Genomic DNA, 57,671 nt, shown 5'->3' on the forward strand with positions numbered 1-57,671 from the left:
GCCCGCTCCCACATTTTTTACCGCGTTCTATTCAGCGATAAATCAGCCAGCCAGGCCGACGAACATATCCTGCACGTCGTCATGGTTGTCCAGGCCTTCCAGGAAGGCTTCGACTTCGGCCATTTGCTCATCGGTCAAACCACTCACCGGGTTCTTCGAGATGTAGCCCAGCTTGGCCGACAACACCGTGAAACCCTGCTCTGGCAGGGCCTTCTGCACGGCATCCAGGTCGGTGGTTTCGGTGATGAACAGGGTGGTGCCCTCTTCTTCGCCGTCTTCAAAGTCCTGGGCGCCGGCTTCGATAGCCGCCATTTCCGGATCAGCGTCCGGCGTGTCCGGCGACGCTTCGATCAGGCCGACGTGGTTGAAGTCCCAGGCCACAGAGCCCGAAGCACCCAACTGACCTTTGCGGAACGCCACGCGGATTTCCGCCACGGTGCGGTTGATGTTATCGGTCACGCACTCGACGATCAGCGGCACCTGGTGCGGGGCGAACCCTTCGTAGGTCACGCGGTGGTACTGCACGGTTTCACCCAGCAGGCCGGCGCCTTTCTTGATCGCACGCTCCAGGGTTTCCTTGGGCATCGAAGCCTTTTTGGCTTGCTCAACCACCAGACGCAGGTGGGCGTTGGTCGCGGTGTCGGCTCCGTTGCGGGCGGCGATGGTGATTTCCTTCACCAGCTTGCCGAAGATCTTGCCCTTGGCATTGGATGCCGCTTCTTTATGTTTGACTTTCCACTGTGCGCCCATGACTCACTCTCTTCTGTCCATCGCGCCGAGACGTCTACTGGCCGGCGCTTTGGGGGCAGAGTTTATAGGGCAAAAAAAATTCGTTCCAGCAAAAAACCGTCAACACGCCAACTCGAAAAACGCCTGGATCAGGCGCAGTGAGCGGCGTCGCTGCATGCAACCGAGCATGTGCCGGTTGACCAGCCCGTCGCCCTGCAAGGGAATGGCATGCACGCGCGGATCGCGGCTGACCTCCATTGACGACACCACCCCCACGCCCAGTTCAGCGGCGACGGCTTCGGTCACCGCCTCACGGCTGTCCAGTTCGAGCAAGACTTTGGGCTGCACAGCGGCGCTGGCGCACGCGCTGTCGAAGGTGCGCCGGGTAATCGAGCCGGGCTCGCGAAGCACCATGATCACTTCATGCAATTGCTCAAGGCGAATGCCCGCCGGGTCGGCCAGCCACGGATGCCCTGCCGGCACCAAGGCGCAGATGCGCGATTCGTTCAGGGCTTGCAGGTGCAGGCCATTGCGCGGTTCCACCTCGGTGAGCACCGCCACATCCGCATGCTCGGACAACAGCGCCGCCAGGGTTTCCTGAGCATTGCCCAAGCGCAGGTTGACGGTAATGCCCGGGTAGCGCGCACGTAACCTGGCGATCATCGGCATCACCAGATGCGGGCCGTCGGCCGCCACCTCCAGGCGCCCGGTGAGCAACTGACGGTTGGCTTCCAGCAGGGTCTGGGCCTCGTCCACCAGGCCGAAGATCGCGCGGGTGATCGCCGCCAGGCGCGTGCCCTCCTCGGTCAACTCCACCCGCCGCGCCGTGCGCCGTAACAACGGGATCTGATAGTGCTCCTCCAGAGCCTTGATGTGCCCGGTCACCGCCGGCTGGCTGATGAACAGCCGCGCCGCCGCCCGGGTGAAACTGCCCTCGCGGGCTACGGCATCGAATGCACGCAGTTGGAACAAGTTCATAGCTATCGGCCTCACTGATAGCTCGCATAACAACAAACAATTTGATTGATAACAAGCCAAACTGCAATTTAGGCGCCGTAGATTCAACCCCCCGAGACTTGCGAGGACTTGAGATGACCACCGCCGCGCCCATTCTGCTCACACCCGGCCCCCTGACCACGTCCGTGCGTACGCGTCAGGCCATGCTGGTGGATTGGGGTTCATGGGACCAGCGATTCAACCAACTCACCGCCAGCGTCTGCGAGCAGTTGCTGGCGATTCTCAACGCTGCCGACAGCCACCACTGCGTGCCCCTGCAAGGCAGCGGCACCTTTGCCGTCGAAGCCGCCATCGGCACTCTGGTGCCGCGCAATGGCAAGGTGCTGGTGTTGATCAACGGCGCCTACGGCAAGCGCCTGGCGAAGATCTGCGAAGTGCTCGGCCGCGATTTCAGCACCTTTGAAACCGCCGAGGATGAACCGACCACTGCGGCCGATGTGGACCGTCTGCTGCTCGCCGACCCGGCCATTACCCACGTGGCGCTGATCCACTGCGAGACCAGCACCGGCATTCTCAACCCGCTGCCGCAGATCGCCGAGGTGGTGAAAAGCCACGGCAAGCGCTTGATCATCGACGCCATGAGTTCCTTCGGTGCGTTGCCAATTGACGCTCGCGAAGTGCCGTTCGACGCGCTGATCGCCGCCTCGGGCAAATGCCTGGAAGGCGTGCCGGGCATGGGCTTTGTGTTTGCCAACAAACAGTCGCTGGCCGCCGCCCAAGGCAACTGCCACTCCCTGGCGATGGACCTGTTCGACCAGCACCGCTACATGGCCAAGACCGGGCAATGGCGATTCACCCCGCCAACGCACGTGGTCGCCGCCCTGCACGAAGCGCTGCTGCAATACCACGAAGAGGGCGGCCTGCCTGCGCGTCACCAACGCTACGCACGCAACTGTCAGGCGCTGCTGGACGGCATGGCCGAACTGGGGCTGCGCAGCTTCCTGCCGGCAGCGATCCAGGCGCCGATCATCGTCACCTTTCATGCGCCAAAGGACCCGCGTTACCAGTTCAAGGACTTCTACGAGCGGGTCAAGGCCAAGGGTTTCATCCTTTACCCCGGCAAATTGACTCAAGTGGAAACCTTCCGCGTGGGCTGCATCGGCCACGTCGACGCGGCCGGCATGCGCGCAGCGGTCAAGGCGATCGCGCAGGTGCTGCAAGAAATGGAAGTGCTGGACGTCTGATTGCCCCATTACCCACAGGATTTGAACCATGAACTATCAAAACCCCAACACCCTCCAGGCCGTTATCCTCGACTGGGCCGGCACCGTGGTCGATTTCGGCTCGTTCGCCCCCACGCAAATCTTTGTCGAAGCCTTCGCCGAATTCGACGTGCAAGTCTCCATCGAAGAGGCCCGTGGCCCGATGGGCATGGGCAAGTGGGACCATATCCGCACCCTTTGCGACCAGCCGCAGGTGGCCGAGCGTTACCGCAAGGCGTTCGGCCGTACGCCGACGGATGATGACGTGACCGCCATCTACCAGCGCTTCATGCCATTGCAGATCGAGAAGATAGCCGAACACTCGGCGCTGATTCCCGGCGCCCTCGACACCATTGCCCGGCTGCGTGTGCAAGGCATCAAGATCGGTTCCTGCTCCGGCTACCCCAAGCAAGTGATGGACAAGGTCGTCGCCCTGGCCGCCACCAATGGCTACTTCGCCGATCACGTGGTCGCCACCGACGAAGTCCCCAACGGCCGCCCATGGCCGGCCCAGGCACTGGCCAACGTGATCGCGCTGGGCATCGATGATGTGGCGGCTTGCGTGAAGGTCGACGACACCGTGCCGGGCATTCTCGAAGGCCGCCGTGCGGGCATGTGGACCGTCGCTCTCACCTGCTCGGGCAATGCGCTGGGCCTGACCTACGAGCAATTTCGTAACCTGGACGCCGCCACCCTGAACAGCGAGCGCAAACGCATCGAGAAACTCTTTGAAGGCTCGCGCCCGCACTACCTGATCGACACTATCAACGACCTGCCTGCAGTGATCACCGATATCAATCAGCGCCTGGCGCGCGGTGAAATGCCGCAAAGCCACTGATTGAGGTCAAAACAACGGCATTTACGCCAGGCAAAGCGCTCAAAACCGGCATACAGTTAAAGGACTCCGTCACCAAGAACGGAGGTTTGCCCTGATGAGTGAGGAACACAGCGATGCCGTGGAAAAACTCCGATACACGCTACAGCACCATGTCGATTGCGCTGCACTGGTTGATGGTGGTGCTACTGGCGGTGGTTTACGCCTGCATAGAGTTACGCGGCCAGTTTCCCAAAGGCAGTGGCGCGCGTACGTTGATCGTCGAAATGCACTTTATGTTTGGCCTCACCGTGTTCGTGCTGGTGTGGCTGCGCCTGTTCGCGCGCAGCCTGGGCGTTGCGCCGAAAATCGTGCCGGCACCCCCGCAATGGCAAAGCCTGTTGGCCACGCTGATGCACGTTGCGCTGTATGCGTTGATGATCGGCATGCCGATCGCCGGCTGGCTGATTGTCAGTGCCGAGGGGCATTCGGTGATGTTCTATGGCATTGAGCTGCCGCCGTTGATCGCTGAAAACAAGGCTCTGGCCAAAGAGATTGAGCACTGGCATGTGCTGTTCGGCAAGGTCGGCTACTGGCTGATCGGGCTGCATGCATTGGCCGGGATCATTCACCACTACATCCTGCGCGACAACACGGCGCTGCGGATGATGCCCGGTCGAGTCAAAACCGGCGGCTAAGCCTCTACGCAAACCCACGGCGACCTTGCAGGCCGCCGGTATGCACGAAGATCAGACGAGTGCCGGGAGGAAAACGCCCGGCCTCGATCTGCTGCTTGAGCGCCAACAAGGCCTTGGCGGTGTAAAGCGGCTCCAGCGGCACACCACTGGCCTGTTCCGTGGCGTGCATGAATTCAAGCAATAACGGATCGACCTTGGCGAAACCGCCTCGGCTTGCGTCCACTAATTCATACCCTTGCTGCACGATAGCCTGCACGTTTTGAGCGACGCCGTGGTCGTCCGGCACCGCCATTGCGCCATAGACCGTGCGCGCGCCCGCCTCGGCCAACGTCAACCCGGCCAGCGTCGTACCGGTGCCCGCCGCCAACCACCACGCGTCGTAGTCGGCCCAGCCCAGGGCGTTCAATTGCGCGCGCACTTGATCGACCAATACCGCGCAGCCCAAGGCACCGGCGATTCCACCGCCGCCTTCCGGCACGGGGTAAAGTTGCGGGTATTGTGCGTGCCACGGCAACCAGAAATCCGCCGCATGCCGCACGCGATAGCCGCCGTAACCGAGCCAATGCAGCTGCATGCCGAAGGCTTTCAGGTCGAGCACAGTGGGTGTGTCTTGCGGATGGCCGCGCAACAGGCCTACGGTCGGGAAACCGAAGCGTTTGCCGGCCGCCGCCAGCGCGTGCAGGTGGTTGGAGTGCGCGCCGCCGAGGCTGATGACTCCGCGGGCTCCGGCCGACTGGGCATCGGCCAGGTGCTGGGTGAGCTTGAACCACTTGTTGCCGCTGATCAGCGGGTCGATGCGATCCAGACGCAGCACGGCCAGCTCGACGCCGTTCAGCCAATCCAGCTGCAACAGTTCAAGGGGCGCGTGGGGAAGCCAGTCGAAAGGGCCCATCGGGAGGCATCTGAATAGAAAAAGGGGCGGTAGTCTAACACCGCCCCTTTTTCCGTCTTACAGCTCGGCAGCGAGGCGCGAGCCCTGGTTGATGGCGCTCTTGGCATCCAGCTCGGCCGCCACGTCGGCGCCGCCGATCAGGTGCACGTTCTGGCCTGCGGCGACCAGGCCGTCCTGCAGCTCGCGCAGCGGGTCTTGCCCGGCGCAGATGACGATGTTGTCCACCGCCAGCAGCTGCGGCTCGCCTTCGGCGCCGATGCGGATATGCAGACCCTGGTCATCGATGCTCAGGTATTCGACGCTGTTGAGCATCTGCACCTGTTTGTTCTTCAGGCCTGTGCGGTGGATCCAGCCGGTAGTCTTGCCCAGGCCGTCGCCGACCTTGGAGGTTTTGCGTTGCAGCAGGAACACTTCACGCGCCGGTGCATGCGGCGCCGGCTTGATGCCGGCCACGCCACCACGGGCTTGCAGCTGCGTGTCGATGCCCCACTCTTTCCAGAACGCTTCGCGATCCAGGCTGGTGGACACGCCGGCGTGCACCAGAAATTCAGAGACGTCAAAGCCGATCCCGCCAGCGCCGATCACCGCCACGCGCTTGCCCACCGGCTTGCGCTCAAGAATCACGTCCAGGTAACTCAGCACCTTGGCGTTGTCGATACCCGGGATGGCCGGGGTGCGCGGCGCAATGCCGGTGGCGAGGATAATCTCGTCATACCCGCCCGCCGCCAGTTGCGCGACATCCACACGGGTGTTGAGGCACACCTCGACATGGGTGGTCTGCAATTTGCGCTTGAAGTAGCGCAGGGTTTCAAAGAACTCCTCTTTGCCCGGCACGCGCTTGGCGATATTGAACTGGCCGCCGATTTCGCTGGCGGAATCGAACAAGGTCACTTGATGGCCGCGCTCCGCCGTCACGGTAGCCGCTGCCAGGCCTGCAGGACCGGCGCCGACCACGGCGATTTTCTTGATCTGCTTGACCGGCAGGTAGTTCAGCTCGGTTTCGTAGCAGGCGCGCGGGTTGACCAGGCAGGTGGTCAGCTTGCCGCCAAAGGTATGGTCCAGGCAGGCCTGATTGCAGCCGATGCAGGTGTTGATTTCATCGGCGCGGCCGGCCGCCGCCTTGTTGACGAACTCCGGGTCGGCCAGGAATGGCCGCGCCATCGAGACCATGTCGGCATCGCCTTCGGCGAGGATCTGCTCGGCAATGTCCGGCGTATTGATGCGGTTGGTGGTGATCAGCGGAATCTGCACCGCACCGCGCAGCTTGGCGGTGACTTTGCTGAACGCGCCACGCGGCACTTTGGTGGCGATGGTCGGGATACGCGCTTCGTGCCAGCCGATACCGGTGTTGATAAGGGTCGCACCCGCCTGCTCGATGGCCTTGGCCAGCTGCACGATTTCTTCCCAGCTGCTGCCGCCTTCGACCAGGTCGAGCATCGACAGGCGGAAGATAATAATGAAGTTCGGGCCCACGGCTTCACGCACGCGGCGCACGATGTCCACCGCCAGGCGCATGCGGTTTTCGTAGCTGCCACCCCAACGGTCGGTGCGATGGTTGGTGTGGGCGGCCAGGAACTGGTTAATGAAGTAGCCTTCGGAACCCATAATTTCCACGCCGTCGTATTCGGCGACCTGGGCCAGCAGCGAGCAAGTGACGAAATCCTGGATCTGCTTTTCGATGCCTTCTTCGTCCAGTTCCCTGGGCTTGAACGGGTTGATCGGCGCCTGGATCGCGCTCGGTGCGACTTGCTTGGGGCTGTAGGCATACCGCCCGGCGTGAAGGATCTGCATGCAGATCTTGCCGCCCGCTTCGTGCACGGCCTGGGTCACGATTTTGTGCTTCTGCGCTTCCTCGTCAGTGGTCAGCTTGGCCGCACCGGCATACACGCCGCCCTCGTCGTTCGGGCCAATCCCGCCGGTGACCATCAGGCCGACACCGCCACGGGCGCGCTCGGCAAAGTAGGCGGCCATGCGCTCGAAACCACCTGGCTTTTCTTCAAGGCCTGTGTGCATCGAGCCCATCAGGGTGCGATTGCGCAAGGTGGTAAAACCCAGGTCCAACGGGGCCAGCAGGTGCGGGTAGGCAGCAGCGGTCATGGTACAGCTCCACAACGGATCATCACGGGACGTGGCAGGCTCGAATGGCCTGCCATCGGTTTATGTCCCACAGACTAAGAGGCGATGGACTGCCGCTCAATGACTGAAACTGACAAGTTATTGATCCAAATGCACAGCGCCCCTTGGCAAGCAGGTGCCTGAGCCCTACCCTAGTCGGCGAACCCTGCACACGGTCTGTTGTCTGTTGCCCCATGCGTAAACTTCTAGCGTTCACCCTCGTCATGGCCCTGGTTGCCGCCGTCGCCGCGTATCTGGTCTGGACCCAGGAGCGCCCTGTGGCGCATTACCTGTCGGACCTGCGCATTTCCCTGGCCGTCAATGAAGGCGAGCCTGCCGATCGTGGCAACTTGCTGGGCATTCAGCCGGAGTTGTTCCCCGCCGATTACCAGAGCCTGGAGCGCCTGCACCTGAAGCTCGCGGCGTACCTGCAAAAGGCCCGTGATCAGGGGCTGATCAATCAAAAGACCATCGTGGTCCTGCCCGAACATATCGGCACCTGGCTGATGCTCAGCGGCGAAAAAAACGAGTTGTACCAGGCGGTCCATTTAAAAGACGCGATGAACTGGCTGTCGGCCAGCAACCCTCTGCAGTTTGCGCGCGCATGGATCAGCGCCACCGGCGATAACCGCATGGATGACGCCTACCTGCGTATGAAAGCCTCCGCCATGGCGCGCGACTATCAAGTGTTGTTCGGCGGCCTGGCCAAAGAGTTTGGCGTCACGCTGGTGGCCGGCTCCATCACCCTGCCCAACCCGAGTGTCGAACAAGGCCAACTGCATGTCGGCCATGGTCCGCTGTACAACGCCAGCCTGGTGTTCGGTGCCGACGGTTTGCCAGTGGGCCAGCCACAGCGCCAGTTCTACCCCATCTACGATGAGCGCGGTTTTATCCAACCGGGCGATGAAAATATCGTCAACGTGGTCGACACCCCGGCCGGGCGCCTGGGCATCCTGATCGGCAGCGACAGCTGGTACCCGGACAACTACCGCAAACTCAACGAGCAAGGCGCGCAGTTGGTCGCCGTGCCGGCATTTGTGACTGGCCGCGACACATGGGATCGCCCATGGCGCGGGTTTAAAAGTGTGTCGACGCCACCCGAAATCAGCCTCAAGCCCGAGGAGCTCAGCGAAGGCGAAGCCTGGCACCGTCTGACCCTGATCAGCCAACAGCCGATCAGCCAGGCAAGCGCCGGCATGAGCGTGTTCCTGCGTGGGCAGTTCTGGGACTTGGGCACTGCCGGGCACAGCTTTCTCAGCAGCAACGGGCGAGTCAACGCCGACAGCGGCGCCCGTGGCGCACGCCTGCTGAATATCTGGTTGTAGCGCCTTGAAGCCGGTGCGCCTCGGGGATCTGTCGGTGGGCTTCGTGCACACCCTGGCGGACGCCATTCAAAGCCACGGCCTGGACCCGCAACCGCTGCTGCTGCAATACGGCCTGGACGCCGCGCGCCTCGCCGAAGCCGGTGCGCGTCTGTCGATCCCGCGTTACATGCGCCTGGGCCATGCGGCCATCCAACTGACCGGCGACCCGGGCCTGGGCTTGCGCATGGGCCAGCTCAGCCGCTTGAGTCAGGCGGGCCTGGCAGGCGTCACCGCCGCGCAAGCGCCCAACGTGCGTGAAGCCGCGCGCACATTGACCCGGTTCGAGGCGCTGTACGGCTCCAACTATCGCGGGCAGTCGAGTTTTCACGAAGATGCCGAAGGGGCGTGGCTGCGGTTCTATTCCATCAGCCCCTACAACGCCTACAACCGCTTTGTGGTGGATTCGATCATCGCCGGCTGGCTGCAGCAATTGTCCAGCCTGGCCCAACAACCGGTGCAGGCGCAGCGCATCGACATCGAATTTGAAGCGCCCCCCTATTGTGACCAGTACGCCGTGCTGGGTGACGGCCCGGTGCAATTTGGCGCCGACGCCAATCAACTGCGCCTGAGCCAGCAAACCCTGGCGATGCGCAACCCGCAGCATTGCCCGAGTACCTGGCAGCTGTTGTTGAAGTTGTGTGAAGCAGAGCTGGAGCAGTTGACGCGCACCCGCAGCCTGCGCGAGCGCATTACCCGTTTGCTGGGGCCGATGCTCAATGGCGGCCGGGAACCCGACCTGGAAGAAGTGGCGGCACGCTTGAAGCTGCCCACCTGGACCCTGCGCCGCAAACTGGCCGAAGAAGGCACACAGTTTCGCGCGATTCTCAACGACACCCGTCGCGATCTGGCCATGACCTACATTCGTGACACGGAATTGGCGTTCGGCGAAATCGCCTACTTGCTCGGTTTTGCTTCAGCCCAAGCCTTTCAACGAGCGTTCAGGCGATGGAACAACCAGACTCCAGGGGAATTTCGCCGCAGTCAGCGGCATTCCGCCTGAAGTCGGTATTACAGCTCGGTGGCGTCATCGACCGGATCCAGCGGATCCAATTCAAACGCGTGGTACTCCAGCAGTTCTTCTTGGTAATCGTCCATGATGGACTCCTTGTGGGTTTAAAGCGGCTGCCAATAAATGACCCGTACAGCCAGCCTAAAGTGCCGTGATGACGAAAAAATGTCTGCGCCATGACGTTCCTGCACATCCTGATTAAACGTAGCAGCGCTGGGTTGATTTAGCGCTCGACATTTGACATGCGATTGCAATCATTGCAAATGCAACCATATTTCCATTAGGGTACGAACCTCTGTTGCCCGGAGCTTCAACCCATGACCGCCTCTACCGCTAACGCCGCGCAGCTGTGTATTGACGCACTGAACGCCGCCGAATCATCGCGCAGTTCGCCGCTGCACACGGTGATGACCATGGCCAATACCCTGGAATTCAGCCGGCACGCCTGGGTGATTCGCGGCCAGTCACGCAGCCGGCGTGTGGGTAGCTGGCCCAGCTGGTTCGCGCGTAATACCGGCGAAAAACCACTGCTGTACCTGCACAGCGCAGCGTCGTCGGCGCAGCTGTGTGCGTTGTCGGATGAGACCGCGCAGCGCGGCATCCTGTGCAACGACATCGAGAACCAGCCTTCGCCCTGGCCCAAGGGCGCGCAACCCTCCCTGCCGCTGTGGCTGGCAAACCACCCGCGTTGCACACCGTATGATCCGGCCTCGGGTGAGGAAGCCCGCGCGATTGTGCTGGCGGGTTTACGCGCGCTGTATGTGGACGGCAAGCCGGGCTTTTATTACCTGGCGCTGCATGACCAAGAGACCGCCGTGACGTTGGATGCGCAAGACCGTGAAGATGCGCTCAAGGGCATGTACCCGATCCAACGTCGCCAAGGGGATGTGCGGTTGCTCGGTGCAGGTCGGGCGCTGGTGGAAGTCGCTCATGCTGCACGGTTGCTTGAACAGGACTGGAGCATCACGGCGCAGCTGTGGAGCTGCCCCAGCTACACGCGACTGGCCCGCGAGGCTGCGGCCGCTGCGCGCTGGAATCGGCTGCACCCCATGGCGCCCCAGCAGAGCTGTCACTTGCGTGAAAGCCTGGCCGGGGATACCACGCCGGTCATCGCCGTCACCGGTTATCCGCAGCCGATTGTCGATCAGTTGGCGCCGTATGTTGACGCGCGTTTTGTGGCCTTGGGCGCAGGCTCGGTGCAGGCCGCTGCGCCGAGTCGTTTCTGGATCGTGGTGTGTGCGTTGAGGGCGTTGGCGGATGAAGGGCGTATTGACGCACAACAGGTGGAAATAGCGATGAAACGCTATCCACTTAAATGAATGGGAAACGCGATAAAAAATGTGGGAGCGGGCAAGCCCGCTTCCACATTGGATCTGCACCGTGTCTCAGGTCTTGCGTCGGTTACGGGTTTGCACACCCGCCTCCACTGCCAACCCCGCCGTACGCTCCAGGGTGTCGGCAAACAACTGGCGCTGCTCCGGCTCGATTTGCGACAGGAACAACTCGTCAACGGTGCCTTCGTAGATCGTCCACATTTTTTTGCGCAACACCCGACCCGCGTCGGTGATCGAGGCAAACGCCGCTCGGCCGTCGCCGTCTGAACGCGAACGCACCACCAGGCCGTCCTTCTCCAGACGGTCCACCAGGCGCGTCAGGTTGTAGCGCTCGATTGCCAGCACATCGGCCAGTTCGTGCATACGGCGAGTGCCCTCGGGGCCGCTTTCCAGGCCCCACAGCGCGTCATACCAGGCGTACGGCGGCAGGCCCGCCTCAGCCAGCCGACGCTCGATTTCACGGATGACCGTCCTGTGGGCCCTGACAAAACGGAACCATACATCAGGCTCATTCGACGACATGCAACACCATCCGGGGAATTTCAAGAAGGTTGCAATAGTAGCTCATCCCGCGCTAGATTCAGGCATGTCGTTGCAATTGCAACTACATTGGCGCCACTCCCACAAGGAGTTCGCTGCTTCAAATCCGCCTACCCTGGAGCTTCACATGACCCCCAATAACGCTGTAAGGCTGGACGACGATCCACAGGAAACCCGCGAGTGGCTGGAGTCCATCGAATCGGTGCTGTCCACCGAAGGCCGCCCGCGCGCCCATTACCTGATAGATCAGTTGCTGGATTTCGACGTAGCGCGCCATGGTGACTTCTACGGGCGGGTGACCACGCCCTACGTCAACACCATTCCCGTCGACCGCCAGTTGCCCTACCCCGGCAACCTGGCCATCGAGCGTCGCACCAATGCGTTTATCCGCTGGAACGCCATGGCCATGGTGTTGCGCGCGGGCAAACATTCCGGTGTGGGTGGGCATATCGCGACTTATGCGTCAGCTGCTGTGCTGTACGACGTAGGCTTTGACCACTTCTTCCGTGGGCGTACCGACACGTTCGATGGCGATCTGGTGTACATCCAGGGCCACTCCTCTCCTGGCATCTATGGCCGCGCGTATCTGGAGGGGCGCATCAGCGAAGCGCAGTTGGACAACTTCCGCCGTGAGGCCGGTGGCGAAGGTTTATCGTCCTACCCGCACCCGCGCTTGATGCCGGACTTCTGGCAATTCCCCACGGTGTCCATGGGGCTGGGGCCGATCACTGCGGCTTACCAGGCGCGATTCATGCGTTACCTGGAATTTCGCAACCTCAAGCAATACCAGGGTCGCAAGGTTTGGGCCTTCCTCGGCGATGGCGAAATGGACCAGCCGGAATCCCTCGCCGCCATCTCCCTCGCCGGCCGCGAGAAACTCGACAACCTGATCTTCGTGGTCAACTGCAACCTGCAACGCCTGGATGGCCCAGTGCGCGGCAATGCCAAAGTGATTCAGGAATTCGAAAGCCTGTACCGCGCCGCCGGTTGGAATGTGATCAAGGTAATCTGGGGCGGTGGCTGGGACGCGCTGCTGGAAAAGGATCAGAGCGGCCTGCTGCGCCAGCGCATGATGGAATGCGTGGACGGCGATTATCAGAATTACAAATCGCAGAACGGTGCCTATGTGCGCGAGCATTTCTTCGGTAAATACCCCGAGTTGCTGGCACTGGTTGCGGACATGTCCGACGACGAAATCTGGAAACTCTCACGCGGTGGCCACGACCCGGACAAGGTCTACAACGCCTATGCAGCCGCCGTGCGCCACCAGGGCCAACCGACGGTGATCCTGGCCAAAACCGTCAAGGGCTTCGGCATGGGTGAAGCCGGAGAAGGCCAGAACATCAACCACCAGCTGAAGAAAATGGGCGCCGAGGCGGTAAAAGCCTTCCGCGACCGCTTCGGCCTGGAAGTGGCGGATGACCAGCTCGACGACATCCCCTACCTCAAGCCCGCTGCCGACAGCGAAGAAGCCCGCTATTTCGCCGCGCGTCGTCAGGCCTTGGGCGGCTATGTGCCCGCGCGCCACAGTGCCATCGAGTCATTGCAAATCCCCGAACTGAGCGCATTTGCGACCCAACTCAAAGACACGGGCGAGCGCGCCATTTCCACCACCATGGCCTTTGTGCGTATCCTTGGCACGCTGCTCAAGGACCCGCACCTGGGCAAGCTGATCGTGCCAATCGTGCCGGATGAATCGCGCACCTTCGGCATGGAAAGCCTGTTCCGTCAGATCGGCATTCATTCAGCGGTGGGTCAGCTTTATACCCCACAGGATGCCGGGCAACTGAGCTACTACAAGGAGAGCAAGGACGGACAAATCATGCAGGAAGGCCTGAACGAATCCGGCGCCATTTCCTCGTGGATCGCGGCCAGTACGTCCTACAGCAACCACGGCCTGATGACCGTGCCGTTCTACATTTTCTATTCGATGTTCGGCTTCCAGCGCGTCGGCGACCTGGCCTGGGCGGCGGGCGATGCGCGGGCGCGCGGGTTCCTGCTGGGGGCCACGGCGGGGCGCACCACGTTGATGGGCGAAGGCTTGCAGCATGACGACGGCCACAGCCATATCCTGTCGTCGGTGATCCCGTGCTGCGTGTCGTATGACCCGACGTTTGCCTACGAGCTGGCGGTGATCATTCGCGAAGGTATGCGGCGCATGTACGTCGAGCAAGAGGACATTTACTACTACATCACCCTGCTCAACGAGAACTACCCACACCCGGCCATGCCCGATGGCGTGGAGCACGGGATTCTCAAGGGCATGTATCAACTGAGCAGCCACCCGCAAGCGCAGGTGCAATTGATGGGCAGCGGGTCAATTTTGCGCGAAGTGATCGCCGCGGCCGATTTGCTCGAAAAAGACTTCGCCGTACACAGCACCGTGTGGAGCGTCACCAGCCTGACCGAGCTGCGCCGTGACGGGCACGCGGCGCAGCGCTGGAACCTGCTGCACCCGGAAAGCGAGCCACGCGCGAGTTACGTTGAGGAATGCCTCGCCGGGCAAGCCGGGCCGGTGGTAGTGGCCACGGACTACATGAAATTATTCGCCGATCAGGTTCGCCCCTTCGTCCACGGCCGTCGCTTTGTAGCGCTGGGCACCGATGGGTTCGGGCAATCGGACACCCGCGAAACCTTGCGTGAGTTTTTCGAAGTGGACCGGCACTTTATCGTGCTGGCGGCCTTGAAGGCTCTGGCCGATGACGGCGTGATCGGCCGGGACACCATCACTCAGGCCATCAGGCGCTACGGGATCAACGTCGACAAGGCGGATCCCGTAGCGGTCTGAGTTACTGCGCAGGCGTGGGCAGCGGCGGAATCGCCTCTGTTGGCGCCGGCAGGCTCGGATTGGTCGGCGTCGGTGCCGGCTCGCTTGCCGGGGTTGGGGCTGCCTCTTCCTTGGGTGCAATCGGTGCCGTCTCGGCAGGCGGCGTCACCGTTTGCGAAGCAGCTGGCGCTGCCGGTTCTTCCTTCGGTGCCTCGACCTTCTCGGCTACCGGCGCCGCCTTGGGTTCCGGCACACCGAGGTCAGCCTTGGGCTTCTCGGGAATATGCTCGGCCTTCTTCACTTCCTGCGGCAGGAATACATCCACCAGCGCGAAATAACGGTCGTAGAACTTGGGCGCCGAGACCGTCTCGCTTGCCACCTTGACCATCGAGTCATCGGTGGAGCCGATCGGCATCGACACCGAGCCCAACACACCCACACCGAGGCTTGCGGAGTTGTTGACCTTCTTCAGCGCATAGCGATCCTGCAAGGCGTTGGCAAACATCGTCGAGTGGTTATTGCCTTTGCCGTCATCGGCACACACCACGTTGAAGCTGATCTGCAGGTGCGTCTCGCCGGTCTGCTGAAAGCTCTTGTTACCCACGACCAGCTTCGGATCGCTGCTGGTGATGATGTAGCCCTGGCTCAGCAGGGCACGCCGCGCCGCTTCGCAGGCCGCCACATCGCTGACCGGGTAATCACGGGAGAATGTACCGGAGTCGTCGAAATTCTCATGTTCATAAATAGCGGTCTTGGGTGACGAGCAGCCCGCGGCGCCCGCCAGCACCAGCGCCAACCCGAGGCTACGCAAGTGAAATGATGTCGACATCGAAAATCCTGAGGAAAACAGTCCGGGCGGTATTGTGCAACAGAACGGGGTCCTGGCGCGCGCATTCCTGTCGGTAAAACGTCACAGGCCTACAGGACGGTGCCTGCAGGAAAAAGCCCGGCGCCCATATGGTCGATAAACACACGCAGTTTGGCTGAAGCATGGCGACTTGCTGGCCATAACATCCAGAAGCTGCCGCGGTGCTCGAGAAAGTCATCCAGCACCCGCTGCAAATGCCCTTGCTGCACCGCGTCCCTGACCATGTAATCCGGCAGGCAAGCGATGCCCAAGCCTTCGTGCACCACATGGTTGAGCGATTCAATGGTCGTGCTGACCAACGGTGTGCGCAAAACAGGTTCTGCAGCGCCTGGCACAGGACGCAATGGCCATGGTTCCAATTTGCCGGTGGCGCAGAATTTGTGGCGCAGGCAAGCGTGGCCGCTCAAGTCCCGGGGCTGCTGCGGGGTGCCATGTTGCTCGAAATAGGCTGGCGTCCCCACCAGCACCAGACGGTAGTGCCCCAGATGACGCGCCATCAAGCGCGAATCTTCCGGCCTACCTGTACGAATCACCGCGTCGAAGCCTTCTTCGATCACATCCACCATGCGGTCGGAAAAATCCACATCCAGTTCGATGTCCGGGTACGCACGCATGAAATCGCTGAGCACCGGCATCAACAGCCCACGCACCTGCGGCACGCTGATCCGCAACTTGCCGCGCGGCGTGAGGGTGGCCTCGGTCAGCTCCTGCTCCGCGGCCTCGACTTCGGCGAGAATCCGTCGCGAACGCTCGAGAAACAACGCCCCCTCGCTGGTCAAGGTGATGCTGCGCGTACTGCGGTGAAACAGGCGCACACCCAGGCGCTCCTCGGTGCGTGCGATGCTTTTGCCCACCGCCGAGGAAGACACGCCAAGTACGCGGCCAGCGGCGGTGAAGCTGCGGGTTTCCGCGACATGCACGAATACCGAGAGACTGCTCAGGCTGTCCATGGGCTTACCTACCAATTGCGGACGTAGGTGTCCGATAAGTTCGGAACCTTAGCCTGTTTTTCCGCAGCTCACAGCCCCCTACCCTGCTTCCTGGCCTTTTTTTCATGGATAGCGTGCGATGAGCAACAGCCCTGCAATAACCGATTCGGCCCCCGCCAACCAACGTCAGGCCCTGCCACTGGGTGGCTTGCTGGCGTTGGCTTCGGCCGGGTTTATCACCATTCTCACCGAGGCAATGCCCGCCGGGCTCTTGCCGCAGATGAGCGACGGCCTGGGCGTCTCGCCGGCACTGGTGGGCCAGTTGGTCACCCTGTATGCCCTCGGCTCATTGCTCGCAGCCATTCCTCTCACGCTGCTGACCCGAGGCTGGCGCCGACGGCCATTGCTGCTGATTGCGATCGGCGGCTTTGCCCTGGTCAACAGCGTGACAGCGTTTTCCAGCCATTACGGGGTGACCCTGGTGGCACGTTTCTTCGCCGGTGTTTTCGCCGGGCTGCTCTGGGCGCTGCTGGCGGGATATGCCAGCCGCATGGTTGCGCCGCACCTGCAAGGGCGGGCGATTGCCGTGGCGATGCTCGGCGCTCCCCTGGCTTTGTCTCTGGGTGTGCCGGCGGGCACGTTCCTGGGCACCGCCGTTGGCTGGCGCTTGAGTTTCGCAATCATGACCGGGCTGACGCTGTTGCTGCTGATTTGGGCGCGCTGGCAGCTGCCGGATTTTGCAGGCGAACCTGCGGGAAAACGGCTGGGGCTGCGCCAAGTCCTGAATTTGCCAGGCATTCGTCCGGTGCTGTGGGTGACCTTTACCTACGTGCTGGCCCACAACATTCTCTATACCTACGTGGCGCCCCTGCTGGGGCCTGCCGGAATCGCCGCCGAGATTGATCGTGTGCTGCTGGTATTTGGCCTTGCCGCGCTGCTAAGCATCTGGCTGGCGGGCGTACTGATTGATCGATGGTTGCGGGTGTTGCTCGTGACCAGCTGTGCGCTGTTTGGCTTGATCGCCCTGGCGCTGGCGTTCTGGATCGAGTCGCCAGTGGTTGTCTACGGCGCCGTGGCGTTATGGGGTCTGGCGTTCGGCGGCCTGCCAGCGTTGCTGCAAACCGCACTGGCCAAGGCGGCCGGTGCATCGGCGGATGCAGCGCAGTCGATGCTGGTCACTGTGTGGAACCTTGGGATTGCCGGCGGCGGGTTGGTCGGTGGTGTATTACTTCAAGGCTGGGGCGTCGGCGCCTTTGCGTGGGCGGTTGTGCTGCTGATGCTATTGGCTGTGATCGCCAGCCTGAAGAGCAGCCAATAAAAAGCCCCCGGTCCTTTCAGAGCGGGGGCTTTTTACTTCAAACCGACATCAGAATTTCTTGATGTCAGCCTTGGTTTCCAACTGCTTGCGGTAGGCAGCAAAGTCTTGCTGGCCAATACGGGAAGCGAGGAAGCGGCGGTATTGCGCCTTTTCTTCGTCCGTAGGCGCAGCGGCTTCGTTGACGCCGTTCAAGCGCACGATCACCAGGCTACCGTCCGCCAGGGTCACGGTAGTGAAGGTCGGCTTGTCCTTGCTCGCAGGCTTGGGCATGCGGAACAGGGCTTGCAGCACGGCCGGGTCGATCGCTTCCTGGCTACGGGTAGCCGCTTCAGTGACTTTCCAGGCCTGGCCGTCGATCGGCTGGTTCAGCGCAGTTTTGCCATCACGCAGGCTGGCGATCAACTCGTCAGCATGAGCCTTGGCAGCCGCGCTGGCGCGCTCCTTGGTCATCTGCGCACGGATAGCGGCAGAGACGCTTTCCAGTGGCAATTGCGTAGGCTTCAGATGCTCTTTGGCCCGCAGCACAATGATGGTTTCCGGGTCCAGCTCAATGGCGGTGCTGTTGGCACCTTCATCCAGCACTTCCGGGCTGAATGCAGCAGTGACCACCGCACGGTTGGCGGCAACACCTTCGCCACCTTCACGGCCAAACGGCGCCGAGGTGTGCACGGTGAGCTTCAGGTCAGACGCCGGCTGAGCCAGGTCGGAGGCTTCGAATGCCGCATCTTCCAATTGCTTGGTGGCCTCGACAAAACGTTGCTCAACCTGCTGAGTTTTGAGCTCGCGCGTCAGCTTGTCTTTCAGGCTGGCGAACGACGGCACTTGCGGTGCTTCAACGCCCAACAGCTTGATCAGGTGCCAACCGAAGGTGGTGCGTACCGGCGCTGACACCTGGTCCTTGTTCAAGGCGTACAGGGCAGTTTCGAAGTCCGGATCGTAGACGCCAGGGCCCGCGAAGCCGAGGTCACCGCCATTGGCGGCCGAACCTGGGTCCTGGGAGAACTCCTTGGCCAGGGCGTCGAACTTCTCACCCTTGGCCAGGCGTGCCTGGATTTCTTCGATCTTGGCCTTGGCTTGCGCGTCGGTTGTCTTGTCGTTGACTTCAATCAGGATGTGCGCGGCACGACGCTGTTCAGCGAGGTTGGCGGTTTCTTTCTGATAGGCAGCCTGCAGCTCATCGTCCTTGACAGTGACCTGGTCGAAGAACGAAGACTTCTTCAATTCCAGATAGTCGATAACCACCTGATCCGGGGTCATGAACTCTTTGGCGTGCTGGTCGTAGTAAGCCTTGACCTCATCGTCGGTGAGCTTCACCGCCGTAGGGTCGGCCTTGATGTTGACGGTGGCGAAGTCGCGGGTCTGTTTTTCCAGACGGGCGAAAGCCAGCACTTCAGCGTCCGTGACAAAGCCGCTGCCGGCAAGACCTGCGCGAACCTGGCCGATCAGCATTTCCTGGGTCAGCATCTGACGGAATTGCAGACGGCTGTAGCCCAGTTGACGGATCACCTGGTCAAAGCGTTCGGCGTTGAACTGGCCGTCCACCTGGAATTCCGGCGTCTGCAGGATCACTTGGTCAAGCGCCGCTTCAGAGAAGCCGAACTTGGAATCGGCAGCACCTTGCAGCAGCAGTTTGCGATCGATCAGACCCTTGAGGGCCGCATCGCGCAGCAGTTTTTCGTCCAGCAGGGAAGCATCGAAATCCTTGCCCAGCTGTTGCATCAGCTGGCGACGTTGCATGTCGACGGCCTGGCTCAATTCGGTTTGGGTGATCTCTTCACCGTTGACCTTGGCCACGTCCTGCTTGTTGTTGGTCGAAGCCTGGAAAATGGCCTCGATACCGGTGAACGCCATCAATGCGACGATGATCCCGATAATGGTCTTGGCAATCCAGCCTTGTGAATTGTCCCTGATATTTTGCAGCATGCGTCCCCCAGAAACGGTTGATCTTCAAAAATTAGGCAACCGTGGAGCGTGGGTAGAGTCCGGATAGAAGAAAGGCGCATCCGAGGATGCGCCTTCTCGTAACTGGCGGAGCGGACGGGGGTTTGAACCAACACCCCAGGCCCTGGCGACCCGATGGATACTTGGGTCAGCTGCCGCTCCGCTGCCAGGCCAGACCTGCGTCTGACCCGGGTAGGTAAGGCTTGAGCGAAGCTTAGTTAACGGCTTCTTTCAGGGCTTTACCGGCTTTGAAACCTGGTTTCTTGGCAGCAGCGATTTGCAGTGCTTTGCCAGTCTGTGGGTTACGGCCAGTGCGAGCTGGGCGGTCGGTCACAGAGAAAGTACCGAAGCCTACCAGTACTACAGAGTCGCCGGCCTTCAGAGCGCCAGTGACGGATTCGATTACTGCGTCCAGCGCACGGCCAGCAGCAGCTTTCGGGATATCAGCGGATGCGGCGATAGCATCAATCAGTTCCGACTTGTTCACTCTAAGTCCCCTTATATATCTATTGAGTATGATTCTAAGTTTTTTGGTGAAAGCAAAAACCAGTGCTGAATGGCCTACAGACACTTAAGAGCCGCTTTATAACAAGGGCTCTAAAAAGCTGTCAAGGAAGCCACCCGGCTTAATCGCATTAATGCGTGCTAATTCTTTCCTTGGAATCAGACTCGCGTTTTTCATCCTTCGAGACTATCTCCGGAGCCACATCCGGCAAGGGCTCCGGCGCGTATTGCAGCGCAATTTGCAGGACCTCGTCAATCCATTTAACCGGTTTAATCTGAAGATCCTGCTTGATGTTGTCCGGAATTTCCTTCAAGTCGCGAACATTCTCTTCAGGAATGATCACCGTCTTGATACCACCGCGGTGTGCAGCGAGCAATTTCTCTTTCAGACCACCAATGGCCAATACCTGACCACGCAGGGTAATTTCCCCTGTCATTGCCACATCGGCTCGCACAGGTATGCCGGTCAACGCCGATACCAATGCCGTGCACATGCCTACGCCAGCGCTAGGACCGTCTTTAGGCGTCGCCCCTTCCGGCATATGGATGTGGGTGTCGTGCTTCTCGTGGAAGTCCAGGGGAATCCCCAGGCTCTTGGCGCGGCTGCGCACCACGGTCTGTGCGGCAGTGATGGATTCGACCATCACATCACCCAGCGAACCGGTCTTGATCAACTGGCCTTTGCCCGGAATCACAGCGGCTTCGATGGTCAGCAATTCGCCACCCACCTGAGTCCACGCCAGGCCGGTCACCTGCCCTACCTGGTCTTGCTGCTCGGCCAGGCCGTAACGGAATTTCTTCACGCCCAGGAAGTGTTCAAGGGAGTCGGCGACAACCTTCACAGAGAAGCGTTTTTCCAGTGCGTGTTCTTTGACCGCCTTGCGGCAAATCTTCGCAATCTGGCGCTCAAGGCCCCGTACACCCGCCTCGCGCGTGTAATAACGCACGATGTCGCGAATCGCTTCGACCTCAAACTCGATCTCGCCTTTTTTCAAGCCGTTGGCTGAAATCTGTTTAGGCGCGAGGTATTTGACGGCGATGTTGATCTTCTCGTCTTCGGTGTAACCCGGCAGACGAATCACCTCCATCCGGTCCAGCAGCGCTGGCGGAATATTCATGGAGTTAGAGGTGCACAGGAACATTACATCGGACAGGTCGTAGTCAACCTCCAGGTAATGGTCGTTGAAATTGTGGTTCTGCTCGGGGTCGAGCACTTCGAGCAATGCAGAGGCTGGATCGCCGCGCATGTCGCTGCCCATTTTGTCGATTTCATCGAGCAGGAACAGCGGGTTGCGCACGCCCACCTTTGTCATCTTTTGAATCAATCTTCCTGGCATCGAACCGATGTAAGTACGGCGATGGCCACGAATTTCCGCTTCATCACGCACACCACCGAGGGCCATGCGCACGAATTTGCGGTTGGTGGCGTTGGCGATAGACTCAGCCAGGGACGTTTTACCGACCCCCGGAGGCCCCACCAGGCACAACACCGGACCACGAATTTTCTTCACGCGCTTTTGCACGGCGAGGTATTCGAGGATGCGTTCTTTGACTTCTTCGAGGCCGTAGTGGTCGGCGTCGAGGATGTCTTCAGCGCGCGCCAAGTCCAGACGCACTTTGGTCTGAGCCTTCCACGGCACCTGCACCAGCCAGTCGATGTAGGAACGCACCACGGTGGCTTCGGCAGACATCGGCGACATTTGCTTGAGCTTGTTCAGCTCAGCAGTGGCCTTGGTCAGCGCGTCTTTTGGCAGGCCGGCAGCATCGATGCGCTTTTTCAGCTCTTCGATTTCATTGTGGCCGTCCTCGCTGTCGCCGAGTTCTTTCTGAATGGCCTTCATCTGCTCATTCAGGTAGTACTCGCGCTGGCTGCGCTCCATTTGTTTTTTCACGCGACCGCGGATGCGTTTTTCAACCTGCAGCAGGTCGATCTCGCCATCCAGCAGCGCCAGTACGTGCTCGACACGAGCCGGCAAGTCGATAATTTCGAGGATGTCTTGCTTCTGCTCGATTTTCAGCGCCATGTGCGCGGCCATGGTATCGACCAGGCGGCTTGGCTCATCAATGCTGTTGAGCGAGGACAGGACTTCAGCCGGGACTTTTTTGCCCAACTGCACATACTGCTCGAACTGCGAGAGCAGGCTGCGCACAAACACTTCGGATTCGCGCTCAGGGGCTTCGACTTCGTCGATCAGCGCCACTTCGGCGCGCAGGTGGCCGTCCACCTCCATGAAACGCTCGACCGCACCACGTTGCTCACCTTCCACCAGCACCTTGACGGTGCCATCGGGCAGCTTGAGCAATTGCAGGACGGTAGCAACGGTACCGACGCGATACAGGGCGTCTTCGCCTGGATCATCATCAGCAGGATTTTTCTGGGCCAACAGCAGGATCTGCTTGTCGCCCGTCATCGCGGCCTCGAGGGCTTCGATAGACTTCTCGCGCCCCACGAACAGCGGGATAACCATGTGCGGATAGACGACGACATCACGCAACGGCAGGAGAGGCAATTCGATGGTTGTCTTCATGATTTCGCCTCTATGACAGTTGAAAAGTAAGCTTGAAAACAAGATGGGGGCTGCATGCAAAAAAAACAAGCTCAATGCCAGCAGTTAAACGCATGAATAAACGCGAATTAAAAAAACTGCTGCAAAAAACAGCCCCAAAAAAGAAGGGGCCCCGAAAGGCCCCTTGCTTGTACTGCAACTGCAAAACGCTTAAGCGTCTGGTGCAGCCTTGGCAGCCGGCTCACTGTTTTCGTAGATATACAGTGGCTTGGATTTGCCTTCGATAACGCTTTCGTCGATCACCACTTTACTCACCTCGGACTGCGAGGGGATTTCGTACATGGTGTCGAGCAAAACGCCTTCGAGAATCGAGCGCAAACCACGTGCACCGGTCTTGCGCTCCAGTGCCCGCTTGGCCACTGATTTGAGTGCGTCGGTACGGAACTCGAGGTCTACACCTTCCATTTCGAACAGCTTGGCGTATTGCTTGGTCAGGGCGTTTTTCGGCTCGGTGAGGATCTGAATCAAAGCAGCCTCATCCAGCTCGTCCAACGTGGCCAGGACCGGCAGACGGCCAACGAATTCCGGGATCAGACCGAACTTGACCAGATCGTCAGGCTCGACTTCACGCAGGGACTCGCCCACCTTCTTGCCTTCTTCCTTGCTACGCACTTCCGCACCGAAACCGATGCCGCCACGCGTGGAACGTTGCTGAATAACCTTTTCCAGACCGGAAAACGCACCGCCACAGATGAACAGGATGTTGCGCGTATCAACCTGAAGGAATTCCTGCTGTGGGTGCTTGCGACCACCTTGAGGCGGAACGGAAGCAACCGTGCCTTCGATCAGTTTCAACAGGGCCTGCTGCACGCCTTCACCGGAAACATCGCGGGTGATCGACGGGTTGTCGGACTTGCGCGAAATCTTGTCGATTTCGTCGATGTAGACAATACCCATCTGGGCCTTCTCTACGTCGTAGTCGCACTTCTGCAGCAGTTTCTGAATGATGTTCTCGACGTCCTCACCCACGTAGCCAGCCTCGGTGAGGGTGGTGGCGTCGGCGATGGTGAACGGAACGTTCAACAGGCGAGCGAGGGTTTCTGCAAGCAAGGTTTTACCCGAGCCTGTAGGGCCGATCAGCAAGATGTTGCTCTTGCCGAGTTCGACTTCGTCACCTTTCTTGTCACGCTGGTTCAAGCGCTTGTAGTGGTTGTACACCGCTACGGCCAGAACCTTCTTTGCACGCTCTTGACCAATCACATACTGATCAAGGATGCCGCTGATTTCTTTAGGCGAAGGCAATTTATGCGCGCTGCTTTCGGCCTGAGCTTCCTGCACCTCCTCGCGGATGATGTCATTGCACAGGTCGACGCACTCGTCGCAGATAAACACCGAGGGGCCGGCAATCAATTTGCGTACTTCATGCTGGCTTTTGCCGCAGAAGGAGCAATAGAGCAGCTTGCCGTTGTCCTCGCCGTTGCGGGTGTCAGTCATTAGTTCGATCCAAATCCGATAGGCTTGCAACACAAGATGAAGGCTTATGCGGGCTTTTTCAAGCCCGCCGGTGGTCGGACATGCCGACCAGCCCTATTTTGAGGTGCTTATATTAAGCGGGGCGCTTTTCGATCACTGCGTCGATCAACCCATAGGCGCGTGCAGCTTCCGCGCTCATGAAGTTGTCGCGATTGGTGTCACGCTCGATTTCTTCCAGGGTGTGCCCGCTGTGCTTGGCCATCAACGTGTTGAGGCGCTCACGAATAAACAGGATTTCCTTGGCGTGAATTTCGATGTCCGACGCCTGGCCCTGGAAGCCGCCCAGCGGCTGGTGAATCATCACGCGCGAGTTAGGCAGGCAGTAACGCTTGCCCTCGGCACCCGCGGTGAGCAGGAACGCGCCCATGCTGCAGGCCTGACCGATGCAGGTCGTCGACACGTTTGGCTTGATGAACTGCATGGTGTCGTAGATCGACATACCCGCCGTCACCGAACCGCCCGGGGAGTTGATGTAAAGATGGATGTCCTTGTCCGGGTTTTCCGCTTCAAGGAACAGCAGTTGCGCGCAGATCAGATTGGCCATGTAGTCCTCTACAGGGCCGACCAGAAAGATCACTCGTTCCTTGAGCAGGCGCGAGTAGATGTCATAGGCGCGTTCGCCACGAGCAGATTGCTCGACAACCATCGGGACCAGGCCGCCAGCGGCCTGGATATCAGAGTTCTGCTGAATATAGGAATTACGGAACATGCTCTGCAGTTACTCCCAAATAGTCATGTCTTGAAAACGCATAAGCCAGCGCGAGGCTGGCTTATGGTTGTATTTCGAACGAGTTGGACAATCAGTCGGCTTGTGCTGCTTCCGCCGGTTTGACTGCTTCTTCGTAAGAGACCGCTTTGTCGGTCACCTTAGCCTTCTGCAGAACAGTATCCACAACTTGTTCTTCCAGCACAACTGAACGTACTTCGTTCAGCTGCTGGTCGTTCTTGTAGTACCAAGCCACGACCTGCTCTGGCTCCTGGTAAGCGGAAGCCATTTCCTGGATCATTTCGCGAACGCGATCTTCGTCAGGCTTGAGGTCGAATTGCTTGACCACTTCAGCCACGACCAGACCCAGCACAACGCGGCGCTTGGCTTGCTCTTCGAACAGCTCGGCCGGCAGTTGGTCAGGCTTGATGTTGCCACCGAACTGCTGAACCGCTTGAACGCGCAGGCGATCCACTTCGTTGGACAGCAGAGCCTTAGGCACTTCGATCGGGTTGGCGGCCAGCAGACCGTCCATGACCTGGTTCTTGACCTTGGACTTGATGGCCTGACGCAGCTCACGCTCCATGTTCTTGCGAACTTCGGTGCGGAAGCCGTCGATACCGGTTTCCTTGATACCGAATTGAGCGAAGAACTCTTCGTTCAGCTCAGGCAGCTTAGGCTCGGAAACACTGTTGACGGTCACGGTGAACTCGGCGGCTTTGCCGGCCAGATCCAGGTTCTGGTAGTCAGCAGGGAACGTCAGGTTCAGAACGCGCTCTTCGCCAGCTTTGGCGCCAACCAGGCCGTCTTCGAAGCCAGGGATCATGCGGTTGGAACCCAGCACCAGCTGAGTGCCCTTGGCGGAGCCGCCAGCGAATACTTCGCCGTCAACCTTGCCAACGAAATCGATGTTCAACTGGTCTTCGTTCTGAGCAGCGCGATCGACCGCTTCGAAACGGGTGTTCTGCTTGCGCAGGATTTCCAGCATGTTGTCCAGGTCGGCATCGGCCACTTCAGCGCTCAGACGCTCTACGGCGATGTCTTCGAAACCGGCAACGGTGAACTCCGGGAACACTTCGAATACGGCAACGTATTCCAGGTCTTTGCCGGCTTCCAGGGATTTAGGTTCGATCGAAGGCGAGCCAGCCGGGTTCAGCTTGTGCTCGACAACAGCTTCGTAGAACGAAGCCTGGATCACGTCACCTACAGCTTCCTGACGCGCATCGGCGCCAAAACGACGCTTGATTTCGCTCATTGGCACTTTGCCTGGACGGAAACCAGCGATCTTGGCCTTTTGGGCAGTCTGCTGCAGACGCTTGTTGACCGCAGTCTCAATACGCTCTGCCGGCACGGTGATGCTCAGGCGGCGCTCGATAGCAGTAGTATTTTCAACAGAAACTTGCATGGATATTCCTCGTTGCACAGACGTTAGCCGGCCGTTTCCGACCCCAGAATCAAGGGCATGCATTCTAGTGGGTCAAACTCAAGAAGTCACCCTACTGAAAACGGGTAGAAAAACAGCAGGCCATTTATAGGTTCAAGTGCACGCATGCACTTTATCCCGTTAGCAAATACAGCTCATCACGCCAGGGCTCTGCATCAGCCTTCTATATATAGAAGAGCGTAGATGCGCCCCCTTGGCGACCGACCTTGCGTGCAAGGCCGAAGGGCGCGGCAGCAGCATCGAGACACACAAATACGACGAAACGCCCCACCCTGGAAACTCAAGACACTTAAACAAAAACGGCACAGCCCTTTTCAGGTACTGCGCCGTTATTCGCTATTAAATAGCTGCACTGACCCTGATATAGCCGAGAATCAGTTCTACACGCTCAAAACCGGCAACGATTCTAACGCCAAGGCATTGAGAATGCTTGCTTTTTCTTGGCGTCAAGACACCGCTCGTGGCAGATGGAAATTTTCGGCGCAAAAAAAAGCGCCAGATCATTGATCTGGCGCTTTTTCTGAATATGGGGTGGACGAAGGGGATCGAACCCTCGACAACGGGAGTCACAATCCCGTGCTCTACCAACTGAGCTACGCCCACCATATTGCATTAACAAAGAACTCAAACATCTTCTTTGTCGAACCTCGCATCCCCTGACGGCGGTGCAAAGCTTTAATTGGTGCGGATGAAGAGACTCGAACTCTTACGCCTCGCGGCGCTGGAACCTAAATCCAGTGTGTCTACCAATTCCACCACATCCGCGCTTGAAGCTCTTAAAGCAAAGGCGCCAGATGATTAATCTGGCGCCTTTTAAAATATGGGGTGGACGAAGGGGATCGAACCCTCGACAACGGGAGTCACAATCCCGTGCTCTACCAACTGAGCTACGCCCACCATATAGCGCTACTTGTGCCAAAGCTGCCTAATGGCGCACCCGGCAGGACTCGAACCTGCGACCATCCGCTTAGAAGGCGGATGCTCTATCCAGCTGAGCTACGGGCGCCTGATTAATCTGTACTCTTGGAGGATTACAAACTAAGTGCTTCCAGCCTTGCACGACAACAATTGTGCTCGACCTTCTTAACCAGTGCTAGGCTGTGCCCGACAAGTGCGACGAATAGTATAGACGCCTCGGAAACCCGTCAAATCTTTTTTGAAAAAAATTCATTTTATTTAAGGGGTTAGGGCAATTTGCAGACCAAGCGCCTTTGCCCTCACGTCTTGGCATGCGAGAATGCGCGCACTTTTCTTCCCCCTCTCGATGGTTAATCACGCGTAATGACTGCACAACTTATCGACGGCAAATCAATCGCCGCCAGCCTGCGCCAGCAGATCGCCAAACGAGTCACCGAGCGTAGCCAGCAAGGCCTGCGCACGCCTGGCCTCGCGGTGATCCTGGTCGGCAGCGATCCTGCCTCTCAGGTTTATGTCTCGCACAAGCGTAAAGACTGTGAAGAGGTCGGCTTTATTTCCAAGGCCTACGACCTGCCGGAAGACACCACCCAGCAGGCCCTGACCGACCTGATCGACAGCCTCAATGACGACCCGGGCATCGACGGCATCCTGCTGCAGCTGCCACTGCCCGAGCACCTGGATGCTTCCAAACTGCTGGAGCGCATCCGTCCCGACAAAGACGTCGACGGTTTCCACCCGTATAACGTCGGCCGCCTGGCCCAGCGTATCCCGTTGCTGCGCCCGTGCACCCCGAAAGGCATCATGACCCTGCTGGAAAGCACCGGCGTCGATCTGTACGGCCTCGATGCCGTCGTCGTCGGCGCGTCCAACATTGTCGGTCGCCCGATGGCCATGGAGTTGCTGCTGGCTGGCTGCACCGTGACCGTCACTCACCGTTTCACCAAAGACCTCGCTGGCCATGTCGGCCGCGCCGACTTGGTAGTGGTGGCTGCCGGCAAACCCGGCCTGGTCAAAGGTGAGTGGATCAAAGAAGGCGCCATCGTCATCGACGTGGGCATCAACCGCCAGGAAGACGGCAAGCTCGTCGGCGATGTGGTGTACGAAACCGCCCTGCCCCGCGCCGGCTGGATTACACCAGTGCCAGGCGGGGTTGGCCCGATGACTCGAGCATGCCTGCTTGAAAACACCTTGTACGCGGCAGAAACACTGCACGACTGATAAGTGACTGCCATGAAAAGCCCCGCCTGACAGCGGGGCTTTTTTATTGGGCGCAATTAACCTACGACGATGCGTCGTACCTGCCGGTGGCTGCGCTACCCGCCTGGCCTGCCTCGTTTACAACACTGAAAGTGGGCTATTTGCCTGTAAGCACCCTGCCCTGACTATGTGGGCAACTTCACCCGGCGCACGCGGGTAAAACCGTCGGCCTAAGCCGCCTTGAACAAAACCTGGCGCGATGACCAGGTTTTTCTAAAAATCGGTACAACCCTGACCAATCATCGGCTTACAGCCTTTCTTTAAAGGCTCTCTATCGCTTTCTGATCCATACTCCTAAAATGTAACGGCATTTGTCATATAACCCGTTCCTGAACGGTATTTCCTTACTTTTTAGCGAGTTCACCCGCGTGAAAATTCGTCTCTCTATTGTCAGCCTATTTTTTGCATTTACAGGCACCTTCGCGCACGCAGCCGAAACCACCTTGGCCCCGCGCGACACCTCCAAACTGCAGATCGCTTCCGGCAGCGCCATGCTGGTTGACCTGCAGACCAACAAAGTCATCTATTCCAGCAACCCCGATGTCGTCGTGCCCATCGCCTCCGTCAGCAAACTGATGACCGGCCTGATCGTGCTTGAAGCCAAGCAGAACATGGACGAATACATCGACATCAACATCAAAGACACGCCAGAAATGAAAGGCGTGTTCTCGCGCGTGAAAATCGGCAGCGAAATGCCGCGCAAGGAAATGCTGCTGATTGCCCTGATGTCTTCGGAAAACCGCGCCGCCGCCAGCCTTGCCCACCACTACCCAGGCGGCTACCCAGCCTTTATTGCCGCAATGAACGCCAAGGCCAAGGCCCTGGGCATGACCAGCACGCACTATGTCGAACCCACCGGGCTGTCGATTCACAACGTGTCCACCGCGCGCGACTTGAGCAAGCTGCTGGCCTATGCGCGCAAGTTTCCGATGCTGAGTCAGTTGAGCACCACCAAGGAAAAGACCGTGTCGTTTCGCAAACCCAACTACACCCTGGGTTTCTCCAACACTGACCACCTGATCAACCGCGCCAATTGGGACATCAAGCTAACCAAAACCGGCTTCACCAATCAGGCTGGCCACTGCCTGGTGCTGGTCACCAGCATGAGTAACCGCCCAGTGTCGCTGGTGATTCTGGATGCGTTCGGCAAATTCACCCACTTTGCCGATGCCGGTCGTATTCGCAACTGGGTCGAGACTGGCAAGAGCGGTTCGGTGCCGGACGTAGCGCTGCGCTACAAGGCCGACAAGAACCTGAAGAACCGCCCTAACGCCGCAGAAGTGCGTCGCTAAGCACCACAGTTCCGATGTGGGAGCGGGCTTACTCGCGAAGGCGGTGGGTCAGTCATGAATGTATCGACTGACACTCGGCTTTCGCGAGCAAGCCCGCTCCCACGTGGGGTTCAGCGTATTTTTACTTCCTTTGCGCCAACACCTTGAGCGCCTGCGCCGCCGCCTGCTCCTGGCCGGCTTGGGCGGTCGCGTTCGCCGCCGCCCGCCAGCGCTGCTCATCCACATTCGCCGGCAGTTGGCTCGGACGCTGAGTCAGGATGGCCCAGTTGCCTGCGCTCTTCCACGCTGACTCAAAGTCGCTGAAGCTCATCACCAGACGCCGGTCCATGCCCGAGCGCAACAGCACCGTGCTCTTCTGTTGGTTGAACCCCACCACCACGACATAGCGTGTGCCGGACCAAAAGCTCGGGTTGATCCGCGCCATCACCGGGTAACCCGCCGCCACCTGCGCCAGCACGGCCGTCAGCTGGTTGTCCAGCGGATACACCATCAGCCCGTATTCACGCGCCAGCACCTGCATGTTGCGCTCCAGGTCCGCCTCGCCGCCTGGCAAGTGCAGGGGCTTATCCAGCAAGCCGGGTGTCATGACAATGCCTTGTTGCGACAGCATGCTGGCTAAAGCCGAGGGGCCACTCAGGTAAGCCTCGCTGCGAAAGGTCGGCACGCCGTTGAGTTCGACACGCTCCGGCAGGCCCGCCAGCCTCGACGGGTGCCCGGAACAGGCCGCGAGCCCCAGGGCGCAGGCCAGCAGCAAGGATGTTTTAACGTTCGACCGTAACCGCAATTTTTTACTCTCTTGATCAACTGCCGGTAAGGGCCCTGATCATAGGATGCTCCGCACGGCGGGTATAGCCCGAGGCGTCAGTAAAATGCGCTGGATAGAGCAAACAAGTTGGATGGACTCGACCATTGGTCAATAGCAGGCAACCGTCAGGTAGCTAGACTGTCCATTGAGAAGACTGTGTGTGCCCCCTGCGGGGCGAAAGGAGGCCCGAATGAGCCTTGCAACAACGATTTTCCTGTTGATCTGCGGTTGGCTGGCGGTAGCCAGCGCCATGTTGTGGGGGGTCATGCGCGTGACTCGCCGGCATCATCACCCCCACGTCAAACCTGCTGCACCGGCCAAACACCCGAAGGCCGCGGTGCATCACGCCTAGCCGGGCATGCAATTGAAGTCTTGAGTCGCTGCCACTTCCTTGCCGTGCCCGTCCTTGAGGACGGCACGCACGGTGGTGCCCAGGCTCGATTCAGTCAGGGTGTAGTGCTCACCCGCCTGGAAATGCTTGTACTCGACCCGGCCCTGGCAATCCTGCTGATTGTCATCGCCTGCCTCCTCCTCGAATAAGGTCACATCCAGGCGATGGTCACCCGGTGTCACCTCAAAAAAGCGCCCGTCGTCCACACGCTTGCCGTCGACACGCTCGGCCATCAGGTCATTCGGCGCCTCTTCTTTCAAACCAATCCAGGCTTCGCTCGGGTCAGCCTTGGGAATCGGGCCGGCGCAGGCCGACAACAACAAAACAGCACCAAGGGCTGGAATCAACAACAATGGTTTAAGTGACATGGCAGGGCTCCAAAGGACATCAGAAAAAAACGTTGGACGGCGTCAAAATGTGTCGCGTCCGATGGGAGACAAGCTTGGAGAGCTGCCCTTTGTAGAACAAATGAATACATATGAAACGATCTTCAGCCGTTAACTAAATGTTCCTTCACCTGGCTGAAAGGTGCGTGTTAGGTGGGTCGGGCAAGACTGCCGGGGTTTGCAATTCTGCTCCCTCGGAGGTTCACGCATGCTCGGGCTGGTAAAGACCGCACTGCAAAAGCCGTACACGTTTATCGTGTTGGCCATATTCATCTGTATCGTCGGGCCGATGGCGGCCCTGAAAACCCCTACGGATGTTTTCCCCGATATCGGCATCCCCGTCGTCGCGGTGGTCTGGCAGTACAACGGCCTGTCGCCGGACGCCATGGCCGGTCGGGTGATCTACACCTACGAACGCTCCCTGAGCACCACCGTCAACGACATCGAACACATCGAATCGCAATCGCTGCCCGGCATGGGCATCGTCAAGATCTTCTTCCAGCCTGGGGTCGACATCCGCACCGCCAACGCGCAAGTGACCGCGGTGTCACAAACCGTGCTCAAGCAGATGCCACCGGGCATCACGCCACCGCTGATCCTCAACTACAGCGCCTCCACGGTGCCGATCCTGCAAATGGCGTTCTCCAGCCCCAGCCTCTCGGAAGCCAAGATCCGTGACCTGGTGCAGAACAACATTCGCCTGCCGCTGAGCGCCCTGCCCGGCCTGGCCATGCCCACGCCAATGGGCGGCAAGCAGCGCCAGATCACCCTCGACCTCGACCCGCAAGCCCTGGCGGCCAAAGGCTTGTCGGCGCAGGACGTGGGCAACGCCCTGGCGCTGCAGAACCAGATCATCCCGGTGGGCACCGCCAAACTCGGGCCCAACGAATACACGATCCTGCTCAACAACAGCCCCAAGGCGATTGATGAACTCAACGACCTGCCGATCAAGACGGTTGATGGCGCACTGATCACCATCGGCCAAGTGGCGCACGTGCGTGACGGTTCGCCGCCGCAGACCAACATCGTGCGCGTCGACGGCCACCGCGCGGTGCTGATGCCGGCGTTGAAAAACGGCAGCATCTCGACCTTGTCGATCATCGACGGCATCCGCCAGATGTTGCCGCGCATCAACGAAACCCTGCCGCCGTCGCTGAAGACCTCGCTGCTGGGCGACGCCTCGGTGTTCGTCAAGCAATCGGTGGGCAGCGTGGCCCAGGAAGGCATCATCGCCGCGCTGCTGACCAGTGCGATGATCCTGCTGTTCCTCGGCAGCTGGCGTTCGACGCTGATCATCGCCGCGTCGATTCCCTTGGCCGTGCTGTCGGCGATCGCGCTGCTGGCGGTCACCGGGCAAACCCTCAACGTCATGACCCTGGGCGGGCTGGCGTTGGCGGTGGGGATTCTGGTGGACGACGCCACGGTTACCATCGAAAACATCAACTGGCACCTGGAACAAGGCAAGGCGGTGAAGACCGCGATCCTCGACGGCGCCGCACAAATCGTCGGCCCGGCGTTCGTCTCGCTGCTGTGTATCTGCATCGTGTTCGTGCCGATGTTCCTGCTGCAAGGCATCGCCGGCTATCTGTTCCGGCCGATGGCGCTGGCGGTGATTTTCGCCATGGCCAGCTCGTTCATCCTTTCGCGCACCCTGGTGCCGACCCTGGCGATGTTCCTGCTCAAGCCGCACACACCGGAACAAGGCGCAGGGCATCACCCCGAAGATGCATTCATCAACCACCACGAAGGCGATCAGCACAAAAAACCGCGCAACGCCGTGCTGCAATCGGTGCTCAATTTTCAGCAAGGCTTCGAGCGCCACTTCTCGAATATTCGCGACACTTACCACGGCTTGCTGATTCTCGCGTTGGGCAACCGCAAGCGCTTTATCGTCGGCTTCCTGGCCTGCGTGCTTGCCTCTTTCCTGCTGCTGCCCAGCCTGGGCCAGGACTTCTTCCCGGCCACCGACGCCGGCGCCCTCGCCCTTCACGTGCGCCTGCCGCTGGGCACGCGGATTGAAGAAAGCGCCGCCGCCTTCGACCGGATTGAAGCGCGGATTCGCGAAGTGATACCCGCCGAAGAACTCGACACCATCGTCGACAACATCGGCATTCCGCTCAGCGGCATCGACATGGCCTACAGCAGCAGCGGCACCATCGGCCCGCAGGATGGCGACATCCAGGTCACGCTGAAAAAGGACCACGCGCCCACCGCCGACTACGTGAAAAAACTGCGTGAAGCCTTGCCGGAAAGCTTCCCCGGCAGCCACTTCGCGTTCCTGCCGGCGGACATCAGCAGCCAGATCCTCAACTTCGGCGCACCGGCCCCGCTGGACGTGAAAATCTCCGGGCGCAGCGATGAAGAAAACCGCACCTACGCGGTGGAACTCGAACGTCGGCTGTCGCACATTCCGGGCATCGCCGACCTGCGCATCCAGCAGTCCACCGGCTACCCGTCGCTGCAAGTTAACGTCGACCGCATGCGCGCCAATGGCCTGGGCATCACCGAGCGTGACGTGACCAACAGCATGGTCGCCTCCCTCGCCGGCAGCTCGCAAACCGCGCCGACCTTCTGGCTCAACCCGGCCAACGGCGTGTCGTACTCCATCGTGGCGGCAACGCCGCAATACCGCCTCGACAGCCTGCCGTCACTGGAAGCCTTGCCGGTCACCGGGGCCGATGGCCAGTCACAAATTCTCGGCGGCGTAGCCACCATCGAACGCGTGCAAAGCCCGGCAGTGGTGACCCACTACAACATCGAACCCACCCTGGACCTGTATGCCAACGTGCAAGGCCGCGACCTCGGCGGCGTGGCGCGCGATGTGCAAAAAGTGCTGGATGACACCGCCTCCATGCGCCCCAAAGGCGCGGTGATCAGCCTGCATGGGCAGATCGATGCGCTGCACGAGGCCTTCAGTGGTTTGAGCTTCGGCCTGCTTGGCGCCGTGGTGCTGATCTACTTGCTGATCGTGGTCAACTTCCAGTCGTGGGCCGACCCGTTCGTGATCATCACCGCCTTGCCGGCCGCGCTGGCGGGCATCGTGTGGATGCTGTTCCTCAGCGGCACCTCGCTGTCGGTGCCGGCGTTGACCGGGGCCATCCTGTGCATGGGCGTGGCCACCGCTAACTCGATCCTGGTGGTGAGCTTCTGCCGTGAACGCCTGGCCGAACATGGCGATGCGTTGAAGGCCGCGATGGAGGCCGGTTACACGCGCTTTCGGCCAGTGTGCATGACGGCTCTGGCGATGATCATCGGCATGTTGCCGCTGGCGTTGTCCGAAGAGCAGAACTCGCCCCTTGGCCGGGCGGTGATCGGCGGCTTGATCTTCGCCACCGTCGCCACCCTGTTTTTTGTACCCGTGGTCTTCAGCCTGGTCCACGGTCGTCACCCTACTCGCGCTGCTGCTGGAGAAACTTCACATGTCGTCTGATCACAAACCCTCGCGCAAGCGTCTGATGCTCATGGGTGTCGGCGGCCTGACACTGGCCGCCCTGTTGGTCGCCAACGGCCTGCACGCCCGCACGATGCACGAACAATCGGTGAGTGCCTGGACCGAAACCGCCGCCATCCCGCAAGTGATGGTGTTCCAGCCCAAACAAAACGTGGCCGGCGACACCTTGCGCCTGCCCGCGCACCTGGAGGCGTGGAGCAAGGCGCCGATCCACGCACGCGTCAGCGGCTACTTGAAGGACTGGAAAGCCGACATCGGCACTCAGGTCAAAGCCGGGCAAGTGCTCGCCGAAATCGACAGCCCCGACCTCGACCAGCAAATGGCGCAGACCCACGCGCGGCTGGTGCAGGAGCAAGCCAACGCGCGCCTGGCCGAAACCACCGCCACGCGCTGGCAGAACCTGTTGGCCAGCCATTCGGTGTCGCGTCAGGAGGCCGATGAAAAAACCTCCAACGCTGCCGCCGCCAAAGCCAATGCCGAGGCGGCCGCCGCCGACTACGCACGCCTGTCGGCACTGGAAAGCTACAAGACCATCCGCGCGCCGTTCGCCGGCACCATCACCGCGCGCAATACCGATATTGGCCAGTTGATCAAGGCTGATACCGACAGCGACCCGGAGCTGTTCAACATTGCCGATACCCATCAACTCAGACTTTACGTGCCCGTGCCGCAGAACTATGCAGCCGTGATTCATCCAGGGTTAGAAGCCGAGCTGACGGTGCCCGAGCATCCCGGCGAGCACTTCAAGGCGCGCCTGATCGGCGACTCCACGGCCATCGACCGCCGCTCCGGCACCCTGCTTGCGCAGTTCGTCGCCGACAACCCCAACGGCGAATTGCTGCCCGGTGATTACGCCGAAGCCACGCTGCCCATTCCGGCGGATACCCACGGCGTGAGCATCCCGGCCAGCGCACTGATCTTCCGCGCCCAAGGTACTCAGGTTGCGGTGCTGGACGCGCAAAATCACGTGCACCTGCAAGGCATCCACATCGGCCTCGACCTGGGCGAACGGCTGGTGATCGACCAAGGTTTGAAACCCGCCGACCGCGTAGTCGACAACCCGCCCGATGCCCTGCGCGAAGGCGACCCCGTGCAACTGGCCGACGCCGGAGGTGCGCATGCGCCCAAGGCTTAAACCCCTGGCGGCGTTGATGCTGCTGCTGTTGCAGGGCTGCTCGATGGCGCCCACCTACCAGGTGCCGTCGGTGGACCTGCCGGCCGGCTATCGCGAACAGACCAGCGATGGCCCGTGGCACAGCGCGCAGCCGTCCGACCAACTGGCGCCCGAGTGGTGGAAGCTCTACAACGACCCGCGCCTGACCGACCTGCAACAGCAACTGCTCAAGGCCAACCCGGATCTGGCGGCGGCGTTGGCGCATTTCGATGCGTCCCAGGCGTATGCCAGCCAGTTGCACGCCGGGTTGTTCCCGCAAATTACTGCCAGTGCGCAGCCGCTGCGCCAGCGGCAATCGGACACACGACCACTGCGCGGGGATACGCAGCCGTCGGTGTACAACAGCAATACGGCGGGCTTCTCGCTGAGCTACGACCTGGACCTGTGGGGCAAGATTCGCAACCAGGTCGCGGCCGGCGATGCCCAGGCGCAAGCATCCGGCGATGATTTGGCGGTGGCGCGCCTGAGCCTGCAGCACCAGTTGGCGACGCTGTATGTGCAGCTCAACGGGCTGGATGCGCAGAGCCGGATTCTGAACAGCTCACTGGACGATTTCAGCCAGGCATTGCAACTCACGCGCAGCCGTTACGAAGGCCAGATTGCCTCGGAGCTGGACCTCACCCGTGCGCAAAACCAACTGGCCGAAGCCAAGGCGCAACTGGACGAAGTGCGCGGGCAACGCAACCTGACCGAACACGCGATTGGCGAATTGGTGGGTGTGGCGGCCAGTAACTTCAGCTTGCCGCCCAGCCAGCAATTGATTGCGCTGCCAGGGATTCCATCGCAGTTGCCCAGCCACCTGTTGCAACGGCGCCCAGACATCGCGGCGGCGGAACGCCGAGTGTTTGCCGCCAATGCCAACATCGGCGTGGCGAAGGCCGCGTGGTACCCGGACTTCAGCTTGACCGGGTTGATTGGCGGGCAAACTCAGGGGGTTGGCAACCTGCTGTCCGCCGGTAACCGCTACTGGGCGCTGGGGCCGTTGGTGAACTTGCCGATCTTTGATGGCGGACGCTTGAGTGCCAATGAACGTCAGGCCAAAGCCGAGTTTGAAGAGGCGTCGGCGCAATACCGCAGCCATGTGCTCAAAGCCGTGCGCGAGGTGGAAGACAACCTGGCGCAGCTAAGGGATTTGCAGCAGGAAGCGCAGGACGAACAAGCGGCGGCGGATGCGGCAGAGCATACGCAGTCACTGGCGATGAACAGCTATCAGGCGGGAGCCGTGAGTTACCTGGATGTGGTGACGGCGCAGACAGCGGCGTTGCAGGCACAGAGGACGTTGCAGGCGGTGCAGACGCGGCAGTTGCAGGCGAGTGTGGGGTTGGTGACGGCGCTCGGCGGTGGATGGCAACCGGGCGCCTCAGATCGCTCGTAGGTTCAGCTCGGTTCCAGATGTGAGAGGGGGCTTGCCCTCGATGGTGGTGTGCCATAAGGCTTATTTGTATCTGATACACCGCTATCGGGGGCAAGCCCCCTCCCACAGGGGTTCTGCGCCAGACACACAATGTGTGAACACCTCAGATCCAATTTGGGAGGGGGCTTGCCCTCTCACAATGGGCCTGCGCCAGACACAAAATGTATGAACACCTCAGATCCAATGTGGGAGGGGGCTTGCCCCCGATGGCGGCCCTCCAGACACATCCTGCCAAAAGCCTGTCGATCACTCCTGGATTACCCGATCTAGCCTCTCAACACCCATCCAGAGAGAGGCCAAGGAATGCCTGACTTACCCGCTTCACACCGCCTGCGCATTGGACGCTTCAGCGAACCCAGCCGCATCTACCTCATCACCACCAACACTCACGAACGTCTTCCCATCTTTAGCAACTTCCACCTGGGTCGCCTGGTGGTTTGGCAATTTCGGCTGGCCCAATACCGAGGGCTCGCCAACTCCCTGGCGTGGGTGATCATGCCGGACCATTTCCACTGGATTATCGAACTGCAAAAAGGCTCGCTGGCAGACTTGATGCGGCATGTGAAATCCAAGAGCACGCGGTCGGTCAATGGCGCAAGTGGGCGCAAGGGAAGGCTCTGGCAGGAAAGTTTCCATGACCGCGCGCTGCGCAAGGAGGATGACGTGGTGAAGATGGCCAGGTATGTGGTGGCCAATCCACTGCGGGCCGGGTTGGTGAAGCGGATTGGCGACTACCCGTTATGGGACGCAATTTGGGTCTAGCATCCAGCAAACCCGTTCAAATGTGGGAGGGGGCTTGCCCCCGATCGCGGTGTATCAGAGCCAGCTCAGCTAAATGACCCACTGCCATCGGGGGCAAGCCCCTCCCACATTTTTCAACCGCCTGTCAGGCAGCGAGTTTGCCGCTGGCGATCGCTGCCGAAGCGGCCACCATCGCCCTCAACAACACCGCACACCCCGCCGCCAGGTCATCCGGTGCGGCATTCTCGATTTCGTTGTGGCTGATGCCGCCTTCGCACGGCACAAAGATCATCCCGGCCGGGCCGAGTTCGGCGACGAAAATCGCGTCGTGCCCTGCCCCGCTGACGATGTCCATGTTCGACAGCCCCAGCCCATTCGCCGCATCCCGCACAGCGTCCACGCAGCCTTTATCGAAATACAGCGGCGGGAAATCGGCGGTGGGTTCCAGCTCAAACGTCAGCCCATGCTTGGCACAGGTTTCGTCGATCACCTTGCGCACCTGGGCAATCATCGAATCCAGGCGTGCCGGCTCCAGGTGACGGAAGTCCAGGGTCATGCGCACTTCACCGGGGATGACGTTGCGCGATCCAGGATAAGCCTGCAGGCACCCGACAGTGCCACACGCATGCGGCTGATGCCCCAGCGCCGCCGCATTCACCGCCGCCACCACGGCCGCCGCGCCCACTAACGCATCTTTGCGCAAGTGCATCGGCGTCGGCCCCGCATGCGCCTCAACACCGCGCAGTTTCAGGTCGAACCACTTTTGCCCCAGAGCCCCCAACACCACGCCGATGGTTTTCTTTTCATCCTCAAGAATCGGCCCTTGTTCAATATGCGCCTCGAAGTAAGCCCCGACCTTATGCCCACTGACCGGCCGCGTGCCCGCATAGCCAATTGCATTAAGCGCATCACCCACGCTCACGCCCTCCACATCCACCTTGGCCAAGGTCTCGGCCAGGGTAAATTTCTCGGCAAACACGCCAGAGCCCATCATGCACGGCGGAAAGCGCGAGCCTTCTTCGTTGGTCCACACCACCACTTCCAGCGGTGCTTCGGTTTCGATCTTGAGGTCATTGAGGGTGCGCAGCACTTCCACGCCCGCCAACACGCCGAAGCAACCGTCGAACTTGCCACCCGTGGGCTGGGTGTCGATATGGCTGCCCGTCATCACTGGCGGCAAGTCGGGATTGCGACCCGGGCGACGGGCGAAGATGTTGCCGATGGCGTCGATGGTCACGGTGCAACCGGCTTCCTCGCACCACTGCACAAACAGGTCACGGGCTTTGCGGTCAAGGTCGGTGAGGGCCAGTCGGCACACGCCGCCCTTGGGTGTGGCGCCGAATTTGGCCAGGTCCATCAGCGACTGCCACAAGCGGTCGCGGTTGATGTGCTGATGGGTGGATTGCAGAACGTCGATGGCAGCGTTCATGGGGATCTCCTCAGGCTACATTTCTTATGAATTGACGCGATTCCAACGGTTGGAAATGGGGTCTGAAATGTGGGAGCGGGCTTGCTCGCGAAGGGGCCGTGTCAGTCGCGGCAAATGTCGGCTGGAAGACCGCATTCGCGGGCAAGCCCGCTCCCACATTTGGATTGCATTTCAACCTTTTACAGGGGTGTTTTTACTGCGAGCGGCAAGGCTCTGCGCTTGGCATTCAACCCGTAATACAGAACGCCGCCCAGCGCCGATCCGGTAAACCAGCCATAGCTGTAGAACCAGCTGAACGCATCACTGCCCAGCGACAGCAGGGTCAGCACCACCGGCACGCCGAAGGCGATAAAACCGCTCCAGTTCCACGCCGGGTACACGTCGTCACGGTACAGACCGGCCAGGTCGAGTTGCTGTTTGCGGGTGATGAAGTAGTCCACCACCATGATCCCGGCGATCGGCCCCAGCAGGCTTGAATAGCCCAGCAACCAGTTCGAATACACGGTTTCCAGGCTCACGTCCGAGACGATCAGCCCGAGTTTTTTCAACAGTTCGTGGGCCATCAACGCAAGCCCCACCAGGCCAGTGAGGATCACCGCAGTGGTGCGGTTGATCAGCTTGGGCGCGATGTTCTGGAAGTCGTTGGTCGGTGAGACGATGTTCGCCGCGGTGTTGGTGGACAAGGTGGCGATGATGATCAGCAGCATCGCGATGGCCACCCACACCGGGCTTTGGATGTGCCCGATCAAGGTCACCGGGTCGGAGACGCTGACGCCCACCAGTTTCACTGACGCGGCGGTCATGATCACGCCAAGGGCCGCGAACAGAAACATGGTCAGCGGCAGGCCGAAAATCTGCCCGAGAATCTGGTCCTTCTGACTTTTGGCGTAGCGGCTGAAGTCGGGAATATTCAGCGACAACGTCGCCCAGAAACCCACCATCGCCGTGAGCCCCGCCATGAAGTAACCGGTGAGGCTCGCGCCTTCGGGGCGCTTGGGTGGAATCGCCATCAGCTCGCTGATTGACACATTCGGCATCGCCCACACCAGCAGGCCGATCCCCACGGCCACCAGCAGCGGCGCAGACAGGGTTTCGAGGCGTTTGATCGACTCGGCGCCGCGCAGCACTACCCACAGGTTCAGGCACCAGAAAATCATGAAGCCGATGACTTCACCCGTACCGCCAAGGGATTTCCAGCCCTCGAAGATCGAGCCCAGAAACAGGTGAATCGCCAGCCCGCCGAACATTGTCTGAATGCCAAACCAGCCGCACGCCACCAGCGCGCGAATCAGGCACGGCACGTTGGAGCCGAGGATGCCAAACGACGAACGCAACAAGACGGGAAACGGAATGCCGTACTTGGTGCCGGGAAACGCGTTGAGGGTCAGCGGGATCAGCACCACGATATTGGCCAGCAAAATCGCCATCAGCGCCTCGCCCACCGACAAGCCAAAGTAGGCGGTGAGCACCCCGCCGAGCGTGTAAGTGGGCACGCAGATCGACATGCCGACCCACAGCGCGGTGATGTGCCACTTGTTCCAGGTGCGTTCGTGCACCTTGGTCGGTGCCATGTCGTGGTTGTAGCGGGGGCTGTCGAGGACGTCGGCGCCGGCGTCGAGTTCGTACAGGCCGTTGCGTTCAATGACTTGCGATCTGTTCTGTTGCATGGCCGCTCCACGGTTTTTTCGAATTATTGTTGCTCATCCAACGCTGAGCGCAGGGTGGCCGGAGTACCTCGTAAACAACATGACATCACGGGTCCGGCCAGCCGCCACTGCACTCAATAACCGTGCCGACCTGCCACCTTGAACCCGCACCGCTTATATAACGTGCTGATGTTAATCAGCTTTCCGATTGCGCCTTCGGAACGTGCCGCATCACTCAGGCTAAATAATGCGAAGTTGCCGAACTGTCAGGACTCAATCTGGTGCAACACAATTATTTTTATTTCCTGTCGCCGTCAAGGGGCATATCTCAAGCGTCTGATTTGCAATAAGAAATGTTGCTCACATTGAGAACCTGTCAAGTGCGTCAAAATGGTGAACGGCCGCCACATTTTGGTGAATTCATATTTTTATCTATATAAATCAATTACTTAAATTATATATAAGCTTATAAAAAATCTTCTTGCTCATTCGAAAAACTCGGGCTAGTTTCTATTCCTGTCACCGATGACAGGATTTAATTGATCATCGGCAAGCAGCATTACAACACTTAGAACTGGCACAAGCCGGTCAAGCCTGTGAGGAACTCGACATGTCGCTGTTGATCCGTGGCGCCACCGTTATTACCCATGATGAAAGTTACCGCGCCGATGTGTTTTGCGCAGGCGGTCTAATTCGCGCTATTGGCACGGATCTGGATACTCCCGCCGGCACTGAAATACTCGATGGCAGTGGCCAATACTTGATGCCCGGCGGCATCGATCCGCATACGCACATGCAATTGCCCTTCATGGGCACTGTGGCCAGTGAAGACTTTTTCAGTGGCACCGCGGCAGGTCTGGCGGGCGGTACCACCTCGATCATCGACTTTGTGATTCCCAACCCGCAGCAATCCTTGATGGAAGCTTTCCACCAGTGGCGCGGCTGGGCGCAAAAGTCTGCCTGCGACTACGGCTTTCACGTGGCGATCACTTGGTGGAGCGAGCAGGTGCGCGAGGAAATGGCCGAGCTGGTCAGCCACCATGGCATCAACAGCTTCAAGCATTTCATGGCCTACAAGAACGCGATCATGGCGGCTGATGACACCCTGGTCGCCAGCTTTGAGCGCTGCCTGGAACTCGGCGCAGTGCCGACGGTGCACGCAGAAAACGGTGAGCTGGTGTATCACCTGCAACGCAAGCTGATGGCCCAGGGCATCACCGGGCCGGAAGCGCACCCGCTGTCGCGCCCGTCCCAGGTCGAAGGCGAGGCCGCCAGCCGTGCGATTCGTATCGCCGAAACCATCGGCACGCCGCTGTACCTGGTGCACGTATCGACCAAGGAGGCGCTGGATGAAATCACCTACGCCCGTGGCAAGGGCCAGGCGGTGTATGGCGAAGTGCTCGCCGGCCACCTGCTGCTCGACGACAGCGTTTACCAACACCCTGACTGGCAGACCGCCGCCGGCTACGTGATGAGCCCGCCCTTCCGCCCGCGCGGGCATCAGGAGGCGCTGTGGCACGGCCTGCAATCGGGCAACCTGCACACCACCGCCACCGACCATTGCTGCTTCTGCGCCGAGCAAAAAGCCGCCGGCCGTGACGATTTCAGCAAAATCCCCAACGGCACTGCCGGTATCGAAGACCGCATGGCGTTGCTGTGGCACGAAGGCGTCAACACCGGGCGTCTGTCGATGCAGGAGTTTGTTGCGCTGACCTCCACCAACACCGCGAAGATCTTCAATCTTTACCCACGCAAAGGTGCGATTCGCGTGGGTGCCGATGCTGACTTGGTGCTGTGGGACCCCGAGGGCACACGGACGATTTCGGCCAAGACCCACCATCAGAAAGTCGATTTCAACATCTTCGAAGGCAAGACCGTACGCGGCGTGCCGAGCCACACCATCAGCCAGGGCAAGCTGGTCTGGGCCGATGGCGACCTGCGCGCCGAACGCGGTGCCGGGCGGTATGTAGAACGCCCGGCGTATCCGTCGGTGTTTGAGCAGTTGAGCAAGCGGGCGGAGCATTCCAGACCTGTAGCTGTGAAACGCTGATACCGCCAATCGCGGGCAAGCCCGCTCCCACATTTGATCGGGTTCACACAATTCAACTGTGGGAGCTGGCTTGCCTGCGATGAGGCCAGTCCAAGCGACAAAAAAATCAATGCCCGCCAGAGGCAAAAAACCGTGAGGCCAATACCGTGATCCAGACCCTGACCCACCTCCCCCATCCCCATGAAGATGGGCCGACACTCGCCAGCCATTTCACCGACCTGGCGCCGCCCCTCAATGCCCGCCAGGCTGCACTTGAAGCGTCGCGCTGCCTGTATTGCTACGACGCGCCATGCGTAAATGCATGCCCCAGTGAAATCGACATCCCGTCGTTCATCCGCAATATCCACACTGAAAACGTCCAGGGCGCCGCGCAGAAGATTCTTTCGGCCAACATCCTCGGCGGCAGCTGCGCACGGGTTTGCCCCACCGAAATTCTGTGCCAGCAAGCCTGCGTGCGTAACAACGCCGAAGAATGCGCGCCGGTGCTGATCGGGCTATTGCAACGCTACGCCATCGACAACGCGCATTTCAGCGAACACCCCTTCCAGCGCGCCGCCCCGACCGGCAAGCGCATCGCCGTGGTCGGCGCCGGGCCTGCGGGGTTGGCCTGTGCCCATCGCGCCGCCCTGCACGGCCATGATGTGGTGATTTTCGAAGCGCGAGAAAAGGCCGGCGGCCTGAATGAATACGGGATCGCCAAGTACAAACTGGTGGATGACTTTGCCCAGAAGGAGCTGGATTTCCTGCTCGAGATTGGCGGCATCGAAATCCGCCACGGCCAGCGCCTGGGTGACAACCTGACCTTAAGCGAACTGCACCAGCAATTCGACTCCGTGTTTCTTGGCCTCGGCCTCGCCGCCAGCAAACAGCTCGGCCTGCCACACGAGGACGCTCCGGGCCTGCTTGCCGCCACCGACTACATCCGCGAACTGCGCCAGGCCGATGACCTTAGCCAACTGCCGCTGGCCGACCGCTGCATCGTGCTTGGCGCGGGCAACACCGCCATCGACATGGCCGTGCAAATGGCCCGCCTCGGCGCCCGCGATGTGAACCTGGTGTACCGCCGTGGCTTGGCGGACATGGGCGCCACCCACCATGAGCAGGACATCGCCAAGGCCAATCAGGTGCGCCTGCTGACCTGGGCCCAACCCGAAGAAGTGTTGCTGGATGATCAAGGCCACGTGCGCGGCATGCGCTTCGCTCGCACACGCATGGACAACGGCCGCCTGCACCCTACCGGCGAGACCTTCGAACTGGCAGCCGATGCGATTTTCAAAGCCATCGGCCAGGGCTTCGACACCGAGGCATTGCACGACCCGCTGGCCCAGCAACTGCACCGCGTGGGCGAACGCATCTTTGTTGACGAACACCTGCGCACCAGCATTCCCGGGGTGTACGCCGGCGGCGATTGCGTCAGCCTCGGCCAGGACCTCACTGTGCAGGCGGTACAACACGGCAAGCTGGCGGCTGAAGCCATGCACGCCCAACTCATGCTGAATGTGGAGGCTGCGTAATGGCCGATCTCTCGATTGTGTTCGCCGGTATCAAAGCTCCCAACCCGTTCTGGCTGGCCTCCGCACCGCCCACCGACAAGGCCTACAACGTGGTCCGCGCCTTTGAAGCCGGCTGGGGCGGCGTGGTCTGGAAAACCCTCGGTGAAGACCCGGCGGCGGTCAACGTGTCGTCACGCTATTCCGCGCATTACGGCGCCAACCGTGAGGTATTGGGCATCAACAATATCGAGTTGATCACCGACCGCTCGCTGGAGATCAACCTGCGCGAAATCACCCAGGTGAAAAAGGACTGGCCGGACCGCGCGCTGATTGTGTCGCTGATGGTGCCCTGTGTTGAAGAGTCCTGGAAAAACATCCTGCCGCTGGTGGAAGCCACCGGCTGCGACGGCATCGAGCTGAACTTCGGTTGCCCCCACGGCATGCCCGAACGGGGCATGGGCGCAGCGGTCGGCCAGGTGCCGGAGTACGTGGAACAGGTGACGCGCTGGTGCAAGACGTATTGCTCGCTGCCGGTGATCGTCAAGCTCACGCCAAATATCACCGACATCCGCATGGCGGCGCGTGCGGCGTATCGCGGCGGTGCGGACGCGGTGTCGCTGATCAACACCATCAACTCCATCACCAGTGTCGACCTTGAGCGCATGGTGGCCCTGCCGGTGGTCGGCACCCAAAGTACCCATGGCGGGTATTGCGGCTCGGCCGTCAAGCCGATCGCGTTGAACATGGTTGCAGAAATCGCCCGCGACCCGCAGACCCAAGGCCTGCCGATCTGCGGGATTGGCGGCATCGGCAACTGGCGCGACGCGGCGGAATTCGTCGCGCTGGGTTGCGGCGCGGTGCAGGTGTGCACGGCGGCCATGTTGCATGGGTTTCGGATTGTGGAAGAGATGAAGGACGGGCTGTCGCGGTGGATGGACAGCCAAGGCTACAAAAGCCTGCAGGAATTTTCCGGGCGCGCGGTGGGCAATACCACCGATTGGAAGTACCTGGATATCAATTATCAGGTGATCGCCAAGATTGACCAGGAAGCCTGCATTGGCTGTGGGCGTTGCCACATTGCCTGTGAGGACACGTCGCACCAGGCTATCGCGAGCTTGAAGCAAGTGGATGGCACGCATAAATACGAGGTGATCGATGATGAGTGCGTGGGCTGCAATCTGTGCCAGATCACCTGCCCGGTGGCCGATTGCATCGAGATGGTGCCGATGGACACGGGCAAGCCGTTTTTGAATTGGACGCAGGACCCACGTAATCCGTATCGGGAGGCGGTGTAGTCCTGTAGACCGCTATCGCAGGCAAGCCAGCTCCCACATTTGATCGGTGAACATATTCAACTGTGGGAGCTGGCTTGCCTGCGATAGGGCCATCAGCCTTCACACAAGCTCAAGGCTCCAACCCAACTGGACCGCCTTACAGCCCACTGCATTCCTTCAGGCAAAATGCGGTCAACTGTGGGAGCTGGCTTGCCTGCGATAGGGACATCAGCCCTCACACAAGCTCAAGGCTCCAACCCAACTGGACCGCCTTACAGCCCACTGCATTCCTTCAGGCAAAATGCGGTCAACTGTGGGAGCTGGCTTGCCTGCGATAGGGCCTTCAGCCTTCACACAAGGCTTAAGGCTCCAACCCAATGCCGCGCAAAATCACCGCGGTCACCGTCTGAATCGCCTTCTCGAACTGCATGTCCGACAACGGCTGGTGATCATTCAGAATCTTCACTTGGTGATCAAAGTCGGCATAGTGCTGGGTCGATGCCCAGATCATGTACAGCAGGCTCGACGGCTCCACCGGCAGGATGCGTTTGTCCTCCACCCACTGGCGAATTTTCGCTTCTTTCATCTTGGCCCAGTCGTACAGGCTTTCGTCCAGCGCCTCACCGAGCGTCGGCGCGCCGTGGATAATTTCGTTGGCCCAAACTTTCGAGCCATACGGCCGCGTACGCGAGCGCTGCATCTTAGCGCGGATGTAGCTGCTGAGCACCACCCGCGGATCATCAAAGGTTTCAAAGCTCAGGGCGTCCTGCTTCCACACCTCCAGCAGGTCGAACAACACCGCGCTGTACAGTTCGCTTTTGGTGGTGAAGTAGTAATGCAGGTTGGAGCGTGGCAGTTGCACTTCTTCAGCGATGTCAGCCATGGCGGTGCTGCCGTAGCCTTTTTCAGCGAAGATTTTCTCCGCCGCCAGCAGGATTTTTTCGACGTTGACCCGCCGAATTCCGATCTTGTGATTGCCCATAAGGGCTCCCCGACAACAACATGGCCTCAAGACTACCATCGGCTCTAGATCGCGGCGACAAGGCATAATGAAACTTCTACGCGAACCTTTCCCCTGCAAAACGGATTGGTTAGGATCGCGATCCCCATGAAGGATCATTGCCATGACTATCCGACCTCGCGTGGCCGCCGACGACCCTGTGCTGGGAGCACTGTGGGAACGCTCGGTGCGGGCCACCCATGACTTCCTCCCCGAGGATGACATCCAGCGTTTACTGCCGCTGGTACGCGACGCTTACCTGCCAATGCCGGCCCTCGACGTTTGGGTCTATGAAGACCAGAACGGCATCGCCGGTTTTATCGGCACCGGCGGGCACAATGTAGAAATGCTGTTTATCGACCCCGATCGCCGTGGCCAGGGCATCGGCCGCCAATTGCTCGACCACGCCCGCGCGCGCCACGACACGCTGACGGTGGATGTAAACGAACAAAACCCGCAGGCCGTGGGCTTCTACCTGCACTATGGTTTCATCCAGGTCGCGCGCTCGCCGCTGGATGGCGAAGGCAAACCCTTTCCCTTGCTGCACATGGCCTTACCGACTCTCTAAACCTGAAGGTATTGAACAATGTTGATCAAGAAAACCCTGACCACCGTCGCCCTGCTCGCCTCCTTGCTGGGCGCCTCGGCGGCCTTTGCCCATGCCCACCTCAAGAGTTCGACACCGGCGGCTGACAGCTCCGTCGCCGCGCCCGCTGACCTGCGCCTGACCTTCACCGAAGGCGTCGAAGCGACGTTCACCAAAGTGTCCCTGAGCAAGGACGGCACCGAAGTCGCGATCAAAGGCCTGGAAACCCCGGGCGCCGACAAGAAAGTCCTGGTGGTTACGCCGGCGGCACCGCTGGCCGCCGGTACCTACAAAGTGGAATGGCACGCCGTGTCCGTGGACACCCACAAGAGTGAAGGCAGTTACAGCTTCAAGGTCGGCCAATAACCCATGGCGACCCTGCTGGTGCTGTGCCGCTTCCTGCATTTCATCGTCGTGCTGTTGATGTTCGGGGCCTGTGCGTTCAGGCCCTGGCTATTGGGCGCTGAACCGCAGCCGGCGCTGGACCGGCAACTGCTGCGCATCACCCGCGCGCTGGCCTGGCTGGGGCTGGGCTCTGGCGTGGCCTGGCTGCTGCTGATCACCGCCAGCATGGCCGGCAGCTGGGACGCGGCCTTGCAACCGGCCACCGTGCAGTTGGTGCTGGGCAAAACCTTTTTCGGCCAGGTGTGGGTCTGGCATCTGTTGCTGAACCTGCTACTGGTAATCGCGCTGATCAAACCCTGGCCGGCCCTGCGCCTGCCATTGACTGCGCTGCTGTTGGCAACGCTGGCACCGGTCGGCCACGGCGCCATGCTCAATGGGTTGAGCGGGCAATTGCTGATCCTCAACCAGGTGGTGCACCTGGTGTGCGTCGGCGCCTGGCTCGGTGGGCTGCTCGTGCTGGTGCTGATCTTCAGGCGGCCGCAGGGCTATGCGCTGGAGCCGATTCTCAAACGCTTCAGCGGCGTGGGATATGGCCTGGTCGCCGGGTTGCTGGTGACGGGCTTGATCAACGTGCGCGTACTGACCGGGCAACTGTGGCCCACACCGCTGTTCAGCGGGTTCGCGCTGATTCTTGTGATCAAAGTGCTGCTGGTGCTGGGCATGTTGGCGCTGGCGTTACTGAACCGGTTGCGCATTGAGCGCTGCGAAGAACGCCAGGGCAGTTTGAAGGCCAGCGTCATGCTGGAATGGTTACTGGGTGTTTCAGCTGTAGCCGCCGTTTCGCTGCTGGGCACACTGCCGCCGATGGTCATGGCCAACTGAACATCGCTTTTGAAATGCAATCCATGTGGGCGCTGGCTTGCCTGCGATGGCATCCACTCGGTGTACCTGATACACCGAAGCGTTTGCATCGCAGGCAAGCCAGCGCCCACATTGACCGAGCCCGCTTTTGATCGGCACACGCGACGTCATCGTACAACTTCCGCTTGACACCCCACGGAAACCCCGTAAATATCCCGCCCAATGTTGTACGACGACGTATAACAAATAATAAAAACAACAAAAGAAAAAGGGAGCTTCTCTGTGAGTCAATTCGCCCGCAATTCCTCCTCGCGTATCGGCCTTATCGGTCTCGGCAGCCTGGCGTTCACCCTGCCCCTCAGCGCGCATGCCGATGGTTTTCTCGAAGACGCCAAAGCCTCGCTGAACCTGCGCAACGCCTACTTCAACCGCAACTTCACCAACTCCACTTACCCGCAAGCCAAGGCCGAGGAGTGGACGCAAAACTTCATCCTCGATGCCAAATCCGGCTTCACCCAGGGCACCGTGGGCTTTGGGCTCGACGTGCTGGGCCTGTATTCGCAAAAGCTCGATGGCGGCAAAGGCACGGGGGGCACTCAGTTGCTGCCGATCCACAGCGACGGCCGGCCGGCTGACAATTTCGGCCGTCTGGGCGTGGCCCTGAAAACCAAACTGTCGAAGACCGAACTGAAAGTCGGCGAATGGATGCCGGTGCTGCCGATCCTGCGTTCGGACGACGGCCGCTCGCTGCCCCAGACCTTTCGCGGCGGTCAGGTCACGTCCAATGAAATTGCCGGCTTGACGCTCTACGGCGGGCAGTTTCGCGGTAACAGCCCCCGTAATGACGCGAGCATGGAAGACATGTTCATGAACGGTAAAGCCGCGTTCACCTCCGACCGTTTCAACTTTGGCGGCGGCGAGTACAGCTTCAACGACAAGCGCACCCAGGTGGGCGTCTGGTATGCCGAGCTGACGGATATCTACCAGCAGCAGTATTTCAACCTGACCCACAGCCAGCCGGTAGGCAACTGGACCCTGGGCGCCAACCTCGGTTATTTCACCGGCAAGGAAGACGGCAGCGCCCTGGCCGGCGACCTCGACAACAAGACCGTGTCCGCCCTGCTCTCGGCGCGCTACAACGGCAACACGTTTTATGTCGGCCTGCAAAAACTCACCGGTGACAGCCTGTGGATGCGGGTCAACGGCACCAGCGGCGGCACGCTCGCCAACGACAGTTACAACGCCAGCTACGATAACGCCAAGGAAAAATCCTGGCAGGTGCGCCATGACTTCAACTTTGTGGTGCTCGGCATTCCGGGGCTGACCATGATGAACCGCTATATCAGCGGCAGTAATGTGCACACCGGGGCGATCACCGACGGCAAGGAATGGGGGCGCGAATCGGAACTGGCCTACACCGTGCAGAGCGGCGCACTGAGGGACTTGAACGTGCGGTGGAGGAACTCGACCCTGCGTCGGGACTTCAGCAACAATGAATTTGATGAGAATCGGATTTTTATCAGCTATCCGATTTCGCTGCTGTAAGGCGATGAATGTGGGAGCTGGCTTGCCTGCGATAGCGGTGTATCAGCAAAACATCTGTCAACTGACAGACTGCTATCGCAGGCAAGCCAGTTCCCACGTTTGATCGCACTCGTCAGCAAGGGCGTTGACAAGCCAGGGACGACCTAACGATACTTTCGGCAAGTCATACGACAACCTACAACAACAATGGAACCCTCATGACCACCTCTACCACCACGCCTGTTCCATTCAACCGCCTGTTGCTCACCGGTGCTGCCGGCGGCCTGGGCAAAGTCTTGCGCGAACGCCTGCGCCCTTACGCCCAAGTCCTGCGCCTGTCGGACATCGCCAACATGGCGCCGGCGGCCGACGCATCCGAAGAAGTGCAACCCTGCGACCTTGCCGATAAACAAGCCGTGCACCACCTGGTGGAAGGCGTCGACGCCATCCTGCACTTCGGGGGCGTTTCAGTGGAGCGCTCGTTCGAAGAAGTCCTCGGCGCCAATATCAGCGGCGTGTTCCACATCTACGAAGCCGCTCGCCGCCACGGCGTGAAGCGTGTGATCTTCGCCAGCTCCAACCACGTGATCGGCTTCTACAAGCAAGGCGAAACCCTCGACGCCCGCTCGCCTCGCCGCCCGGACAGTTACTACGGTTTGTCCAAGTCCTATGGCGAAGACATGGCGAGTTTCTACTTCGACCGCTACGGCATCGAGACCGTGAGCATCCGCATCGGCTCCTCGTTCCCCGAACCGCAAAACCGCCGGATGATGCACACCTGGCTGAGCTTCGACGACCTCACTCAGTTGCTCGAACGCGCGCTGTACACGCCGAACGTCGGTCACACGGTGGTCTACGGCATGTCGGATAACCTCGATACCTGGTGGGACAACCGCTACGCCGCACACTTGGGTTTCACCCCCAAGGACAGCTCCGAAGTGTTCCGCGCGCAAGTCGAAACCCAGCCACCGGTCGCCGCCGATGACCCGGCCAAGGTCTATCAGGGCGGCGCCTTCTGCGCGGCGGGGCCGTTCGGTGACTGACTGCACACCCAAGGGATTGAGTTGCCATGACTGCTGAACTGATTGTTGACGCCCGCAATGCCGTGGGCGAATGCCCGGTGTGGGTGCCTGAGGAAAACGCGCTGTACTGGGTGGACATCCCCAACGGCGGCCTGCAGCGCTGGAGCGCTGCCAGCGGCCACAGTGCCGCCTGGAAAGCCCCGCAGATGCTCGCCTGCATTGCGCGCACCACGGCGGGCAACTGGGTCGCCGGGATGGAAACCGGGTTTTTCCAACTCACGCCACACAATGACGGCAGCCTGGACACCACCGCGCTGGCGAGTGTCGAGCACCCGCGCCCCGACATGCGCCTCAACGACGGCCGCTGTGACCGCCAGGGTCGCTTCTGGGCCGGCAGCATGGTGTTGAACATGGGCTTGAATGCGCCCCAGGGCACGCTCTACCGCTACGCCTGCGGTTCCGCGCCGCATGCCCAGCTGGACGGCTTTATCACACTCAACGGCCTGGCATTCAGCCCGGACGGCCGCACGATGTATGCCTCGGACTCACACCCGCTGGTGCAGCAGATCTGGGCCTTCGATTACGACACCGAGACCGGCACGCCCTCCAATCGTCGCGTATTTGTCGACATGCAGCAGTTTCTCGGTCGCCCCGACGGCGCGGCCGTCGACGCCGACGGCTGCTACTGGATCTGCGCCAACGACGCGGGGCTGATTCATCGCTTTACCCCCGACGGTCGCCTGGACCGTTCCCTCGCCGTGCCGGTGAAAAAACCCACCATGTGCGCCTTTGGCGGCAGCCGCCTGGACACCTTGTTTGTCACCTCGATCCGTGATGACCAGAGTGAACAGTCGCTGTCCGGCGGCGTATTCGCCCTCAACCCCGGCGTCCAGGGACTGCCCGAACCGCGCTTCACCCTCTAGCTGCATTGCTGTGCCTTGAATACAAAAATAACAACACAGGAGTGACATTCCATGGACTTCAAACGCACCTTGCTCGCCGCCACACTCGTTGCCCTCAGCAGCGCCGCCCACGCGCTGGAAATCAAGTTCGCCGACATCCATCCCGCCGGCTACCCCACCGTCGTCGCTGAAGAGAACATGGGCAAAGCCCTGACTAAGCAAAGCAACGGCGAACTGACCTTCAAGTACTTCCCAGGCGGTGTCCTGGGCTCTGAAAAAGAAGTCGTCGAACAGGCCCAGGTCGGCGCGATCCAGATGACCCGGGTCAGCCTCGGCATCGTCGGCCCGGTGGTGCCGGACGTGAACGTGTTCAACCTGCCGTTCGTGTTCCGCGACCAGGCGCACATGCGCAAGGTCATTGATGGCCCGATCGGCGACGAGATCCTCGCCAAGATCACCGACTCCGAATTCGGCCTGGTAGCCTTGGCCTGGATGGACGGCGGCACGCGCAATATCTACACCAAGAAACCGGTGCGTTCGATCGCAGACCTCAAGGGCATGAAGATTCGCGTGCAAGGCAACCCGCTGTTTATCGACGCCTTCAATGAAATGGGCGCCAACGGCATTGCCATGGACACCGGCGAGATCTTCAGCGCATTGCAGACCGGCGTGATTGACGGCGCGGAAAACAACCCGCCAACCCTGCTGGAGCACAACCACTTCCAGAACGCCAAGTTCTACACCCTCACCGAACACCTGATCCTGCCCGAACCCATCGTGATGTCGAAAATCACCTGGAACAAACTCACCCCCGCGCAACAGGACATGGTGAAAAACGCCGCCAAGGTTGCCCAGGCCGATGAGCGCGTGCTGTGGGACGCCAAGTCCGCCAGCAGCGAAACCAAGCTCAAGGCCGCCGGCGTCGAGTTCATCACCGTCGACAAAAAGCCCTTCTATGAGGCCACCGCGCCCGTTCGCGCGAAGTACGGCGCAGCTTACGCCGACATCATCGAGCGCATCGACGCCGTCGAGTAAGCCCCATCCTCCTCTTAGCTAGGCCCGGCGCGGTCCGCACTGACGTGCCCGGTTACGGTGAACGCCATGAAGAATCGACTGCTGCGCTTCAACGACCGCCTCTACATGACCTGCATCTGGGTCGCCGGCCTCTCGGTATTAGGCGTCGCGCTGATCATCCCCTGGGGCATTTTCGCCCGCTACATTCTCGGCACAGGCGCAAGCTGGCCAGAGCCCAGCGCCATCCTGCTGATGCTGGTGTTTACCTTTATCGGCGCCGCCGCCAGCTACCGCGCCGGGGCGCATATGTCGGTGGCCATGATCACCGACCGCCTGCCACCGCGCCAACGCCAACTCGTCGGCATCCTCTCGCAACTCTTGATGGCGACCATCTGCCTGTTCATGACGATTTGGGGCAGCAAGTTGTGCCTGTCCACCTGGAACCAGTTCATGAGCGCCATCCCTACCCTGCGCGTGGGCATCACCTATATGCCGATCCCGATTGGCGGCTTGCTGACCCTGGTGTTTGTGCTGGAGAAACTCCTGCTCGGCGACCAGAGCCACCGGCGCGTGGTGCGCTTTGACCTGGTTGAAGAAAGCGAAGGGGCTGCCTGACATGGACGCATTGATTCTGTTGGGCAGCTTTATCGCGTTGATCCTGATCGGCATGCCGGTCGCTTACGCCCTGGGGCTGTCGGCGCTGATCGGCGCGTGGTGGATCGACATTCCGTTCCAGGCCTTGATGATTCAGGTGGCAGGCGGAGTGAACAAGTTTTCGCTGATGGCGATTCCGTTCTTCGTGCTCGCCGGGGCGATCATGGCCGAAGGCGGCATGTCGCGCCGGCTGGTGGCGTTTGCCGGCGTGCTGGTGGGCTTTGTGCGCGGCGGCCTGTCGTTGGTCAACATCATGGCCTCGACGTTTTTCGGCGCCATTTCCGGCTCGTCAGTGGCAGACACCGCCTCGGTCGGCTCGGTGCTGATTCCGGAAATGGAACGGCGCGGCTACCCCAGGGAGTTCGCCACGGCGGTGACCATCAGCGGCTCGGTGCAGGCGCTGCTGACCCCGCCCAGCCACAATTCGGTGCTCTATTCCCTGGCGGCCGGCGGCACGGTGTCGATCGCTTCGCTGTTCATGGCCGGCGTGGTCCCGGGCCTGCTGATGAGCGCGTGCCTGATGGTGCTGTGCCTGATCTTCGCGAAGAAACGCGACTACCCCAAAGGTGAAGTCATCCCGCTCAAGCAGGCGCTGAAAATCTGCGCCGACGCGCTGTGGGGCCTGATGGCGATGGTGATCATTCTTGGCGGCATCCTCTCGGGCATTTTCACCGCCACCGAGTCCGCCGCGATTGCCGTGCTGTGGGCGTTCTTCGTGACCATGTTCATTTACCGCGACTACAAATGGCGCGAGCTGCCCAAGCTGATGCACCGCACGGTGCGCACCATTTCCATCGTGATGATCCTGATCGCCTTCGCCGCCAGCTTCGGCTACATCATGACCCTGATGCAGATCCCGGCGAAGATCACCACGATGTTCCTGACCCTGTCGGACAACCGCTACGTGATCCTGATGTGCATCAACATGATGCTGTTGTTGCTCGGCACTGTGATGGACATGGCGCCGCTGATCCTCATCCTCACGCCCATCCTGCTGCCGGTGATTCTCGGCATCGGCGTCGACCCGGTGCACTTCGGCATGATCATGCTGGTGAACCTGGGCATCGGCCTGATTACCCCGCCAGTGGGCGCGGTGCTGTTTGTCGGCGCGGCGGTGGGCAAGGTCAGTATCGAGAAAACCGTGAAGGCCCTGCTGCCGTTTTATGGCGTGCTGTTTCTGGTGCTGATGGCTGTCACCTACATCCCGGCGCTGTCGCTGTGGCTGCCGGGCCTGGTGCTGTAACCTTTCTCCGAGGCCGAGGTTCAACTGTGGGCGCAGGCTTGCCAGCGTCCACAAATCACCTCTGTGTTGGTTCATTCATGCGGCGGGACACCCATGCCTTCAGACTTGATCGAGCTCAGCGACCCACTCACCCACCTCACCCTGGCCCCGGCCCTGGGTGGCAGCATCGTCAATTGGACGGTGCGCGCCACCGGGCAGCCGTTGTTGCGACACAGTGACGAGCACGCGGTAAATACCGGTTTACCCGGCAAGTTGGGGTGCTACCCGTTGGCGCCCTGGTCCAACCGAATCGCCCAAGGCGGTTTCGATAACCCCGACGGCTGGCTGGCGCTGACAGCCAACAGCCTGACCGATCCGTTGCCGATTCACGGCTCGGCCTGGCAACAGGCGTGGCACGTGGTCAGTCAGGCGGCGGATGAAGTGGTGCTGGCGCTGCGGTGCGACACGCCGTTCGCCTATCACGCCGAACAGCGCTTTGCCTTGCGCGACGGTGAGCTGAGCATTGGGTTGCGCGTAACGCATCTGGCCGAACAGGCGGCGTGGCATGGCTTGGGCTTGCACCCTTACTTGCCGCGTACGCCGGGCACGCGGTTGCAGGCCAAGGCTGGGCAGGTATGGCTGAGTCATGCCTCAAAGCTGCCCACAGGATTGGCGCCGGTGCCGCAGGCCTGGGATTTCAGCACATTGAACACCCTGCCCGAAGGCCTGGTGGACAATGGGTTCTGCCAGTGGGACGGGCATTGCCGGATCGAGCAGCCGGCCTTGGGCTATACCCTGGAATGCCGGGCGACCGGGGCGGATTACTTTCTGCTGTATTGCCCGCCGGGGTTGGCATTTTTTTGCATTGAGCCGGTGAGCCATCCGGTGAATGCGCATCACCTGCCCGGCAGGCCGGGGCTGAGGTTATTGGAGCAAGGCCAGTCGACCCAACTCGATTTCACCCTCACATACAGTGCCCATGGGGACGCGGGCTTGCTCGCGAAAACGGTGGGTCGGTAACCGCGCGCTTTTCTGGCACTGCGCTTTTGCGAGCGCGCCCGCGTCCACAGGGTGACCTGTGCTGTGTCAGGGCGGGGTGTTTTTCAGGCGCCCCGCCGTGTCGATACTCACCACCACCGATAACCCCGGACGCAGGCGCTCGCTCTCGGCCTGACCCGGGTCAACGGTGATCCGCACCGGCACGCGCTGGGCGATCTTCACAAAGTTGCCGGTGGCGTTGTCCGCCTGCAACAGGCTGAATTCCGAGCCGGTCGCCGGGGAAATGTGCTGCACCGTGCCATGAAATTTGCGGTGGTTCAGCGCGTCCACCGTGAAGGTTACCGGCTGGCCCACCTGCACATTGTCCATCTGGGTTTCTTTCATGTTGGCGATCACCCACAGCTGGGGCGGCACCAATGCCATCAACTGCGCACCGGAGTTGACGAAGGCGCCCAGGCGTACGCCGATCTGCCCGAGCTGGCCGTCACGCGGCGCGAGGATGCGGGTGTTGGACAGGTCGATGCGCGCCAGCTCCACTGCGGCGTCGGCGCTGGCCACTGCGGCTTCCAGTGAACCGCGGTTGACGATCACGGTTTGCAGGTCCTGCCGGGCGATTTCCAGGCTGGCCTGGGCCTGGGCCACGGCGGCGATAGTCTGGGCATTGGCGGCGCGCGTCACGTCCAGTTCACGCTTGGACACCGAGCCATCGCTGATCAGCTCTTCGTTACGGCGCAAGTCAGCGGTGCTTTTACGCGCCTGGGCCTGGCTGTCGACCAGCGCGGCCTGGCGCAGCTTGATGGTGGCTTCGGCGCTGTTGCGTTGCTGCACCACGTTGGCCAACGAGGCTTTCTGCACCGCCAGTTGCGCCAGCGCCTGGTCGAGGCGCTGCTTGTAAATGCGATCATCCAGGCGCACCAGCAGGTCGCCGGCCTTGACGAACTGGAAGTCCTGCACCGGCACTTCATACACATAGCCGCTCAGTTGCGGGCCGATAATCGTCACCTGGCCGCGCACCAGTGCGTTTTCAGTGCTCTCCACGGCGCTGCTGAAGGGCGGCAATTGCCAGGCATACAGCACGATCAGCACGCCGACGATGGCAATCGCGGCAAAGCCCAACGATGAGATGATGCGCACCCGCAGTGAGCGTGGCTCAGTTGCGGTTGCTCCCGGTGGAGCGGTGCCTTCCGGGGTGGAGGCGATGGCGTTGGTGGTGGTCGTGGTTGTTTCGGTCATGAAGTAACGCCGCTGGGTTGAACGGGAGGGGCTGCTGCCTTGGTGGTGCTCATCAGCCACAGACTGCGGATGAAGATCCAGAGCATGGTGAGAATCGCGATGATCGCAATCAACATGAACACATCGTTGTAGGCCATCACATTCGCCTCACGCGTGGCCGCCGTGGCCAGGCTGCGAATGCCCATCAGGTTGCGCAATTGTGGGTCGGCGATGACACCGCCATACGCCGAACCGCCGCTCTGCACCCGCGCAGCCACACGCGGGTCCAGTAAGGTCAGGTGTTCGACGATCATGCTGGAGTGATACTTCTCGCGCACGATCTGGAAAGTGCCCAGCAACGCTGCGCCTATCAGGCCG

Annotated in this window: 48 protein-coding genes and 4 tRNA genes (1 of these 52 running past the window's edge); 28 read left to right on the top strand and 24 right to left on the bottom strand. The window is 60.5% G+C overall.

Annotation, left to right across the window (positions count from 1 at the left end; genetic code table 11):
• Positions 1-42: 42 nt before the first annotated feature.
• Together NTD89_RS00300 and NTD89_RS00305 are read right to left on the bottom strand one after the other, a co-directional pair.
• Positions 43-750 carry a YebC/PmpR family DNA-binding transcriptional regulator gene (locus NTD89_RS00300; protein ID WP_090402660.1) on the bottom strand — a complete coding sequence of 236 codons (708 nt, stop codon included), beginning with the start codon at positions 748-750 and terminating at the stop codon, positions 43-45.
• A 99-nt stretch (positions 751-849) separates the two neighbouring features.
• A complete protein-coding gene (locus NTD89_RS00305; protein ID WP_145163954.1) occupies positions 850-1,707 on the bottom strand; it encodes a LysR substrate-binding domain-containing protein in 858 nt (285 codons plus the stop codon).
• A gap of 113 nt (positions 1,708-1,820) precedes the next feature.
• Between NTD89_RS00305 and NTD89_RS00310 the strand changes: the two genes are divergently transcribed.
• The 3 genes from NTD89_RS00310 to NTD89_RS00320 all read left to right on the top strand — a co-directional run bounded on the left by NTD89_RS00310 (position 1,821) and on the right by NTD89_RS00320 (position 4,460).
• Entirely contained in the window at positions 1,821-2,930 is a 1,110-nt protein-coding gene (locus tag NTD89_RS00310; RefSeq protein WP_262206037.1) for a 2-aminoethylphosphonate--pyruvate transaminase, read from the top strand.
• A 28-nt stretch (positions 2,931-2,958) separates the two neighbouring features.
• The gene (phnX, locus tag NTD89_RS00315) at positions 2,959-3,786 is read left to right on the top strand and encodes a phosphonoacetaldehyde hydrolase (protein ID WP_262206038.1); all 828 of its coding nucleotides are present in this window, start codon (positions 2,959-2,961) and stop codon (positions 3,784-3,786) included.
• Positions 3,787-3,899: 113 nt separating this feature from the next.
• Positions 3,900-4,460: a cytochrome b gene (locus NTD89_RS00320; protein ID WP_242199336.1), complete on the top strand. Its 561-nt coding sequence runs from the start codon at positions 3,900-3,902 to the stop codon at positions 4,458-4,460.
• Positions 4,461-4,464: 4 nt separating this feature from the next.
• On the opposite strand, the gene NTD89_RS00325 is transcribed toward NTD89_RS00320, so the two are convergent.
• Together NTD89_RS00325 and NTD89_RS00330 are read right to left on the bottom strand one after the other, a co-directional pair.
• A complete protein-coding gene (locus tag NTD89_RS00325) occupies positions 4,465-5,352 on the bottom strand; it encodes a 1-aminocyclopropane-1-carboxylate deaminase/D-cysteine desulfhydrase (RefSeq protein WP_262206039.1) in 888 nt (295 codons plus the stop codon).
• A gap of 57 nt (positions 5,353-5,409) precedes the next feature.
• Positions 5,410-7,449 carry an NADPH-dependent 2,4-dienoyl-CoA reductase gene (locus tag NTD89_RS00330; RefSeq protein WP_262206040.1) on the bottom strand — a complete coding sequence of 680 codons (2,040 nt, stop codon included), beginning with the start codon at positions 7,447-7,449 and terminating at the stop codon, positions 5,410-5,412.
• 212 nt (positions 7,450-7,661) lie between these two features.
• On the opposite strand from NTD89_RS00330, the gene NTD89_RS00335 reads away from it, so the two are divergent.
• From NTD89_RS00335 to NTD89_RS00345, 3 genes are all read left to right on the top strand, one after another.
• Complete coding sequence (locus NTD89_RS00335; RefSeq protein ID WP_145163943.1) at positions 7,662-8,792, top strand: carbon-nitrogen hydrolase family protein; 1,131 nt, start codon at positions 7,662-7,664, stop codon at positions 8,790-8,792.
• A gap of 4 nt (positions 8,793-8,796) precedes the next feature.
• Positions 8,797-9,831, top strand: a complete 1,035-nt coding sequence (locus NTD89_RS00340; RefSeq protein WP_262206041.1) for an AraC family transcriptional regulator — start codon at positions 8,797-8,799, stop codon at positions 9,829-9,831.
• 326 nt (positions 9,832-10,157) lie between these two features.
• Positions 10,158-11,159: a transketolase-like TK C-terminal-containing protein gene (locus tag NTD89_RS00345; protein WP_262206042.1), complete on the top strand. Its 1,002-nt coding sequence runs from the start codon at positions 10,158-10,160 to the stop codon at positions 11,157-11,159.
• Positions 11,160-11,225: 66 nt separating this feature from the next.
• Here NTD89_RS00345 and NTD89_RS00350 read toward each other — a convergent pair whose 3' ends face one another.
• The gene (locus tag NTD89_RS00350; protein WP_262206044.1) at positions 11,226-11,696 is read right to left on the bottom strand and encodes a MarR family winged helix-turn-helix transcriptional regulator; all 471 of its coding nucleotides are present in this window, start codon (positions 11,694-11,696) and stop codon (positions 11,226-11,228) included.
• Positions 11,697-11,841: 145 nt separating this feature from the next.
• On the opposite strand from NTD89_RS00350, the gene aceE reads away from it, so the two are divergent.
• On the top strand, positions 11,842-14,502 hold the full coding sequence (gene aceE / locus NTD89_RS00355) for a pyruvate dehydrogenase (acetyl-transferring), homodimeric type (protein WP_262206045.1): 2,661 nt from the start codon (positions 11,842-11,844) through the stop codon (positions 14,500-14,502).
• Position 14,503: 1 nt separating this feature from the next.
• Here the strand turns inward: aceE and NTD89_RS00360 are convergent, their stop codons facing one another.
• Positions 14,504-15,310: a DUF2242 domain-containing protein gene (locus tag NTD89_RS00360; RefSeq protein ID WP_262206047.1), complete on the bottom strand. Its 807-nt coding sequence runs from the start codon at positions 15,308-15,310 to the stop codon at positions 14,504-14,506.
• Positions 15,311-15,399: 89 nt separating this feature from the next.
• Positions 15,400-16,299, bottom strand: coding sequence for a LysR family transcriptional regulator (locus NTD89_RS00365; protein WP_145163933.1), 900 nt, complete (start codon positions 16,297-16,299; stop codon positions 15,400-15,402).
• A gap of 118 nt (positions 16,300-16,417) precedes the next feature.
• On the opposite strand from NTD89_RS00365, the gene NTD89_RS00370 reads away from it, so the two are divergent.
• On the top strand, positions 16,418-17,596 hold the full coding sequence (locus NTD89_RS00370) for an MFS transporter (protein ID WP_262206049.1): 1,179 nt from the start codon (positions 16,418-16,420) through the stop codon (positions 17,594-17,596).
• Positions 17,597-17,644: 48 nt separating this feature from the next.
• Here the strand turns inward: NTD89_RS00370 and NTD89_RS00375 are convergent, their stop codons facing one another.
• The 10 genes from NTD89_RS00375 to NTD89_RS00420 all read right to left on the bottom strand — a co-directional run bounded on the left by NTD89_RS00375 (position 17,645) and on the right by NTD89_RS00420 (position 27,237).
• On the bottom strand, positions 17,645-19,519 hold the full coding sequence (locus NTD89_RS00375; RefSeq protein ID WP_145163929.1) for a SurA N-terminal domain-containing protein: 1,875 nt from the start codon (positions 19,517-19,519) through the stop codon (positions 17,645-17,647).
• Between the two features lie 232 nt (positions 19,520-19,751).
• Positions 19,752-20,024 carry an HU family DNA-binding protein gene (locus tag NTD89_RS00380; RefSeq protein WP_003174819.1) on the bottom strand — a complete coding sequence of 91 codons (273 nt, stop codon included), beginning with the start codon at positions 20,022-20,024 and terminating at the stop codon, positions 19,752-19,754.
• Positions 20,025-20,172: 148 nt separating this feature from the next.
• The gene (lon, locus tag NTD89_RS00385) at positions 20,173-22,569 is read right to left on the bottom strand and encodes an endopeptidase La (RefSeq protein ID WP_119739770.1); all 2,397 of its coding nucleotides are present in this window, start codon (positions 22,567-22,569) and stop codon (positions 20,173-20,175) included.
• A 189-nt stretch (positions 22,570-22,758) separates the two neighbouring features.
• Positions 22,759-24,042: an ATP-dependent Clp protease ATP-binding subunit ClpX gene (clpX, locus tag NTD89_RS00390; RefSeq protein ID WP_017136464.1), complete on the bottom strand. Its 1,284-nt coding sequence runs from the start codon at positions 24,040-24,042 to the stop codon at positions 22,759-22,761.
• Positions 24,043-24,154: 112 nt separating this feature from the next.
• Entirely contained in the window at positions 24,155-24,790 is a 636-nt protein-coding gene (gene clpP, locus NTD89_RS00395) for an ATP-dependent Clp endopeptidase proteolytic subunit ClpP (protein WP_083357884.1), read from the bottom strand.
• Between the two features lie 91 nt (positions 24,791-24,881).
• Complete coding sequence (tig, locus tag NTD89_RS00400) at positions 24,882-26,192, bottom strand: trigger factor (RefSeq protein ID WP_106578847.1); 1,311 nt, start codon at positions 26,190-26,192, stop codon at positions 24,882-24,884.
• 566 nt (positions 26,193-26,758) lie between these two features.
• Positions 26,759-26,834 (bottom strand) — tRNA-His (locus NTD89_RS00405).
• A 77-nt stretch (positions 26,835-26,911) separates the two neighbouring features.
• Positions 26,912-26,996: transfer RNA gene (locus tag NTD89_RS00410), tRNA-Leu, on the bottom strand.
• A 56-nt stretch (positions 26,997-27,052) separates the two neighbouring features.
• A tRNA-His gene (locus NTD89_RS00415) sits at positions 27,053-27,128 on the bottom strand.
• A gap of 32 nt (positions 27,129-27,160) precedes the next feature.
• A tRNA-Arg gene (locus tag NTD89_RS00420) sits at positions 27,161-27,237 on the bottom strand.
• A gap of 275 nt (positions 27,238-27,512) precedes the next feature.
• Between NTD89_RS00420 and folD the strand changes: the two genes are divergently transcribed.
• Together folD and pbpG are read left to right on the top strand one after the other, a co-directional pair.
• Entirely contained in the window at positions 27,513-28,367 is an 855-nt protein-coding gene (folD, locus tag NTD89_RS00425; protein WP_106578848.1) for a bifunctional methylenetetrahydrofolate dehydrogenase/methenyltetrahydrofolate cyclohydrolase FolD, read from the top strand.
• A gap of 407 nt (positions 28,368-28,774) precedes the next feature.
• Positions 28,775-29,698, top strand: coding sequence for a D-alanyl-D-alanine endopeptidase (gene pbpG / locus NTD89_RS00430; protein WP_145163788.1), 924 nt, complete (start codon positions 28,775-28,777; stop codon positions 29,696-29,698).
• A 121-nt stretch (positions 29,699-29,819) separates the two neighbouring features.
• On the opposite strand, the gene NTD89_RS00435 is transcribed toward pbpG, so the two are convergent.
• The gene (locus NTD89_RS00435) at positions 29,820-30,482 is read right to left on the bottom strand and encodes a peptidase C39 family protein (RefSeq protein ID WP_145163786.1); all 663 of its coding nucleotides are present in this window, start codon (positions 30,480-30,482) and stop codon (positions 29,820-29,822) included.
• 211 nt (positions 30,483-30,693) lie between these two features.
• Between NTD89_RS00435 and NTD89_RS00440 the strand changes: the two genes are divergently transcribed.
• Positions 30,694-30,855 carry a hypothetical protein gene (locus tag NTD89_RS00440; protein WP_178119724.1) on the top strand — a complete coding sequence of 54 codons (162 nt, stop codon included), beginning with the start codon at positions 30,694-30,696 and terminating at the stop codon, positions 30,853-30,855.
• Here NTD89_RS00440 and NTD89_RS00445 read toward each other — a convergent pair.
• A complete protein-coding gene (locus NTD89_RS00445; protein WP_106578850.1) occupies positions 30,852-31,262 on the bottom strand; it encodes a hypothetical protein in 411 nt (136 codons plus the stop codon). The genes NTD89_RS00440 and NTD89_RS00445 overlap by 4 nt on opposite strands.
• Before the next feature lie 226 nt (positions 31,263-31,488).
• Between NTD89_RS00445 and NTD89_RS00450 the strand changes: the two genes are divergently transcribed.
• From NTD89_RS00450 to NTD89_RS00465, 4 genes are all read left to right on the top strand, one after another.
• A complete protein-coding gene (locus NTD89_RS00450) occupies positions 31,489-34,710 on the top strand; it encodes an efflux RND transporter permease subunit (protein WP_262206058.1) in 3,222 nt (1,073 codons plus the stop codon).
• Positions 34,700-35,866: an efflux RND transporter periplasmic adaptor subunit gene (locus NTD89_RS00455; protein ID WP_145163782.1), complete on the top strand. Its 1,167-nt coding sequence runs from the start codon at positions 34,700-34,702 to the stop codon at positions 35,864-35,866. The genes NTD89_RS00450 and NTD89_RS00455 overlap by 11 nt, the downstream gene beginning before the upstream one ends.
• Positions 35,850-37,280: an efflux transporter outer membrane subunit gene (locus tag NTD89_RS00460; protein WP_262206061.1), complete on the top strand. Its 1,431-nt coding sequence runs from the start codon at positions 35,850-35,852 to the stop codon at positions 37,278-37,280. Before NTD89_RS00455 ends, NTD89_RS00460 begins: the two co-directional genes overlap by 17 nt.
• A gap of 342 nt (positions 37,281-37,622) precedes the next feature.
• Complete coding sequence (locus NTD89_RS00465; RefSeq protein WP_262206062.1) at positions 37,623-38,081, top strand: REP-associated tyrosine transposase; 459 nt, start codon at positions 37,623-37,625, stop codon at positions 38,079-38,081.
• A 124-nt stretch (positions 38,082-38,205) separates the two neighbouring features.
• Here NTD89_RS00465 and NTD89_RS00470 read toward each other — a convergent pair whose 3' ends face one another.
• Both NTD89_RS00470 and NTD89_RS00475 read right to left on the bottom strand, forming a co-directional pair.
• Complete coding sequence (locus NTD89_RS00470; RefSeq protein WP_262206063.1) at positions 38,206-39,489, bottom strand: Zn-dependent hydrolase; 1,284 nt, start codon at positions 39,487-39,489, stop codon at positions 38,206-38,208.
• 179 nt (positions 39,490-39,668) lie between these two features.
• A complete protein-coding gene (locus NTD89_RS00475; protein WP_262206065.1) occupies positions 39,669-41,156 on the bottom strand; it encodes an NCS1 family nucleobase:cation symporter-1 in 1,488 nt (495 codons plus the stop codon).
• 589 nt (positions 41,157-41,745) lie between these two features.
• On the opposite strand from NTD89_RS00475, the gene hydA reads away from it, so the two are divergent.
• The 3 genes from hydA (at position 41,746) to preA (ending at position 45,973) form a co-directional block, all read left to right on the top strand.
• On the top strand, positions 41,746-43,185 hold the full coding sequence (gene hydA / locus NTD89_RS00480) for a dihydropyrimidinase (protein ID WP_262206066.1): 1,440 nt from the start codon (positions 41,746-41,748) through the stop codon (positions 43,183-43,185).
• 146 nt (positions 43,186-43,331) lie between these two features.
• Positions 43,332-44,699 (top strand): NAD(P)-dependent oxidoreductase, encoded by a 1,368-nt coding sequence (locus tag NTD89_RS00485; RefSeq protein ID WP_262206067.1) that lies wholly within the window; start codon positions 43,332-43,334, stop codon positions 44,697-44,699.
• Positions 44,699-45,973: an NAD-dependent dihydropyrimidine dehydrogenase subunit PreA gene (gene preA, locus NTD89_RS00490; RefSeq protein WP_262206068.1), complete on the top strand. Its 1,275-nt coding sequence runs from the start codon at positions 44,699-44,701 to the stop codon at positions 45,971-45,973. The genes NTD89_RS00485 and preA overlap by 1 nt, the downstream gene beginning before the upstream one ends.
• A 340-nt stretch (positions 45,974-46,313) precedes the next feature.
• On the opposite strand, the gene NTD89_RS00495 is transcribed toward preA, so the two are convergent.
• Entirely contained in the window at positions 46,314-46,934 is a 621-nt protein-coding gene (locus NTD89_RS00495) for a TetR/AcrR family transcriptional regulator (RefSeq protein ID WP_145163765.1), read from the bottom strand.
• 142 nt (positions 46,935-47,076) lie between these two features.
• Between NTD89_RS00495 and NTD89_RS00500 the strand changes: the two genes are divergently transcribed.
• From NTD89_RS00500 to NTD89_RS00545, 10 genes are all read left to right on the top strand, one after another.
• On the top strand, positions 47,077-47,520 hold the full coding sequence (locus tag NTD89_RS00500) for a GNAT family N-acetyltransferase (protein WP_242199306.1): 444 nt from the start codon (positions 47,077-47,079) through the stop codon (positions 47,518-47,520).
• An 18-nt stretch (positions 47,521-47,538) separates the two neighbouring features.
• On the top strand, positions 47,539-47,904 hold the full coding sequence (copC, locus tag NTD89_RS00505) for a copper homeostasis periplasmic binding protein CopC (protein ID WP_262206069.1): 366 nt from the start codon (positions 47,539-47,541) through the stop codon (positions 47,902-47,904).
• Between the two features lie 3 nt (positions 47,905-47,907).
• Positions 47,908-48,765, top strand: a complete 858-nt coding sequence (gene copD, locus NTD89_RS00510; RefSeq protein WP_262206070.1) for a copper homeostasis membrane protein CopD — start codon at positions 47,908-47,910, stop codon at positions 48,763-48,765.
• 261 nt (positions 48,766-49,026) lie between these two features.
• Positions 49,027-50,289, top strand: a complete 1,263-nt coding sequence (locus NTD89_RS00515) for an OprD family porin (protein ID WP_145163754.1) — start codon at positions 49,027-49,029, stop codon at positions 50,287-50,289.
• 197 nt (positions 50,290-50,486) lie between these two features.
• Complete coding sequence (locus NTD89_RS00520) at positions 50,487-51,311, top strand: NAD-dependent epimerase/dehydratase family protein (protein WP_145163752.1); 825 nt, start codon at positions 50,487-50,489, stop codon at positions 51,309-51,311.
• Between the two features lie 26 nt (positions 51,312-51,337).
• The gene (locus NTD89_RS00525) at positions 51,338-52,213 is read left to right on the top strand and encodes an SMP-30/gluconolactonase/LRE family protein (protein ID WP_262206071.1); all 876 of its coding nucleotides are present in this window, start codon (positions 51,338-51,340) and stop codon (positions 52,211-52,213) included.
• 51 nt (positions 52,214-52,264) lie between these two features.
• A complete protein-coding gene (locus NTD89_RS00530) occupies positions 52,265-53,227 on the top strand; it encodes a TRAP transporter substrate-binding protein (protein WP_145163748.1) in 963 nt (320 codons plus the stop codon).
• Between the two features lie 66 nt (positions 53,228-53,293).
• Positions 53,294-53,821: a TRAP transporter small permease gene (locus tag NTD89_RS00535; RefSeq protein WP_262206073.1), complete on the top strand. Its 528-nt coding sequence runs from the start codon at positions 53,294-53,296 to the stop codon at positions 53,819-53,821.
• A 1-nt stretch (position 53,822) separates the two neighbouring features.
• On the top strand, positions 53,823-55,103 hold the full coding sequence (locus NTD89_RS00540; protein ID WP_145163744.1) for a TRAP transporter large permease: 1,281 nt from the start codon (positions 53,823-53,825) through the stop codon (positions 55,101-55,103).
• A 93-nt stretch (positions 55,104-55,196) separates the two neighbouring features.
• Complete coding sequence (locus tag NTD89_RS00545; RefSeq protein ID WP_262206074.1) at positions 55,197-56,102, top strand: aldose 1-epimerase; 906 nt, start codon at positions 55,197-55,199, stop codon at positions 56,100-56,102.
• Between the two features lie 66 nt (positions 56,103-56,168).
• Here NTD89_RS00545 and NTD89_RS00550 read toward each other — a convergent pair whose 3' ends face one another.
• Both NTD89_RS00550 and NTD89_RS00555 read right to left on the bottom strand, forming a co-directional pair.
• The gene (locus NTD89_RS00550) at positions 56,169-57,314 is read right to left on the bottom strand and encodes an HlyD family secretion protein (protein WP_242199297.1); all 1,146 of its coding nucleotides are present in this window, start codon (positions 57,312-57,314) and stop codon (positions 56,169-56,171) included.
• Positions 57,311-57,671 carry the final stretch of an MFS transporter gene (locus NTD89_RS00555; RefSeq protein WP_262206076.1) on the bottom strand. 1,286 nt of this gene lie beyond the right edge of the window, so the window shows 361 of its 1,647 coding nt (coding positions 1,287-1,647); the start codon falls outside the window, past its right edge; it ends in the stop codon at positions 57,311-57,313. The genes NTD89_RS00550 and NTD89_RS00555 overlap by 4 nt, the downstream gene beginning before the upstream one ends.

It is taken from the genome of Pseudomonas sp. 14P_5.3_Bac1 (assembly GCF_025466135.1).
Lineage (GTDB): Bacteria > Pseudomonadota > Gammaproteobacteria > Pseudomonadales > Pseudomonadaceae > Aquipseudomonas.

What these genes read in the sequence shown, in the direction of transcription:
- NTD89_RS00300 (WP_090402660.1), bottom strand. Translation starts at nt 750, where the DNA reads ATGGGCGCACAGTGGAAAGTCAAACATAAAGAAGCGGCATCCAATGCC.
- NTD89_RS00305 (WP_145163954.1), bottom strand. Translation starts at nt 1,707, where the DNA reads ATGAACTTGTTCCAACTGCGTGCATTCGATGCCGTAGCCCGCGAGGGC.
- NTD89_RS00310 (WP_262206037.1), top strand. Translation starts at nt 1,821, where the DNA reads ATGACCACCGCCGCGCCCATTCTGCTCACACCCGGCCCCCTGACCACG.
- phnX (WP_262206038.1), top strand. Translation starts at nt 2,959, where the DNA reads ATGAACTATCAAAACCCCAACACCCTCCAGGCCGTTATCCTCGACTGG.
- NTD89_RS00320 (WP_242199336.1), top strand. Translation starts at nt 3,900, where the DNA reads ATGCCGTGGAAAAACTCCGATACACGCTACAGCACCATGTCGATTGCG.
- NTD89_RS00325 (WP_262206039.1), bottom strand. Translation starts at nt 5,352, where the DNA reads ATGGGCCCTTTCGACTGGCTTCCCCACGCGCCCCTTGAACTGTTGCAG.
- NTD89_RS00330 (WP_262206040.1), bottom strand. Translation starts at nt 7,449, where the DNA reads ATGACCGCTGCTGCCTACCCGCACCTGCTGGCCCCGTTGGACCTGGGT.
- NTD89_RS00335 (WP_145163943.1), top strand. Translation starts at nt 7,662, where the DNA reads ATGCGTAAACTTCTAGCGTTCACCCTCGTCATGGCCCTGGTTGCCGCC.
- NTD89_RS00345 (WP_262206042.1), top strand. Translation starts at nt 10,158, where the DNA reads ATGACCGCCTCTACCGCTAACGCCGCGCAGCTGTGTATTGACGCACTG.
- NTD89_RS00350 (WP_262206044.1), bottom strand. Translation starts at nt 11,696, where the DNA reads ATGTCGTCGAATGAGCCTGATGTATGGTTCCGTTTTGTCAGGGCCCAC.
- aceE (WP_262206045.1), top strand. Translation starts at nt 11,842, where the DNA reads ATGACCCCCAATAACGCTGTAAGGCTGGACGACGATCCACAGGAAACC.
- NTD89_RS00360 (WP_262206047.1), bottom strand. Translation starts at nt 15,310, where the DNA reads ATGTCGACATCATTTCACTTGCGTAGCCTCGGGTTGGCGCTGGTGCTG.
- NTD89_RS00365 (WP_145163933.1), bottom strand. Translation starts at nt 16,299, where the DNA reads ATGGACAGCCTGAGCAGTCTCTCGGTATTCGTGCATGTCGCGGAAACC.
- NTD89_RS00370 (WP_262206049.1), top strand. Translation starts at nt 16,418, where the DNA reads ATGAGCAACAGCCCTGCAATAACCGATTCGGCCCCCGCCAACCAACGT.
- NTD89_RS00375 (WP_145163929.1), bottom strand. Translation starts at nt 19,519, where the DNA reads ATGCTGCAAAATATCAGGGACAATTCACAAGGCTGGATTGCCAAGACC.
- lon (WP_119739770.1), bottom strand. Translation starts at nt 22,569, where the DNA reads ATGAAGACAACCATCGAATTGCCTCTCCTGCCGTTGCGTGATGTCGTC.
- clpX (WP_017136464.1), bottom strand. Translation starts at nt 24,042, where the DNA reads ATGACTGACACCCGCAACGGCGAGGACAACGGCAAGCTGCTCTATTGC.
- clpP (WP_083357884.1), bottom strand. Translation starts at nt 24,790, where the DNA reads ATGTTCCGTAATTCCTATATTCAGCAGAACTCTGATATCCAGGCCGCT.
- tig (WP_106578847.1), bottom strand. Translation starts at nt 26,192, where the DNA reads ATGCAAGTTTCTGTTGAAAATACTACTGCTATCGAGCGCCGCCTGAGC.
- folD (WP_106578848.1), top strand. Translation starts at nt 27,513, where the DNA reads ATGACTGCACAACTTATCGACGGCAAATCAATCGCCGCCAGCCTGCGC.
- NTD89_RS00440 (WP_178119724.1), top strand. Translation starts at nt 30,694, where the DNA reads ATGAGCCTTGCAACAACGATTTTCCTGTTGATCTGCGGTTGGCTGGCG.
- NTD89_RS00445 (WP_106578850.1), bottom strand. Translation starts at nt 31,262, where the DNA reads ATGTCACTTAAACCATTGTTGTTGATTCCAGCCCTTGGTGCTGTTTTG.
- NTD89_RS00450 (WP_262206058.1), top strand. Translation starts at nt 31,489, where the DNA reads ATGCTCGGGCTGGTAAAGACCGCACTGCAAAAGCCGTACACGTTTATC.
- NTD89_RS00455 (WP_145163782.1), top strand. Translation starts at nt 34,700, where the DNA reads ATGTCGTCTGATCACAAACCCTCGCGCAAGCGTCTGATGCTCATGGGT.
- NTD89_RS00460 (WP_262206061.1), top strand. Translation starts at nt 35,850, where the DNA reads ATGCGCCCAAGGCTTAAACCCCTGGCGGCGTTGATGCTGCTGCTGTTG.
- NTD89_RS00465 (WP_262206062.1), top strand. Translation starts at nt 37,623, where the DNA reads ATGCCTGACTTACCCGCTTCACACCGCCTGCGCATTGGACGCTTCAGC.
- NTD89_RS00470 (WP_262206063.1), bottom strand. Translation starts at nt 39,489, where the DNA reads ATGAACGCTGCCATCGACGTTCTGCAATCCACCCATCAGCACATCAAC.
- NTD89_RS00475 (WP_262206065.1), bottom strand. Translation starts at nt 41,156, where the DNA reads ATGCAACAGAACAGATCGCAAGTCATTGAACGCAACGGCCTGTACGAA.
- hydA (WP_262206066.1), top strand. Translation starts at nt 41,746, where the DNA reads ATGTCGCTGTTGATCCGTGGCGCCACCGTTATTACCCATGATGAAAGT.
- preA (WP_262206068.1), top strand. Translation starts at nt 44,699, where the DNA reads ATGGCCGATCTCTCGATTGTGTTCGCCGGTATCAAAGCTCCCAACCCG.
- NTD89_RS00495 (WP_145163765.1), bottom strand. Translation starts at nt 46,934, where the DNA reads ATGGGCAATCACAAGATCGGAATTCGGCGGGTCAACGTCGAAAAAATC.
- NTD89_RS00500 (WP_242199306.1), top strand. Translation starts at nt 47,077, where the DNA reads ATGACTATCCGACCTCGCGTGGCCGCCGACGACCCTGTGCTGGGAGCA.
- copC (WP_262206069.1), top strand. Translation starts at nt 47,539, where the DNA reads ATGTTGATCAAGAAAACCCTGACCACCGTCGCCCTGCTCGCCTCCTTG.
- copD (WP_262206070.1), top strand. Translation starts at nt 47,908, where the DNA reads ATGGCGACCCTGCTGGTGCTGTGCCGCTTCCTGCATTTCATCGTCGTG.
- NTD89_RS00520 (WP_145163752.1), top strand. Translation starts at nt 50,487, where the DNA reads ATGACCACCTCTACCACCACGCCTGTTCCATTCAACCGCCTGTTGCTC.
- NTD89_RS00525 (WP_262206071.1), top strand. Translation starts at nt 51,338, where the DNA reads ATGACTGCTGAACTGATTGTTGACGCCCGCAATGCCGTGGGCGAATGC.
- NTD89_RS00530 (WP_145163748.1), top strand. Translation starts at nt 52,265, where the DNA reads ATGGACTTCAAACGCACCTTGCTCGCCGCCACACTCGTTGCCCTCAGC.
- NTD89_RS00535 (WP_262206073.1), top strand. Translation starts at nt 53,294, where the DNA reads ATGAAGAATCGACTGCTGCGCTTCAACGACCGCCTCTACATGACCTGC.
- NTD89_RS00540 (WP_145163744.1), top strand. Translation starts at nt 53,823, where the DNA reads ATGGACGCATTGATTCTGTTGGGCAGCTTTATCGCGTTGATCCTGATC.
- NTD89_RS00545 (WP_262206074.1), top strand. Translation starts at nt 55,197, where the DNA reads ATGCCTTCAGACTTGATCGAGCTCAGCGACCCACTCACCCACCTCACC.
- NTD89_RS00550 (WP_242199297.1), bottom strand. Translation starts at nt 57,314, where the DNA reads ATGACCGAAACAACCACGACCACCACCAACGCCATCGCCTCCACCCCG.